The 54613-nt window shown below is 70.9% G+C and carries 54 protein-coding genes, 1 other RNA gene and 1 pseudogene (2 of these 56 running past the window's edge); 24 read left to right on the forward strand and 32 right to left on the reverse strand.

Annotated features, from left to right (window positions below; genetic code table 11):
• The 3 genes in view from BLP95_RS04670 to BLP95_RS04680 are tightly spaced (at most 35 nt apart) and all read right to left on the reverse strand, a layout consistent with a single transcriptional unit that may run on beyond the window.
• Window positions 1-2963, reverse strand: partial view of an efflux RND transporter permease subunit gene (locus tag BLP95_RS04670; RefSeq protein WP_089677252.1) — the 5' portion only. The gene continues 169 nt to the left of window position 1, outside the view; 2963 of the gene's 3132 nt are visible here — the first part of the coding sequence; the start codon lies at window positions 2961-2963; its stop codon lies beyond the left edge, outside the window.
• The gene (locus BLP95_RS04675; protein ID WP_245678679.1) at window positions 2960-4297 is read right to left on the reverse strand and encodes an efflux RND transporter periplasmic adaptor subunit; all 1338 of its coding nucleotides are present in this window, start codon (window positions 4295-4297) and stop codon (window positions 2960-2962) included. Before BLP95_RS04675 ends, BLP95_RS04670 begins: the two co-directional genes overlap by 4 nt.
• 35 nt (window positions 4298-4332) lie before the next feature.
• The gene (locus tag BLP95_RS04680) at window positions 4333-4950 is read right to left on the reverse strand and encodes a TetR/AcrR family transcriptional regulator (protein WP_089677254.1); all 618 of its coding nucleotides are present in this window, start codon (window positions 4948-4950) and stop codon (window positions 4333-4335) included.
• A gap of 219 nt (window positions 4951-5169) precedes the next feature.
• Here BLP95_RS04680 and BLP95_RS04685 point away from each other — a divergent pair, with 219 nt between their 5' ends.
• From BLP95_RS04685 to BLP95_RS04700, 4 genes are all read left to right on the forward strand, one after another.
• On the forward strand, window positions 5170-6387 hold the full coding sequence (locus BLP95_RS04685) for a trans-sulfuration enzyme family protein (protein WP_089677255.1): 1218 nt from the start codon (window positions 5170-5172) through the stop codon (window positions 6385-6387).
• 131 nt (window positions 6388-6518) lie between these two features.
• Entirely contained in the window at window positions 6519-7514 is a 996-nt protein-coding gene (ubiU, locus tag BLP95_RS04690) for a ubiquinone anaerobic biosynthesis protein UbiU (RefSeq protein WP_089677256.1), read from the forward strand.
• A gap of 10 nt (window positions 7515-7524) precedes the next feature.
• Window positions 7525-8445 carry a U32 family peptidase gene (locus tag BLP95_RS04695; RefSeq protein ID WP_089677257.1) on the forward strand — a complete coding sequence of 307 codons (921 nt, stop codon included), beginning with the start codon at window positions 7525-7527 and terminating at the stop codon, window positions 8443-8445.
• Window positions 8446-8450: 5 nt separating this feature from the next.
• Entirely contained in the window at window positions 8451-9188 is a 738-nt protein-coding gene (locus BLP95_RS04700; RefSeq protein ID WP_089677258.1) for an anaerobic ribonucleoside-triphosphate reductase activating protein, read from the forward strand.
• A gap of 81 nt (window positions 9189-9269) precedes the next feature.
• Here BLP95_RS04700 and BLP95_RS04705 read toward each other — a convergent pair whose 3' ends face one another.
• The 4 genes from BLP95_RS04705 to trmB all read right to left on the reverse strand — a co-directional run bounded on the left by BLP95_RS04705 (window position 9270) and on the right by trmB (window position 13696).
• Window positions 9270-10022 carry a ribonucleoside-diphosphate reductase gene (locus tag BLP95_RS04705; protein WP_089677259.1) on the reverse strand — a complete coding sequence of 251 codons (753 nt, stop codon included), beginning with the start codon at window positions 10020-10022 and terminating at the stop codon, window positions 9270-9272.
• Between the two features lie 54 nt (window positions 10023-10076).
• Window positions 10077-12188 (reverse strand): adenosylcobalamin-dependent ribonucleoside-diphosphate reductase, encoded by a 2112-nt coding sequence (locus BLP95_RS04710; protein ID WP_089677260.1) that lies wholly within the window; start codon window positions 12186-12188, stop codon window positions 10077-10079.
• Between the two features lie 37 nt (window positions 12189-12225).
• Window positions 12226-12633: a ubiquinone anaerobic biosynthesis accessory factor UbiT gene (ubiT, locus tag BLP95_RS04715; protein ID WP_245678680.1), complete on the reverse strand. Its 408-nt coding sequence runs from the start codon at window positions 12631-12633 to the stop codon at window positions 12226-12228.
• A gap of 322 nt (window positions 12634-12955) precedes the next feature.
• Window positions 12956-13696: a tRNA (guanosine(46)-N7)-methyltransferase TrmB gene (gene trmB, locus BLP95_RS04720; RefSeq protein WP_089677262.1), complete on the reverse strand. Its 741-nt coding sequence runs from the start codon at window positions 13694-13696 to the stop codon at window positions 12956-12958.
• A 111-nt stretch (window positions 13697-13807) separates the two neighbouring features.
• Between trmB and BLP95_RS04725 the strand changes: the two genes are divergently transcribed.
• A complete protein-coding gene (locus BLP95_RS04725; protein ID WP_089677263.1) occupies window positions 13808-14182 on the forward strand; it encodes a DUF423 domain-containing protein in 375 nt (124 codons plus the stop codon).
• Window positions 14183-14188: 6 nt separating this feature from the next.
• Here the strand turns inward: BLP95_RS04725 and BLP95_RS04730 are convergent, their stop codons facing one another.
• Window positions 14189-14605 (reverse strand): PaaI family thioesterase, encoded by a 417-nt coding sequence (locus BLP95_RS04730; protein WP_089677264.1) that lies wholly within the window; start codon window positions 14603-14605, stop codon window positions 14189-14191.
• A 146-nt stretch (window positions 14606-14751) separates the two neighbouring features.
• The gene (locus BLP95_RS04735) at window positions 14752-16926 is read right to left on the reverse strand and encodes a malate synthase G (protein WP_089677265.1); all 2175 of its coding nucleotides are present in this window, start codon (window positions 16924-16926) and stop codon (window positions 14752-14754) included.
• A 234-nt stretch (window positions 16927-17160) separates the two neighbouring features.
• Here BLP95_RS04735 and BLP95_RS04740 point away from each other — a divergent pair, with 234 nt between their 5' ends.
• Window positions 17161-18144 carry an alpha/beta hydrolase gene (locus tag BLP95_RS04740; RefSeq protein ID WP_089677266.1) on the forward strand — a complete coding sequence of 328 codons (984 nt, stop codon included), beginning with the start codon at window positions 17161-17163 and terminating at the stop codon, window positions 18142-18144.
• Window positions 18141-18638, forward strand: a complete 498-nt coding sequence (locus BLP95_RS04745) for a hypothetical protein (RefSeq protein ID WP_089677267.1) — start codon at window positions 18141-18143, stop codon at window positions 18636-18638. The genes BLP95_RS04740 and BLP95_RS04745 overlap by 4 nt, the downstream gene beginning before the upstream one ends.
• A gap of 26 nt (window positions 18639-18664) precedes the next feature.
• On the opposite strand, the gene BLP95_RS04750 is transcribed toward BLP95_RS04745, so the two are convergent.
• Both BLP95_RS04750 and BLP95_RS04755 read right to left on the reverse strand, forming a co-directional pair.
• Window positions 18665-20167: a YifB family Mg chelatase-like AAA ATPase gene (locus BLP95_RS04750; RefSeq protein ID WP_089677268.1), complete on the reverse strand. Its 1503-nt coding sequence runs from the start codon at window positions 20165-20167 to the stop codon at window positions 18665-18667.
• Between the two features lie 67 nt (window positions 20168-20234).
• Entirely contained in the window at window positions 20235-20582 is a 348-nt protein-coding gene (locus tag BLP95_RS04755; protein WP_089677269.1) for an accessory factor UbiK family protein, read from the reverse strand.
• A gap of 290 nt (window positions 20583-20872) precedes the next feature.
• On the opposite strand from BLP95_RS04755, the gene BLP95_RS04760 reads away from it, so the two are divergent.
• The 3 genes from BLP95_RS04760 to glnK all read left to right on the forward strand — a co-directional run bounded on the left by BLP95_RS04760 (window position 20873) and on the right by glnK (window position 22983).
• A complete protein-coding gene (locus BLP95_RS04760; protein ID WP_023004279.1) occupies window positions 20873-21211 on the forward strand; it encodes a P-II family nitrogen regulator in 339 nt (112 codons plus the stop codon).
• A 40-nt stretch (window positions 21212-21251) separates the two neighbouring features.
• Window positions 21252-22502, forward strand: coding sequence for an ammonium transporter (locus BLP95_RS04765; RefSeq protein WP_089677270.1), 1251 nt, complete (start codon window positions 21252-21254; stop codon window positions 22500-22502).
• 142 nt (window positions 22503-22644) lie between these two features.
• Window positions 22645-22983: a P-II family nitrogen regulator gene (gene glnK, locus BLP95_RS04770; protein ID WP_089677271.1), complete on the forward strand. Its 339-nt coding sequence runs from the start codon at window positions 22645-22647 to the stop codon at window positions 22981-22983.
• 151 nt (window positions 22984-23134) lie between these two features.
• On the opposite strand, the gene BLP95_RS04775 is transcribed toward glnK, so the two are convergent.
• Window positions 23135-23911, reverse strand: coding sequence for a ferredoxin--NADP reductase (locus BLP95_RS04775; RefSeq protein ID WP_089677272.1), 777 nt, complete (start codon window positions 23909-23911; stop codon window positions 23135-23137).
• Between the two features lie 174 nt (window positions 23912-24085).
• Here BLP95_RS04775 and BLP95_RS04780 point away from each other — a divergent pair, with 174 nt between their 5' ends.
• On the forward strand, window positions 24086-25012 hold the full coding sequence (locus tag BLP95_RS04780) for a LysR family transcriptional regulator (protein ID WP_089677273.1): 927 nt from the start codon (window positions 24086-24088) through the stop codon (window positions 25010-25012).
• A 73-nt stretch (window positions 25013-25085) separates the two neighbouring features.
• Here the strand turns inward: BLP95_RS04780 and BLP95_RS04785 are convergent, their stop codons facing one another.
• Complete coding sequence (locus BLP95_RS04785; RefSeq protein ID WP_089677274.1) at window positions 25086-25514, reverse strand: host attachment protein; 429 nt, start codon at window positions 25512-25514, stop codon at window positions 25086-25088.
• 207 nt (window positions 25515-25721) lie between these two features.
• On the opposite strand from BLP95_RS04785, the gene BLP95_RS04790 reads away from it, so the two are divergent.
• Window positions 25722-26204 carry a hypothetical protein gene (locus BLP95_RS04790; RefSeq protein WP_089677275.1) on the forward strand — a complete coding sequence of 161 codons (483 nt, stop codon included), beginning with the start codon at window positions 25722-25724 and terminating at the stop codon, window positions 26202-26204.
• A gap of 25 nt (window positions 26205-26229) precedes the next feature.
• Here BLP95_RS04790 and BLP95_RS04795 read toward each other — a convergent pair whose 3' ends face one another.
• Window positions 26230-26628: a VanZ family protein gene (locus tag BLP95_RS04795; protein WP_089677276.1), complete on the reverse strand. Its 399-nt coding sequence runs from the start codon at window positions 26626-26628 to the stop codon at window positions 26230-26232.
• Window positions 26621-27697 carry a uroporphyrinogen decarboxylase gene (gene hemE / locus BLP95_RS04800; protein WP_089677277.1) on the reverse strand — a complete coding sequence of 359 codons (1077 nt, stop codon included), beginning with the start codon at window positions 27695-27697 and terminating at the stop codon, window positions 26621-26623. The genes BLP95_RS04795 and hemE overlap by 8 nt, the downstream gene beginning before the upstream one ends.
• A 143-nt stretch (window positions 27698-27840) precedes the next feature.
• Between hemE and ribA the strand changes: the two genes are divergently transcribed.
• Window positions 27841-28476 (forward strand): GTP cyclohydrolase II, encoded by a 636-nt coding sequence (gene ribA / locus BLP95_RS04805; RefSeq protein WP_089677278.1) that lies wholly within the window; start codon window positions 27841-27843, stop codon window positions 28474-28476.
• Window position 28477: 1 nt separating this feature from the next.
• Here the strand turns inward: ribA and djlA are convergent, their stop codons facing one another.
• The 4 genes from djlA to xseB are packed head-to-tail and all read right to left on the reverse strand — an operon-like array spanning window position 28478 to window position 32378.
• Window positions 28478-29245, reverse strand: coding sequence for a co-chaperone DjlA (gene djlA / locus BLP95_RS04810; protein WP_023004269.1), 768 nt, complete (start codon window positions 29243-29245; stop codon window positions 28478-28480).
• On the reverse strand, window positions 29245-31197 hold the full coding sequence (gene dxs / locus BLP95_RS04815; RefSeq protein ID WP_089677279.1) for a 1-deoxy-D-xylulose-5-phosphate synthase: 1953 nt from the start codon (window positions 31195-31197) through the stop codon (window positions 29245-29247). Before dxs ends, djlA begins: the two co-directional genes overlap by 1 nt.
• A gap of 16 nt (window positions 31198-31213) precedes the next feature.
• Window positions 31214-32098 (reverse strand): farnesyl diphosphate synthase, encoded by an 885-nt coding sequence (locus BLP95_RS04820; RefSeq protein ID WP_089677280.1) that lies wholly within the window; start codon window positions 32096-32098, stop codon window positions 31214-31216.
• A complete protein-coding gene (gene xseB, locus BLP95_RS04825; protein WP_089677281.1) occupies window positions 32088-32378 on the reverse strand; it encodes an exodeoxyribonuclease VII small subunit in 291 nt (96 codons plus the stop codon). Before xseB ends, BLP95_RS04820 begins: the two co-directional genes overlap by 11 nt.
• A 243-nt stretch (window positions 32379-32621) precedes the next feature.
• Between xseB and serA the strand changes: the two genes are divergently transcribed.
• The 5 genes and pseudogenes from serA to BLP95_RS04850 all read left to right on the forward strand — a co-directional run bounded on the left by serA (window position 32622) and on the right by BLP95_RS04850 (window position 37577).
• Window positions 32622-33872 (forward strand): phosphoglycerate dehydrogenase, encoded by a 1251-nt coding sequence (gene serA, locus BLP95_RS04830; protein WP_089677282.1) that lies wholly within the window; start codon window positions 32622-32624, stop codon window positions 33870-33872.
• A 158-nt stretch (window positions 33873-34030) separates the two neighbouring features.
• Window positions 34031-34819 (forward strand): enoyl-CoA hydratase, encoded by a 789-nt coding sequence (locus BLP95_RS04835; RefSeq protein ID WP_089677283.1) that lies wholly within the window; start codon window positions 34031-34033, stop codon window positions 34817-34819.
• A gap of 117 nt (window positions 34820-34936) precedes the next feature.
• Window positions 34937-35764 carry an IclR family transcriptional regulator domain-containing protein gene (locus BLP95_RS04840; protein WP_089677284.1) on the forward strand — a complete coding sequence of 276 codons (828 nt, stop codon included), beginning with the start codon at window positions 34937-34939 and terminating at the stop codon, window positions 35762-35764.
• A gap of 64 nt (window positions 35765-35828) precedes the next feature.
• Window positions 35829-36869, forward strand: a pseudogene (pyrB, locus tag BLP95_RS04845) (aspartate carbamoyltransferase); the annotation flags it as partial.
• Between the two features lie 75 nt (window positions 36870-36944).
• The gene (locus BLP95_RS04850; RefSeq protein ID WP_023004260.1) at window positions 36945-37577 is read left to right on the forward strand and encodes a hypothetical protein; all 633 of its coding nucleotides are present in this window, start codon (window positions 36945-36947) and stop codon (window positions 37575-37577) included.
• Between the two features lie 3 nt (window positions 37578-37580).
• Here the strand turns inward: BLP95_RS04850 and ruvX are convergent, their stop codons facing one another.
• From ruvX to BLP95_RS04890, 8 genes are read right to left on the reverse strand one after another with little or no spacing between them, the layout of a single operon-like run.
• Window positions 37581-38039, reverse strand: coding sequence for a Holliday junction resolvase RuvX (gene ruvX, locus BLP95_RS04855; protein ID WP_089677286.1), 459 nt, complete (start codon window positions 38037-38039; stop codon window positions 37581-37583).
• A 31-nt stretch (window positions 38040-38070) separates the two neighbouring features.
• Window positions 38071-38643, reverse strand: coding sequence for a YqgE/AlgH family protein (locus BLP95_RS04860; protein ID WP_089677287.1), 573 nt, complete (start codon window positions 38641-38643; stop codon window positions 38071-38073).
• 16 nt (window positions 38644-38659) lie between these two features.
• Window positions 38660-39574 carry an energy transducer TonB gene (locus BLP95_RS04865; RefSeq protein ID WP_089677288.1) on the reverse strand — a complete coding sequence of 305 codons (915 nt, stop codon included), beginning with the start codon at window positions 39572-39574 and terminating at the stop codon, window positions 38660-38662.
• A gap of 12 nt (window positions 39575-39586) precedes the next feature.
• Window positions 39587-40555, reverse strand: a complete 969-nt coding sequence (gshB, locus tag BLP95_RS04870; protein ID WP_089677289.1) for a glutathione synthase — start codon at window positions 40553-40555, stop codon at window positions 39587-39589.
• A 46-nt stretch (window positions 40556-40601) separates the two neighbouring features.
• Complete coding sequence (locus tag BLP95_RS04875; RefSeq protein ID WP_089677290.1) at window positions 40602-41315, reverse strand: CvfB family protein; 714 nt, start codon at window positions 41313-41315, stop codon at window positions 40602-40604.
• A 51-nt stretch (window positions 41316-41366) separates the two neighbouring features.
• Window positions 41367-42107 (reverse strand): 16S rRNA (uracil(1498)-N(3))-methyltransferase, encoded by a 741-nt coding sequence (locus BLP95_RS04880; protein WP_089677291.1) that lies wholly within the window; start codon window positions 42105-42107, stop codon window positions 41367-41369.
• Between the two features lie 10 nt (window positions 42108-42117).
• On the reverse strand, window positions 42118-42630 hold the full coding sequence (gene secB / locus BLP95_RS04885) for a protein-export chaperone SecB (RefSeq protein WP_023004249.1): 513 nt from the start codon (window positions 42628-42630) through the stop codon (window positions 42118-42120).
• A 31-nt stretch (window positions 42631-42661) separates the two neighbouring features.
• Window positions 42662-43084 carry a rhodanese-like domain-containing protein gene (locus BLP95_RS04890; protein WP_089677292.1) on the reverse strand — a complete coding sequence of 141 codons (423 nt, stop codon included), beginning with the start codon at window positions 43082-43084 and terminating at the stop codon, window positions 42662-42664.
• Window positions 43085-43353: 269 nt separating this feature from the next.
• Between BLP95_RS04890 and gpmI the strand changes: the two genes are divergently transcribed.
• The 3 genes from gpmI (at window position 43354) to BLP95_RS04905 (ending at window position 47456) form a co-directional block, all read left to right on the forward strand.
• Entirely contained in the window at window positions 43354-44919 is a 1566-nt protein-coding gene (gene gpmI, locus BLP95_RS04895) for a 2,3-bisphosphoglycerate-independent phosphoglycerate mutase (protein WP_089677293.1), read from the forward strand.
• Window positions 44920-44941: 22 nt separating this feature from the next.
• Window positions 44942-46081: a murein hydrolase activator EnvC family protein gene (locus tag BLP95_RS04900; RefSeq protein ID WP_089677294.1), complete on the forward strand. Its 1140-nt coding sequence runs from the start codon at window positions 44942-44944 to the stop codon at window positions 46079-46081.
• 70 nt (window positions 46082-46151) lie between these two features.
• A complete protein-coding gene (locus BLP95_RS04905) occupies window positions 46152-47456 on the forward strand; it encodes a S41 family peptidase (protein ID WP_089677295.1) in 1305 nt (434 codons plus the stop codon).
• Window positions 47457-47474: 18 nt separating this feature from the next.
• Here BLP95_RS04905 and BLP95_RS04910 read toward each other — a convergent pair whose 3' ends face one another.
• The 4 genes from BLP95_RS04910 to BLP95_RS04925 all read right to left on the reverse strand — a co-directional run bounded on the left by BLP95_RS04910 (window position 47475) and on the right by BLP95_RS04925 (window position 52102).
• Complete coding sequence (locus BLP95_RS04910) at window positions 47475-48737, reverse strand: UbiH/UbiF/VisC/COQ6 family ubiquinone biosynthesis hydroxylase (protein ID WP_089677296.1); 1263 nt, start codon at window positions 48735-48737, stop codon at window positions 47475-47477.
• Between the two features lie 89 nt (window positions 48738-48826).
• Window positions 48827-50074 (reverse strand): 2-octaprenyl-6-methoxyphenyl hydroxylase, encoded by a 1248-nt coding sequence (gene ubiH, locus BLP95_RS04915; RefSeq protein WP_089677297.1) that lies wholly within the window; start codon window positions 50072-50074, stop codon window positions 48827-48829.
• 81 nt (window positions 50075-50155) lie between these two features.
• Window positions 50156-51493 carry a Xaa-Pro aminopeptidase gene (gene pepP, locus BLP95_RS04920; RefSeq protein WP_089677298.1) on the reverse strand — a complete coding sequence of 446 codons (1338 nt, stop codon included), beginning with the start codon at window positions 51491-51493 and terminating at the stop codon, window positions 50156-50158.
• Window positions 51494-51523: 30 nt separating this feature from the next.
• A complete protein-coding gene (locus BLP95_RS04925) occupies window positions 51524-52102 on the reverse strand; it encodes a UPF0149 family protein (protein WP_089677299.1) in 579 nt (192 codons plus the stop codon).
• 164 nt (window positions 52103-52266) lie between these two features.
• Here BLP95_RS04925 and BLP95_RS04930 point away from each other — a divergent pair, with 164 nt between their 5' ends.
• From BLP95_RS04930 to BLP95_RS04940, 3 genes are all read left to right on the forward strand, one after another.
• Window positions 52267-52605 carry a cell division protein ZapA gene (locus tag BLP95_RS04930; RefSeq protein ID WP_089677300.1) on the forward strand — a complete coding sequence of 113 codons (339 nt, stop codon included), beginning with the start codon at window positions 52267-52269 and terminating at the stop codon, window positions 52603-52605.
• A gap of 80 nt (window positions 52606-52685) precedes the next feature.
• A non-coding RNA gene (ssrS, locus tag BLP95_RS04935) (6S RNA) lies at window positions 52686-52870 on the forward strand.
• Between the two features lie 19 nt (window positions 52871-52889).
• The gene (locus BLP95_RS04940) at window positions 52890-53522 is read left to right on the forward strand and encodes a 5-formyltetrahydrofolate cyclo-ligase (protein ID WP_089677301.1); all 633 of its coding nucleotides are present in this window, start codon (window positions 52890-52892) and stop codon (window positions 53520-53522) included.
• Between the two features lie 374 nt (window positions 53523-53896).
• On the opposite strand, the gene ilvA is transcribed toward BLP95_RS04940, so the two are convergent.
• Window positions 53897-54613, reverse strand: partial view of a threonine ammonia-lyase, biosynthetic gene (ilvA, locus tag BLP95_RS04945; protein ID WP_089677302.1) — the 3' portion only. 798 nt of this gene lie beyond the right edge of the window; the window shows 717 of its 1515 coding nt (coding positions 799-1515); the start codon falls outside the window, past its right edge; it ends in the stop codon at window positions 53897-53899.

Genomic DNA, 54613 nt, shown 5'->3' on the forward strand with positions numbered 1-54613 from the left:
GCCTGGCTGCTGGTCTCGGCCAGCAGCGGCGCCAGGCCGGCGATGGTGGTGGTAGAGGAGATCAGGATGGCACGCAGACGGTCGCGGCTGGCCTGCCCCGCGGCCGCTACCGCGTCCAGGCCTCGCTCGCGGTGGGTCTTGATGAAGTGGATCAGCAGGATGGCGTTGTTGACCACGATACCGGCCAGCGAGGCGGCACCGATCAGCGAGGGCATCGAGAGGTAGTAGCCCATGATCACGTGCCCCCACAGCGCGCCGATGAAGGCCAACGGGATGGAGAGCATGACGATCAGCGGCTCCACGTAGCTGCGGAACTGGAAGGAGAGGATCACGAAGATCCCCACCAGGCCGATCAGCAGGCCGCGGGCGATGGAACCCCCGGTCTCGGCGGAGCTGGCCACCTGCCCCTCGAAGCTGACCGCCACCTCGGGATGGCGCGCCTCGAACTCGGCCAGCCAGCCGCTGTCGACCAGGTCGTCGACGATGGCCTGACCGCTGGCCTGGCGGGCGTCCACGTTGGCCTCCACGGTGACGGTGCGCCGCCCGTCGATGCGGGTGATGCGCGCCCACTCGCGGCGCTCGGCCACCTCGGTCACCACCGAGAGCGGCACCCGGCTGCCGTCGGGGCGCATCAGGGTCTGGTCGGCCAGGTCATCGAGGCCATCGCGGTCGCCCTCAGTCTGGCGCACCAGCACCTCGATCTCCTGCTCGCCGATGCGCTGGGTGTCGGCGATCTCGCCGAGCAGGGCGGCACGCAGCTGACTCGCCACCTCCTCGGCGGTGAGCCCCAGGCCGTGAGCCCCCGGAGCCAGCGAGTAGGCGCGCTGGGGCTTGCCCAGGCGCTGATCATCCATGACGTTGTAGACCGCCGCATACCCCTCCAGCCGCGTGGCCAGCTCGAGGGCCGCCGCCTTCATGGCCTCGAGGTCCTCGCCGGCGAGGCGCACCTCCACCGGCACCCCGGCGGGGCCGAAGCCGGGCTCCTGTATGATCAGGCGCTGCACGCCCGGGATCTCGCCGATCGCCTCCCGCCACTCTACGGTCAGGGTGTCCAGCGACACCGTTCGCCGCTCGGCGGTGAGCAGGTCGACGCTGACAGTCGCCACGTGGGGCCCCGCCTCCCGGGCGCTGGCGTTGTGGTTGAAGCGCACCTGGATCGCCTCCACCAGCGCCGCGCCCTCCGGCTGCCCGGGGGAGTGGCGTTCATCGAGCTGGCGCATCGCCGCCTCGATGCGCCCGGCAACCGCTTCGGTGCGCTCAAGCGGCGTCCCCTGGGGCATCAGCAGGCGCGCCTCCAGCATGTCGCCCTCGATGTCGGGCATCGCCTCGCTGCCGAGGTGGCCGCCGGCCAGAAAGCCGAAGGAGGCCAGCATCACGGCCAGCACCGCCCCCAGCACCGCATGGCGGAGACGAATCGCCCTGTCGGCCAGGCGGCCCACCCCCTCGCGGAAGCGCTCGAAGCCACGGTCGAAGGCATCGCGAAAACGCGACTCATGGTCCTGCTGCAGATGCTTCACGCTGCCCTTGAGGTGGTGAGGCAGAATCCAGAACGCCTCGATCAGGCTCGCCGTCAGGGCGGCCACCAGCACCACCGGCAACACCTCCAGCACCGCGCCCAGTTCGCCGGCCAGGAAGGAGAGCGGCACGAACACCGAGGCGGTGGTCAGGAAGGACGACAGCACCCCGGGCAGCACCTGGCGGGTACCGGTCACCACGGCCTCCAGCGGCGTGGTGCCCTCTCCGGCATGGGCGGCGATGTTGTCGGTGATCACGATGGCATCGTCCATGACGATACCGATGGCCATCAGCAGGGCCACCAGCGTGATCATGTTCATCGAAAGCCCGGTCAGGGCCATGACGGCAAAGGCCCCCATGAAGGCCGCGGGCAACCCCAGCACCGCCCACAGCGCCAGGCGCGGGCGGAAGAACAGGCTCATCACCAGTACCACCAGCGCCAGCCCCATGATGCCGTTGGCCACCAGCATCTGCAGGCGATCGCGGACGATGCTGGTCATGTCCTGGGTCACGCTCAGCGAGACCCAGTCGTCGAAGCGGCGCCGCTCCGCCGCGATCAGCCCCTCGAGGCGCTCCTTTACCGTCAGAGCGTCGTCGCGCAGGCTCTTGCTCACTTCCAGTACCAGCGCCGGTTCGCCGTTGAAGCGAATCTTCTCCTCCTCGCGTTCGCCGGCTTCGGTCAGGGTGGCGATGTCGCCCAGAGTCAGCTCGCCGCCGGCCGGGTCGGAGACCACCACCAGCCGCTCAAGCTCGGCCAGCGAGCGGCGCTGGTCGGTGAAGCGCAGCAGGAGTTCGCGCTCGGGGGTCTCCAGGGTGCCCAGCGGCAGGTCCAGGCTCTGGGCCGAGATCCGCCGCGCCAACTCGCGGGCCGAGAGCCCATGCTGGGCGAGCACCTCGCCGGGCACCTCCACCTGCCACTGGCGCTGGGACATGCCCTGGATCGCCACCTCCGCCACGCCGGGCAGCGCCATGATCCGCTCCTCCAGGCGCAGGGCGTACTCTTCGAGCTGGCGCCTCGGCATGTCCGCGGAGACCGCCACCGCCGCCACCGCGTCGCTGCGGTGCAGCTCGCGCACCACCGGCGGATCCGCCCGGGCAGGAAACTCGGTTATGGCAGAGACCTCTGTGTCGAGCTCGCTCATGAAGCGCAGGGGGGCGCCGCCGGCCGCCATGGTAGCGGTGGCGCTGGCCAGGTTGTCCTGGGCCACGCAGGCGAACTCGTCGAGGAACTCCACCCCCTTCACCGCCTCGTGCAGGCGCCGGCACACGGCATCCTCCACGTCGGCGGCACTGGCGCCGCGATAGACCACCTCGATGCTCGCCTCCACCGGACGGTAGTCGGGGAAGGTCTCGCGCTTGAGCGACGGGGCGGAGAAGAACCCGGCGGCCAGCAGCAGGAGAAGCAGCAGGTTGGCGGCGGTGGGGTGAGCGGCGAACCAGCGGATCATGGCTGGGCCTGCTCGGCGATACTCGCCTCCAGGGCCTCGTCACGACGCGGGTCGAGGGCCATGCCGACGATCGCCGCGGGCAGGTCATCCACCACCACCCGCTCACCGGGCTCGAGCCCCGCCTCGATCACCGCCAGGTCCCTCTGGGTGAAGGCCACGCTCACTTCGCGCCGCGCGAGGCGCTGCTCGGCATCCACCCGCCACACCTCGCCCTGATGCACGGCGCTGGCCGGAATCGCCAACCGTGGCTGCGGGCTCGCCGCGGTCAGCCGCGTACGCACGTACATGTCGCGCTGAAGAGGCGGACGATCCGGTGGGCGCGCGTCGCGATAGGGGTGATCGACCCGCACCACCGCACGCACCGTGCGGGTAGTCGGATCCAGCCCGCTGGCCACACGTACCAGCTCTCCGGTCCAGCCCACGCCCTCGGCGCCGACCAGGGAGAGCTCGGCCGTTACCGCGGAGAAGTCCAGCCGCTCCGCCAGGTCCAGCCCCTCGGTCAGGTCCAGTGCCTCGCCGAGGGGCGCCTCCGGCATGACCGCGGCCAGCAGCTGACGCATCATGGCGATGGGGATATGCGCCTCCACCTCCGCGGCGGCCAGGCTCTCCGCCAGGAACAACCGCTGCCCACTGGCCACGAACTGGTGCATTTCCACCGAGACTTCGCCCAGGCGCAGGTCGTAGGGCGCCTCGAAGCGGGTATCGTCGAGGTCCACGTGGGCCTGGGCCAAGCGCACCGCGGCACGCTCGCGCTGCGCCTCGAGCACCTCGCGCCGCGCCGGCAGCAGCGCCAGGCTGTTCTCCAGCGAGGCGACCGCCTGGCGCTGGCCTAGGGTATTGCGGCGCTGCTCGTCGCGCCGCGAGCCGGAGACCGAGCCGCTGGCCGCCAGGCGCTCGATGCGCGACAGCTCCTGCTCGGCCAGGGCGAGCGCCTGCTGTTCCAACCCCAACAGGCGACGGGTGTTCTTCTCCTCCGCCTCGATCTGGGCCAGCTCGCCGGCAAGGCTCGCCAGCTCTGCCTCGGCCTCGGCGATGGCCAGCTCATAACGGCTGGGATCCAGGGCCAGCAGCAGGGTACCTTTGGGCAGCAGGGTGCCGCTCTCCAGATCCGGGTGACGCTCGACCACGCGCCCCGCCACGTTGGCCACCGCCTGCCAGGTCTCGGCGGGGCGAGCCACGCCATGGCCACGCGCCTCCAGGCGGAAGGCGAGCGGTCGCACCTCGATGACCCGCACTGGGGTGGCGGAGGCCCTCGCCTCCTGACGCTCGGGGGCCTGGCGGTTGGCTACGAAGAGCACCAGCAGCGCCGCGCCGACGGCGATGCCAATGAGCACTGCCAGTCCTCGCCCCAATCGCCGAACCCAGGGCTTCATGCCTTCCCCCCCGCATCCGCGCTGATGCCGTACTGATAGAGATCGAAGGCCGCCGGTGCTCGATCAACGATGCCCGCCACGTCATCGGCAATCAGCGCCTGAATCACCAGCCCCTGGACGCAGCCGATGAACTGGGTCGCCGCCGCGTCCAGGTCGAGCCCGGGACGCAGCTGCCCCCGACGCCCGGCCTCCTCGAGCAGGCCAAGCAGGCGACGCCGATAGCGCTCCAGCAGCTCGCGCACCAAGCGGCTGGCGGCGGTGGGCCGCGGGTGCTGCAGCTGGCCCATCAGCAGCCGCGGCACCCCCGGATGCTCGGCGATGAAGGCCACGTGGGCCAGAAACATCGCCTCAAGCGCTTCCAGGGGGGCCTCGCTGCCCTCGGCGGCGGCTCCCACCCGCACCATCACCCGCTCGGCGACCCAGGCCACCGTCGCCTCCCAGATCGCCTCCTTGCTGGCGAAGTGGCGAAACAGCGCTCCCTGGGTGACCCCCATGCGTCGGGCGATACGCCCGGTGGTCAGGGTGGCGGGCTCCTCTCGGCCGCAGAGCTCGATGACGGCCTCCACGGTGCGCTCCCGGCGCTCGTCGGCGGGGAGATGCTGACGCTGGGACATGCTCGAGCCTCTAAAGATAGTAATTGCTCACTATCTTAGGCGTGAACCCGCCTTCCTGCCAGGCGTGATGGCTATACCTCTGACCACGATCAAGTTAGCCGAGAAAGCGACTGAATATACGAACTACAAGCAGCCGGATGAAAAAATAAGCTATTGAAAACAAATGAATAGATTGCAAAAAGAGGCTAGCGTGAAGGAAAGTCCGTTCGGAGGTCCACCATGTCCCAATCGCCACACTTCGGTCCCGCCACTCGTGCCATCCATGGCCAGCGGCAGCGGGACACCTTCGGCAGCCCGCATATGCCGATCTACGACACCACCACCTTCGCCTTCCCGGATACCGCCACCCTGCTGGAGGTGACCGAGGGGCGGCGACAGGCTCCCCTCTACACCCGATACGGCCACAACCCAACGCTCTTCGCCCTGGAGGAGACCCTGGCGGCACTGGAGGAGGCCGAAGCGGCCTGGGCCTTCTCGTCCGGCATGGGCGCCATCAGCACCCTGTTCCTCGCGCACGGTCGCCGGGGTATCGCCTGCCTGGGGGAGGTCTATGGGGGCACCCTGAGCCTGCTCGAACAGCAGCTGCCGGCACTGGGTATCGAGACCCACCTGCTCGAGGGGTATAAGCCCGAGCCACTGGAGCGGCTGCTGGCCTCCGGTGTGGGGCTGGTCTATCTGGAGACGCCGACCAATCCGACGCTGCGCCTGATCGACATCGCGGCGGTGGCCGATCAGGCCCATCGCCACGGTGCTCTGGTGGCGGTGGACGGCACCTTCGCCACGCCGATCAACCAGCGGCCGCTGGCGCTGGGCGCCGACCTGGTGGTCCACAGCGCGACCAAGTATCTGGGCGGGCACAGCGACCTCACCGCCGGCGCCGTGATGGGGAGTGCCGAGATGCTGGCGCCGCTGTGGCACTGGCGCCAGAACCTCGGCACGGCGCTGTCGCCCCAGGCGGCATCGCTGCTGTCGCGCAGCCTGCGCACCCTGCCGCTGCGCATGCAGCGCCATAACGCCTCGGCCCAAGCCATCGCCGAGTCACTGCGGGGACACCCCGCCATCGAGCGGGTTCTTTACCCCGGCCTGGATTCACACCCCGGTCATGCCCTGGCACAGCGCCAGATGAGCGGCTTCGGCGGCATGCTGACCCTCGAACTGGCCGGCGGTCGAGAGGCGGCGGCCAGGGTGGCCGACCGCTTATCCCTCTTCGCCCTGGCACCCAGCCTCGGCGGCGTCGAGAGCCTGGTCTCACAGCCCTGCGCCACATCCCATGCCGACCTGACGCCGGAGGAGCGGGCACGACGCGGCATCGGCGACGGCATGCTGCGGCTGTCGGTAGGCCTGGAGGAGGTCGAGGACCTGCTCGCGGACCTGCATCAGGCGCTGGATGCAAAGGAGGCCGGCCGCCGAGGGGCCTCTGGCACCCCACCGCCATGAACCGGTTGGGCAAGCACTCCCTTGCCAGGAGCCGCCTGCGGCGAGGATTCCGGCCCGCCATGACCCGAGTCAAAAGGCCGCGAAGGGTAGTCGACTAGCATGGTCGGGATTCCCACCACAGGAGGCTCACCATGGAGCTCGTCTGCCCCGCCGGCAACCTGCCCGCCCTGAAGCGTGCCGTGGATGAAGGGGCCGATGCCGTCTACTTCGGCTTCCAGAATACGACCAACGCCCGCCAGTTCGCCGGGCTCAACTTCACCGACAAGCGTGCCCGGGAGGGCATCGACTACGCCCATGCCCGCGGCAAGCGGGTGTTCTGCGCCATCAACACCTACCCGCAGCCGGATGGCTGGGCGATGTGGACCCGCGCCGTGGACCAGGCCGCGGATCTCGGCGTCGATGCCCTGATCATGGCCGACATGGGGCTGCTCGACTACGCCGCCCGCCGCCACCCGGACCTCACCCGCCACCTCTCGGTGCAGGGCTCGGCCACCAGCCATGAGGCGCTGCGCTTCTACCACGACCAGTTCGGCATCAGGCGCGCCGTGCTGCCGCGCGTGCTCTCCATCACCCAGGTGCGTGACCTGGCCAGGCAGAGCCCGGTGGAGCTCGAGGTCTTCGCCTTCGGAAGCCTGTGCATCATGGCCGAGGGGCGCTGCTACCTGTCGTCCTATCTCACCGGCGAGTCGCCCAACACCCGTGGCGTCTGCTCGCCAGCGGCCCATGTGCGCTGGGAGGAGACCCCGAAGGGCCTGGAGTCGCGCCTCAACGGCGTGCTGATCGACCGCTACGGCGAGGGCGAGAACGCCGGCTACCCCACCCTGTGCAAGGGGCGCTTCGAGGTGGGCGGCGAGACCTACCACGCCATCGAGGAGCCCACCAGCCTCAACACCCTGGAGCTCTTGCCGGAGCTCCAGGAGCTCGGCATCGCGGCGGTCAAGATCGAGGGCCGCCAGCGCAGCCCGGCCTATGTGTCGAAGGTCGCCGGCATCTGGCGCCAGGCCCTGGATCGCCTGGCGCGCGCGCCGGGACGCTTCCAACCCGAGCCCGCCTGGATGACCGGCCTCGGCGAGGTCTCCGAAGGCAGCACCACCACCCTGGGCGCCTACGAGCGCCGCTGGAAATAGGAGAGCCCCCATGTCCGCATCCCCCACACTCCAGCTGTCGCTCGGCCCGGTGCTCTTCTACTGGACCCGCGAGCGCTACGCCGACTTCTACCGCGAGGCCGCCGACTGGCCGGTGGAGATCGTCCATCTGGGCGAGTCGGTGTGCTCGCGGCGGCGGGACATGAAGCTCGATGACTGGCTGGGTATCGGCCGCGAGCTGACCCAGAGCGGCAAGCAGGTGGTGCTGTCTAGCCAGACCCTGATCGAGTCCGAGGCCGACCTGCGCGACCTGCGCAAGCTCTGCGACAACGGCGAGTTCCTGGTGGAGGCCAACGACCAGAGCGCCCTGCAGCGCCTGTCGGCGGCGGGCCGCCCCTTCGTGGCCGGTGCCGCGCTCAACCTCTACAACCCGGCCACGCTCTCGGTGCTGACCCGGGCCGGCATGCGGCGCTGGCAGGCGCCGGTGGAGATGTCGAAGGACGACCTGGCCCGGCTGCTTGAGGACTGCCGCGAGCAGGGAATCGAGGCGCCCTGCGAGGTGTTCGCCTACGGCCACCTGCCGCTCGCCTGGTCATCGCGCTGCTTCACCGCACGGCGCTACCAGAAGCCCAAGGATCGCTGCCAGTTCGTCTGCCAGAAGCACCCGGAGGGGCTGGCCCTTCGCTCCCAGGAAGACCAGCAGGTGTTCACCCTGAACGGCATCCAGACCCTCTCCGGCGCCTGCCAGGACCTGCGCCACGAGGTGCGCGACATGGCCGGGATGGGTGTCGGTGTGGCGCGCCTCAGCCCTCGCCACGAGGGCATGGCGGAGGTGGTCGCGGCCTTCGATGCCGCCCGCCGCGGCGAGCTGCCCGCCCCCGACCCGCTCAGCCTGGTCGACGTCGAGATCTGCGACGGCTACTGGCACGGCCGCCCCGGCATGGACCACAGCCGGGCCGCCGGCCTGGGGTGAGCGCCATGGTGATCCCCCTGGTGCCCGAGCCGGCGACGATCCGCCTGCCCATCGCCGGCTTCGACGCCCGGGACGACCACGCCTTCCCGGGGCGCCGGGCGGCGGTGGTCTACCTGCAGGGCTGTCCGCTGGCCTGCGGCTACTGCGAGACGGCGAGCAGCATGGGGCCGGCGCGGCGCGCTGTTCCAGGCGAATGGCAGGCCATCGAGGGACTGCTGGCCACCCGGCTGGATGAGCTCGACGCCGTGGTATTCAGCGGTGGCGAGCCCACCCTGCACCCCGACCTGCCGGCCGCCGCCGACGCCTGCCGCGCCCTGGGCCTGGCGGTGGGGCTGCACACCGCCGGCCCCTATCCGGAGCGCCTGGAACGCCTGCTGCCGCGGCTCGACTGGGTGGCCCTGGACACCAAGGGCCGCGGCGCCGACTTCGACCGCATCGGCGGGCGCCCCGGCATCTGGCGCCAGCACGCCCTGAGCCTCTCGCTGCTGCTGGAGGCCGGGGTGCCCTTCGAGTGCCGCACCACCCTGCACTGGCGCGACCTCACCCTCGAGGACTTGGAGCGGCTGGCCATGACCCTGGCCGACTGCGGGGTGCGCCGCTACGCCATCCAGCTCGCCCGCCTGGAGCGCTGCCTGGATCCAGCCTATCGCGACGCCGTCGAGGACGCCCCGCCCCGGGAGGCGCTGGAGACCCTGATCCGCCGGCTTCGCCCTCACTTCACCGCCGTCGAGCTGCGCGGCTGAGCCCCCGAACGCCATCGCCCCGGGCCACTCACGTGACCCGGGGCGATGCGTTGGCGGCCCTGGCGTGTCAGCGCCTGGTGCTTACCCGCACTTGGACCAGCCGCAGCCGGAGTAGCAGGTGGGGCAGCCATCCATCATGATCAGCTCGCCGTTGCACTCGGGGCAGTGGCCGACCACGGTGGGGCCGTCACCCTTGGCGTGGGCGGCTTCCTCGGCCTTGCGCTCGGCCTGCTCGATCTCCTCGGCGGTGGGCGGCACCCACAGGTGGCCGCTGGCCTGGCGCTGGGCGTAGCGCGCCACCAGCTCCTCCACCGGCACCTGGTTGCCGTCCTGATCCAGGAAGCCGCGGCGGTAGAGGATCTGCTGGATCGACCAGGCGATGGCCGCCACCTCGGAGTCGTGGAACACCGGCTTGCCCCAGCGGTTCATGCCGCAGCGCACCAGGCCCTTGTCCCAGGCCACCTTGCGCAGGTCGGCCACCGCCTGGGTGACGTAGCCGCCGCGGGCGGCCAGCGACAGGCTGCGCATGGTGGCGGTGATCCACTGGTGCTCGCTGGAGAGCTGGCCGGAGGGGAAGAAGAACTCCACCGGGCGCTCGATCACCACCCGCTTGCCGTTGAGCACGCCCTCCACGGGCATGAAGGAGACCAGCAGGTAGACCTTCTTGCGCCCCTCGGCGCCGACGTAGGAGATCTTCTCCGACACGGCCTCCAGGGTGCCCTCGGGGCGCGACGGGATGCGCACCGTGAGCGGGTTCTCCTCGGGCAACGGCGGCTCTTCCACCGCCTTCTTGACGCTGTAGGAAACGATCTTGGAATTGATCTCGACGGCCATCAGGGGCTCCTCCAATAAGTTGTCAGTTGGCGCTCGGCAGCAGACAGGTTCGGCTTACCACTTGCCATAGGTGCCTTCCTTCAGCGCGTCATAGAGGTTCGCCGCGTTGTGCTCTTCGCCGTCGTAGATGACCTTCTCGTCACCCTTGAGCTCCACGCTCTCGCCGTTCTCCAGTTCGAACACGTAGGTGGTGTTCTTGAGGTCGTCCTCGCGCACCAGCACGCCCTGGAAGGCCTCCGGGTTGAAGCGGAAGGTGGTGCAGCCCTTGAGCTTGCTGGCATAGGCGTCCAGGTAGAGGTCCTTGAACTCCTCGAAGGGGAACTCGGTGGGCACGTTCACCGTCTTGGAGATCGCCGAGTCGACCCAGGCCTGGGCGGCGGCCTGCACCGCCACGTGCTGCTTGGGGCTCACCGCATCGGCGGTGATGAAGTAGTCCGGCAGGTCGCTCTCCACGGCATCGGCGGCGATGAAGTGGCGATAGGCCGCCAGCTCGAAGGAGACCACCTCGACCTGCTCCTTGGTCTTCTTGCCCGACTGGATCACGTTACGGAAGTAGCGGTGCGAGAACGACGGCTCGATGCCGTTGGAGGCGTTGTTGCCCAGCGACAGCGAGATGGTGCCGGTGGGCGCGATGGAGCTGTGGTGGGTGAAGCGCGCACCATGCTCGGCGAGCTGTGCGACCAGCTCCGGCTCCACCTCGGCGACCTTCTGCATGTAGCGGCTGTAGCGCGCATGCAGGATGCGGCCCGGCACCTTGTCGCCGATCTCGTAGCCGTCCTTCTTGAGCTCCGGGCGCTCGCGCAGCATCTTCGGGGTGATCTCGTAGTCCTCGGCCAGCGCCGGGGCCATGCCCTTCTCGCGGGAGAGCTCGAGGGCCTGCTTCCAGCCCTCGATGGCCAGGTTGCGGCTCACCTCCTCGGTGAAGGCCAGCGACTCCGGCGAACCGTAGGGGATCTTGAGCATGGTCAGGGTGGAGCCCAGGCCCAGGAAACCCATGCCGTGGCGGCGCTTGGCCTCGATCTCGCGGCGCTGGCCCTCCAGCGGCAGGCCGCTGATCTCCACCACGTTGTCGAGCATGCGGGTGAAGATCGCCACCACCTGGCGGTAGCGCTCCCAGTCGAAGCGCGGCTTCTTGCCGAAGGGGTCGATGACGAAGCGGGTCAGGTTCACCGAGCCCAGCAGGCAGGCGCCCTCGGGGGGCAGCGGCTGCTCGCCGCAGGGGTTGGTGGCGCGGATGTCCTCGCAGAACCAGTTGTTGTTCATCCGGTTGACCTGGTCGATCAGGATGAAGCCCGGCTCGGCGTAGTCGTAGGTGGAGCGCATGATGGTGTCCCACAGCTCGCGGGCCTTGATCACCTCGACGATGCGGCAGGCCACGCGGCCCTCGGCGTCGACGGTGTAGCCCTCCTCCACCACCGGCCAGTCGCGGTAGATCAGCTCGCTCTGCTCGACGTCATCCTTCTCGCCCGGATGCAGCGGGAAGGCCAGCGGCCAGTCGGTGTCGTTCCTGACCGCCTCCATGAACTCGTCGGTGATCAGCAGGCTGAGGTTGAACTGGCGCAGGCGGCCCGCCTCGCGCTTGGCCTCGATGAACTGGCGCACATCGGGGTGGCCGACGTCGAAGGTGCCCATCTGGGCGCCGCGGCGGCCGCCCGCCGAGGCTACCGTGAAGCACATCTTGTCGTAGATATCCATGAACGCCAGCGGGCCGTTGGTGCCGGCACCGGCGCCGAACACGAAGGCGCCCTTGTGGCGCAGGGTGGAGAAGTCGTAGCCGATGCCGCAGCCCGCCTTGAGGGTCATGCCGGCGTCCACCACGGAATCGAGGATATCGTGCATGGAGTCACGGATGGTGCGCGACACCGTGCAGTTGATCAGGCTCACCGCCGGCTTGTAGGCCTCGGCGCCGGCGTTGGACATGATGCGCCCGGCGGGGATGGCACCGTTCTCCAGCGCCCAGCGGAACTTCGGCAGCCATGCGTCGGCCTGCTTGCCTTCCACCGCGGCCAGCGCCCGGGCCACGCGGTCCCAGGTGGCGGCCACGTCCTGGTCCACGGGCTTGCCGTGACGGTCCTTGAGGCGGTACTTGGCGTCCCAGATGTCGCGGGACGGCCCCTGCAGGGGCACCTCGTTGGATGACTTCACTGCCTTGGTGGAAGTGCTCATTCGGATGGCTCCGGAAGAAGTGCGTTAATCGAAAAAGTCAGCTCGTTCGGTTGGCCAGCCGTTCCAGGCGGACCAGCAGTTCGCCGAAGGGGCCCTGGGCCAGCCCCTCCTCGCGACCGTCGAGCAGGTTCTTTACCATCAGCCCCAGTTCGGTGTCGCCCTCGATCAGCAGCCGGCGCTGGAAGAACAGCGCGTCGGGATCCTCGCGGCGGGTGGCCAGGCAGAGGAACTCCCGCCAACCGCCGCGAATGGTGGCCTCGCCGGGCTCGGTGCACACCGCCAGGCGCTCCCCCTCCAGGGTGAGGGTCAGCGCCATGCCGATGTCCTCGATGGCCAGGGTGATGCGGCGCCCCTCCAGGGCGTCGAACTCCCCTTCGGCCAGGGGCTCGGCGAAGGTGCGGTTGAGCAGCGGTTCCACCAGGCGGCGCTTGAGGCCGACCGGCACGCGCGGATCGAGGGCGCGAATCAGGCGGACGGGCGCGGGAGGACGCGGCAGGGACGATAACGGGTCAGGCAACAACGGCAGGGACATGACAGCTCTCCTGAGGGTAACCATGCGGCCAGGGCCGCCGAACCGTTCATCCTAGGGCGGTGCTCCCGGGGCTGCACTGACATGCATCATGCCGGTGCCAGGCCCTGTGTTCACCCGCGGCTCGCCTACCATATATAGTCCATTTCCCGCCGGCAAGCCCCATATCTGGTGCAAGCCGGCGGCGAACATGACCCTTTTTCATTTGACAGCGGAGAGGCCGTGAAGCGGTCGCGATCTAGCCGAGGCGACGGTAGATCAGGTCCCAGACGCCATGGCCGAGCTTCTCGCCGCGGGCCTCGAACTTGGTCAGCGGACGGAACGCCGGGCGCGGCACATAGGGGGTGGTCTCGGGCCCGGCGGTGTTGGCGTAACCGGGGGCGGCATCCATCACCTCGGCCATCCACTCGGCGTAGGCCTCCCAGTCGGTGGCCAGGTGGAAGGTGCCGCCGACCTTGAGCCGCGTGCGCACCAGCTCGACGAAGGCGGGCTGCACGATGCGCCGCTTGTGGTGCTTCTTCTTGGGCCAGGGGTCGGGGAAGAAGAGCTGCACGGTGTCGAGGCTCGCCTCGGGCAGGCACTCCTCGAGCACCCGCAGGGCGTCCTCGCGGTAGACGCGCAGGTTGGTGAGGCCGCGCTTGTCGGCCTCGTCGAGCAGCTTGCCCACGCCGGGGGCATGCACCTCGATGCCGATGAAGTCGGTGTCGGGGTGGGTCTCGGCCTGCTCCACCAGCGAGGCGCCCATGCCGAAGCCGATCTCCACCACCCGCGGGGCCTCGCGGCCGAACAGGGCGGCGAGATCCTGGCGACCGTCGGCCAGGCTCAGCCCCAGGCGCGGCCACACCTCCTCGAGCCCACGGGTCTGGGCCTGGGTCATGCGCCCGGCGCGCAGCACATAGCTCTTGATGCCGCGGCGGTGGAGCGGGGCGTCCGGGCCCTCGGGGCCGGTGGTCTTGTCGTCGTGTCGCGGGTCGGTCATGGCGCGGGGCAACTCTTCTTGGCGTGGATCAACCGGGGGCGCGTATTGTAGCCGCTAAGGCCGGCCCGGGGTACGGTAGCGACCGATTCCCGCCGACATGAGGAGATCGAGATGCAGGACAGGGGATGGTGGCTGGGGGCGGCGCTCTCCGGCGCCGTGGTGGTGATCGCCGGCGCCTTCGGCGCCCACGCCCTGGAGGGGCAACTGGCCCCGAGGCTCGCGGCGGCCTTCGAGACCGGGGTGCGTTACCAGGCGTGGCACACCCTGGCGCTGCTGGCGGTGCTGGCCTGGCGGGCATCGCACCCGCTGGCCGGCCAGCGGCTGGCCATGGCGCTGTGGGCGGCCGGCATGGCGCTCTTCGCAGGCTCGCTCTACGCCATGGCGCTCAGCGGCGCCACGGGGCTGGGGATGGTCACCCCCGTGGGCGGGGTGCTGATGATCGGCGGCTGGCTGGCCCTGGCGGGAGCCATCCTGCGCGCCCGCTGAGACACCTCAGTCGTCGCGGTCGGGCAGGGCGTAGGTGGCGGTGACCAGGGCCACCGGCTCCTCCTGCCCGGCGGAGAACAGCTGCACCTCGCCCACCGCCAGGCGGCGGCCCAGCTTGAGGATGCGGGCGGTGGCGATGATGTCGCGGTCGCCGCGAGGGCGGCGCAGGAAGCGGCAGTGCAGGTCACTGGTGACCGCCATGGGCTCGGGACCGATCTCGCCGAGGATCGCCACGTAGAGGCAGACGTCGGCCAGTCCCATCAGGGTGGGGCCCGAGACGCTGGCGCCGGGGCGCAGGTGCTCGTCGTCGATGGCCAGGCTCATGGTGGCCTTCATATGATCGACGGCCTCGATGGTGCCGAAGCGCTGGGGAAACACCTCGTCGAGGAAGTCCTCGATGGCGGCGGCGGTCATCACGGGCATGGCGGGCCTCCCTGCTGTGGCGTAGGAAAGCCCCACCTTAGCCGACCGGCCCCGACGCCGACAGTGCCCGAAGGTCGAGCCCGCCAACGAAGGCGCCCCCGCGGTATAACCGCGGGGGCGCTCTGCGACGACTTTCGTTGTTTTCCTTACTTCGCCTTGTGCACGGCGCGCCAGTGGTGCAGCAGCGGCTCGGTGTAGCCGGCGGGCTGCACGCGGCCCTTGAAGATCAGGTCGCTGGCGGCCTGGAAGGCGCTGGAGCCCTCGAAGTTCGCACTCATCGGCGTATAAGCGGGGTCATCGGCGTTCTGCTGGTCGACCACCTTGGCCATGCGCTGCAGGGTCTCCTGGACGCGGGCGGCGTCGACCACGCCGTGGTGCAGCCAGTTGGCGATGTGCTGGCTGGAGATCCGCAGTGTGGCACGGTCCTCCATCAGGCCCACGTCATGGATGTCCGGCACCTTGGAGCAGCCCACGCCGTGCTCGACCCAGCGCACCACGTAGCCGAGGATGCCCTGGCAGTTGTTGTCGAGCTCCTGCTGGATCTCTTCATCACTCCAGTCGGCGCTCTCGGCCACCGGCACGGTGAGCAGGTCATCCAGGAGATCCGGCTCGCCCTGCCCTTCCAGCTCGCGCTGGATGGCGGCGACGTCCACCTGGTGGTAGTGCAGGGCGTGCAGGGTGGCGGCGGTGGGCGAGGGCACCCAGGCGGTGTTGGCGCCCGCCTTGGGGTGGCCGATCTTCTGCTCGAGCATGCCGGCCATCAGGTCCGGCATGGCCCACATGCCCTTGCCGATCTGGGCGCGGCCGCGCAGGCCACAGGCCAGGCCGACCTGGACGTTGTTCTTCTCGTAGGCCTGGATCCAGGCGGCGCCCTTCATGTCGCCCTTGCGGATCATCGGGCCCGCCTCCATGGCGGTGTGCATCTCGTCGCCGGTGCGGTCGAGGAAGCCGGTGTTGATGAACACCACCCGCGAGCTCGCCTGGCCGATGCACGCCTTGAGGTTGACCGTGGTGCGCCGCTCCTCGTCCATGATGCCCATCTTGAGGGTATCGCGGTCCATGCCCAGCAGGTCCTCGATGCGGCCGAACAGCTCGTTGGAGAAGGCGACCTCCTTCGGCCCGTGCATCTTGGGCTTGACGATGTAGACCGAGCCCTCGCGGGAGTTGCGCGCCTCGCCCTCGCCCTTCTTCAGGTCATGCAGGGCGATCAGGCTGGTGACGATGCCGTCGAGGATGCCCTCGGGCAGCTCGTTGCCCTCGGCGTCGAGCACCGCCGGGGTGGTCATCAGGTGGCCGACGTTGCGCACGAACATCAGCGAGCGGCCCGGCAGGGTGACGCTGCCGCCGTCGCTGTTCTGCCAGGTGCGGTCGGCGTTGAGGCGACGGGTGAAGGTCTTGCCGCCCTTCTCCACCTCTTCGGTCAGGTCGCCCTTCATCAGGCCCAGCCAGCTGGCGTAGACGCCCACCTTGTCCTCGGCGTCCACCGCGGCCACGGAGTCCTCGCAGTCCATGATGGTGGTCACCGCCGCCTCGACCACCACGTCCTTGACGCCGGCCGGGTCGGTCTTGCCGATCGGGTGGCTCGGGTCGATCTGGATCTCCAGGTGCAGGCCGTGGTTGGCGAGCAGGATCGCCTCGGGGCTCTCGGCGGGGCCGTTGAAGCCCACCAGCTTGCCGGCGTCCTTGAGGCCGGTCTCGCGGCCGCCCTCCAGGGTGACCACCAGGTGGCCGTCACGCAGCGCGTACTTGACGGCGTCGCGGTGGGAGCCGGTGGCCAGCGGCGCGGCGCGGTCCAGCACGCCGCGGGCATAGGCGATGACCTTCTCGCCGCGCTTGGGGTTGAAGCTCTCGCCCTTCTCGGCGCCGTCCTCCTCGGAGATGGCGTCGGTGCCGTAGAGGGCATCGTAGAGGCTGCCCCAACGGGCGTTGGCGGCGTTCAGCGCGTAGCGGGCGTTGTTGACCGGCACCACCAGCTGGGGGCCGGCCTGGACGGCGATCTCGCGATCCACGTTGGCGGTGGTGACCTTCACCGTCTCCGGCGCCTCGGCCAGGTAGCCGATCTCCTCGAGGAAGGCGCGGTAGGCGGGCATGTCGCGCACCGGGCCCGGGTTCTCGCGGTGCCAGGTGTCGAGCTTCTCCTGCAGGCGGTCGCGCTCGGCGAGCAGTTCGCGGTTCCTGGGAGTCAGATCATGGAAGAGGGCATCGACACCGGCCCAGAAGGCCTCGGCCTCGATGCCGGTGCCCGGCAGCGCCTGTTCGGTGATGAAACGGTCCAGCTCGGCGGCCACCTGCAGGCGGTGACGCGTGACACGTTGGGTCATGGTGGATCTCCTCGAACGGGGCAGGCGGCGGGTGCACACCGGACTGCCGACAACAGGGGTTGGGTGACTGCGTGGGGTCAAGTTTGTGGAAAATTGTTCCACATGTAAAGCCGGAACGGACCTGGCGGCACCGGGACTCGACCAAAAGATAAGACGTCCGCCGGGATCCCGCACGCCGAGCATGGTGCCGGGTCGCGCTTGGGGCTAGCATGAGGCAGCAGCACGGAGGATGCGATGAGCGACTTCACCCCCCTACAGGCCCTGGGCCCCTTCAGGCGGATCGACCGCGCCGAGGAGCTGCCCGCCGGCGACCACCTGGAACGCTACCTGGGACACTATGGCCTGGCCCCCCTGCTCGCCGAGCACGTGGGGCTGCACCTGGGCTTCCTGGAGGCCGGTGCCTTCCGCCTGTGGGCCTCGGTGTGGAGCCCCGCCGCGCCCATCGGCACCGCCTTCGTGGTGCATGGCTACTTCGACCACCTGGGCCTCTACCGCCACCTGCTCGAGCACCTGCTGGAGAGAGGCTGGCGGGTGGTGCTCTGGGACCTGCCCGGCCACGGCCTCTCCAGCGGGCCGCGAGCCTCCATCGACGACTTCGACGACTACGCCGGCTGTCTCCACGCCCTGCAGCGCCACCTCGAGGAGGAGGAGCTGGCCCCGCACCCCTGGCTGGGCATCGGCCAGAGCACCGGCGCGGCGATACTCGCCACCGACGCCCTGACCCGCGGCGCGGAGGGCCACTGGGCCGGGCTGGCGCTGCTGGCACCGCTGGTGCGACCCTGGGGCTGGCGCCAGTCGAGCTGGCTGCACCTGCTGGCGGGTCCCTTCCTGCGCTCCATCCCGCGCAAGTTCCGCGACAACTCCACGGATGCCGAATTCGCCGCCTTCCTGCGCGAGCGCGACCCGCTTCAGGCCGACCGCGTGGCGGTGGACTGGGTCAGCGCCATGCGCCGCTGGATGCCCCGGCTGCTGGCGCTGCCCCCCAACCCCGTGCCGACCCTGATCCTGCAGGGCGAACAGGACCTGACCGTGGACTGGGAGTGGAACCTGGAGGTGCTGCGCGAGAAATTCCCTCATGCCGAGGTGCACCTCCACCCCGAGGCGCGCCACCACCTGGTCAACGAGGCGGAGCCCATCCGCCAGGCGCTGTTCGACAGCCTGGACCGCTTCATCGATGCCCTGGCGCCCCGCGCCGCCGTGGAGAAGACCTCACCATGAAGCGCCCACACCCCCGTCTCGCCGGCCTGCTGGCCCTGGCCTCGCTGGTCCTGCTCGCCGGCTGCGCCGGCAGCCCGGAGCGCCCTGATCCCGTGCGCCAGGCGCTCTTCAACCTGGGCGAGCGCGCCGCCGAGCGGGTGATGGCGGCCCCCACCCTGCCACGGCCGGCAGGCGACCAGGTCCTGCTGCTGGCCAACCCCGAGGTCAACGCCGGGCTCGGCATCGGCGAGGCGCGTTTCCGCGAGAGCCTGGTGCGCGCCCTGCTGGCGGTAGGCGACGGCCCCCAGGTGCTCGACTGGGGCGATGGCCTGAGCGCGGGGGGCGACAACCAGTGGCGGCTGGAGAGCCGCCTGGTGGCCGACGGCCCGCGCCTGTCGCTCTCCGACCGCGAGCTATTGCCCTACCGCCTGACGCTGACCCTGCGCCGCCCCGGCGAGGAGCGGGCCCTGTGGGAGGAGAGCCTGCAGGGCGCCCTGGACGCCACGGCACTCTAGTTCCCCTCACGCCTCACTTCTCGGCCTCACCCCTTGAGCAGTCGATCGAGCTGGCGATAGCCCACCGCCTCGATCAACTGCTCGCGCTCGGGGCGCACCGCGCCGGCGAGGTCGGCCAGGGTCAGCGCCACCCGCAGCACCCGATGGTAGGCCCGCGCCGAGAGCTTGAGCCGCTCCAGCACCTGGGCCAGCCAGGCGCGATCCGCCGCCGAGAGGCCGCAGGCCGCCTCCAGCTCGCGCCCGGCCAGGTGGGCGTTGAGGGCGCCTCGCGCCAGCTGGCGCTCGCGGGCGGCCAGCACCCGCTCGCGCACCGCCGCGGAGCTCTCCCCGGGCTGGCTGCCGGTGAGCTGCTCCGGCGGCAGCGCCGGCACCTCCACCTGCAGGTCGATGCGGTCGAGCAGCGGCCCGGAGAGCCTGGCCTGGTAGCGCTGAATCTGCGCCGCGGTGCAGTGGCAGGCCTGGCGCGGATCGCCCAGATGGCCGCAGGGGCAGGGGTTCATGGCGGCGACAAGCATGAAGCGCGCCGGATAACGGCGCTCGTGGCTGGCCCGGGCGATATGGATGCGTCCCGACTCCATGGGCTCGCGCATCACCTCCAGCACATGGCGCGGGAACTCCGGCAGCTCGTCGAGGAACAGCACCCCGTGGTGGGCCAGGGAGATCTCGCCTGGGCGCGGTCGCGCGCCACCGCCCACCAGGGCCACCGCGCTGGCGGTATGGTGCGGGGCGCGGAAGGGACGCCGCCCCCACTCGGCGCGCAGCGGCAGGCCGCTGACCGAGCGTACCGCCGCCACCTCCAGCGCCTCGTCGTCGGTGAGCGGCGGCAGGATGCCGGGCAGGCGACTGGCCAGCATGGTCTTGCCGGTGCCGGGCGGACCGGCGAAGAGCAGGTTGTGGGCGCCGGCGGCGGCCACCTCCAGCGCCCGACGGGCCTGGAACTGGCCGCGCACCTCGGCGAGGTCAGGCAGCGGCTGGGTGGCCTCGGGCGGGCGCGTTAGCCGGTGGGGGGCGATGGGGGTCTGGCCCAGCAGGTGGGCGACCACCTCCAGCAGGTGGTCGGCGGGCAGCACCTCGAGCTCGCCGGCCAGGGCCGCCTCGTCGGCGTTGGCCCGCGGCACGATCAGCCCGCGGCCGGCGCGCCGCGCGGCCAGGGCCAGCGGCAGCACACCCTCCACGGGGCGCAGGGCGCCGTCCAGCGCCAGCTCGCCGACGCTCTCGGTCTGCGCCAGGCAGTCGGGGGGCAGCTGGCCGGAGGCGAGCAGCAGCCCCAGGGCGATGGGCAGGTCGAAGCGTCCGCCCTCCTTGGGCAGGTCGGCGGGCGCCAGGTTGAGGGTGATGCGGCGCAGCGGGTACTCGAAGCCGGCATTGACCAGGGCGCTGCGCACCCGCTCGCGGCTCTCCTTAACCGCCGTCTCGGGCAGCCCGACCAGCGTCATGCTGGGCAGGCCGTTGGAGAGGTGCACCTCCACCTGCACCTCGGGTGCCTCCAGGCCGAGCCCGGCCCGGGTATGCACGATCGCCAGCGTCATGGGCATTCCCTCGCGACAGGACTGCTCTCAGGCTAGTCCAGGGCGCGGCGGGTCGCCCGGCACGGCCTCAGGAGGCGGCGTCGCCATCCTTGCGCGGGGCGCCCTCCTGCTCAGCGTGCTCCTCAGCGCGCGTCGCCGGGGCCTCGGCCGCCGCGGCGCTGCCGCCGGCCTGGGCCTCCACCAGCGCCTCTAGGGCGGCGACCTGCTTCTCCAGCGACTCCACCCGCGAGCGGGTGCGCTGCAGCACGTCCATGAGGATGTCGAAGTCCTCCCGCGAGACCAGCTCCAGGCGGTCGAAGGCGCCCTTCACCACCTGCTGGACGCCCTTCTGGATCTCCTCAGGGGCCTGGGAGGCACCCTGCAGGCGCTCGCCGATCTGCTGGGCCAGGCGGCCGATCCTGTCGTGGGTCACCATGACGCATCTCCTGTTGGTCGATGAATGCCTACAGGATACGCGGGCCGTGGCCACGACGCATGCCCTCCTGCTCACCGCGCCTGCCCCGTCGCGGCGCATCGGCGCCATGGCCGGCGCACCAGGACGGTGCATCGCGCCGCCCTCGCCATGCGGATGCCCTCACGCCCTCCGGAGACAAGTTGCGTAACCCATTGATAAGTAAAAAGGTTATTTCCCGCTGGCACGCCCTGCGCATCGGCCAGTGCAGCCGCCCCATCGGGTTGCCTCCCATCCCCACGAGGAGACAGGACATGAAGCTGATCACCGCCATCATCAAGCCCTTCAAGCTGGACGACGTCCGCGAGGCGCTGGCCGACAACGGCGTGCAGGGCATCACCGTCACCGAGGTCAAGGGCTTCGGCCGCCAGAAGGGCCATACCGAGCTCTACCGCGGCGCCGAGTACGTCGTCGACTTCCTGCCCAAGGTCAAGATCGAGATCGCCGTGGACGACGGCCGCCTTGAGAGCGTGCTCGACGCCATCTGCGAGGCCGCCGGCAGCGGCAAGATCGGCGACGGCAAGGTCTTCGTCACGCCGCTGGAGGACGTGATCCGCATCCGCACCGGCGAGCGCGGCGCCGATGCCGTCTGAGCCATGACCGACTGCCGCTTCCCCGACTGGAGAATCCACCATGAGTGAACTGACCGAACTGAGCTATGCGCTCGATACCTTCTACTTCCTGATCTGCGGCGTGCTGGTGATGTGGATGGCCGCCGGCTTCGCCATGCTCGAGGCGGGCCTGGTGCGCGCCAAGAACACCGCCGAGATCCTCACCAAGAACGTGGCGCTGTTCGCTATCGCCTGCACCATGTACCTGCTGGTGGGCTACTACCTGATGTACTCGAGCCCCGAGGGCGGCATCCTGCCCAACCTCGGCGTGCTGCTGGGCAGCGAGAACGGCATCGACGCCGTGCTGGCCGGCGGCGACGAGGCCCCCTACTACTCCATGCGCGCCGACTACTTCTTCCAGGTGGTGTTCGTGGCGACCGCCATGTCCATCGTCTCCGGGGCGGTGGCCGAGCGCATGAAGCTGTGGGCCTTCCTAGCCTTCGCGGTGGTGATGACCGGCCTGATCTACCCGGTCTCCGGCTACTGGACCTGGGGCGGTGGCTGGCTCTCCGCGGCCGGCTTCTCCGACTACGCCGGCTCCGGCATCGTGCACATGGCCGGTGCGGCCGCTGCCCTCGCCGGCGTGCTGGTCCTCGGCCCGCGCAAGGGCAAGTACGGCAAGGACGGCAGCATCTACGCCATCCCCGGTGCCAACCTGCCGCTGGCCACCCTCGGCACCTTCATCCTGTGGATGGGCTGGTTCGGCTTCAACGGCGGCTCCGAACTGAAGGTCTCCGACGTCGCCTCCGCCAACAACATGGCCCAGGTGCTGGTCAACACCAACGCCGCCGCCGCCGGCGGGGTGATCGCCGCCCTGGTGGTCGCCAAGCTGTGGTTCCGCAAGGCCGACCTGACCATGACCCTCAACGGCGCCCTGGCCGGCCTGGTGGCGATCACCGCCGACCCGCTCTCGCCCTCGGCACTGAGCGCGGCACTGATCGGCGCCGTGGGCGGGGCCATCGTGGTGGCCGCCATCGTCGCCCTGGACAAGCTGAAGATCGACGACCCGGTGGGCGCCATCTCGGTGCACGGCGTGGTCGGCATCTGGGGCCTGCTGGCGGTGCCGCTGAACAACGGCGACGCCACCTTCGGCGCCCAGCTGCTCGGCATCGTCGGCATCTTCGCCTGGGTCTTCCTGGCCAGCCTGGTGGTCTGGGGCATCCTCAAGGCGATCATGGGCATCCGCGTCAGCGAGGAGGAGGAGTACGAGGGCGTCGACCTGGTGGAGTGTGGCCAGGAGGCCTACCCGGAGTTCAGCGGCTCCGGCAAGTAAGCCGCCGCGGCTCCCTACCCCATCGACACCATCCGGCCCCCGCAAGGGGGCCTTTTTTCTTCCCCGCCGGCGAGGTGTATCCTGTAGGACATCCGCCCTATCGGCGGCGGCACGTCCGCCCACGCATCACGAGGAACCGACCATGAAACTGGTGACCGCCATCATCAAGCCCTTCAAGCTCGACGACGTCAGGGAGTCCCTCTCGGAGATCGGCGTCCAGGGCATCACCGTGACCGAGGTCAAGGGCTTCGGCCGCCAGAAGGGCCATACCGAGCTCTATCGCGGCGCCGAGTACGTGGTGGACTTCCTGCCCAAGGTGAAGCTCGAGGTCGCCGTGGACGACGATATGGCGGAGAAGGTGATCGACGCCATCACCAGCGTCGCCAACACCGGCAAGATCGGCGACGGCAAGATCTTCGTGACCCCGCTGGAGCAGGTGATCCGCATCCGCACCGGCGAGACCGGCAAGGACGCGGTCTAAGCGGCCAGGCGGCCTGGCGAAGCTTAAGCCCAAGTGACCAGTCGCAAGAAACCCCACCAGGCGATCGGCCCGGTGGGGTTTCACGTTTCTGCCTCGCTGCCGGCCGCCCATCACCGAACCGCTTGGCGGCTCGGCGCTGGCAACTCGACGCTTACTTCTCGACGAAGGCCCGCTCGATCACGTAGTCACCCGGCTCGCCCATGCGCGGCGAGATCTTGAAGCCCAACTCGTCGAGCAGCTCGCTGGTGCTCTCCAGCATCGCCGGGCTGCCGCAGATCATGGCACGATCCTGCTTGGGGTCCAGCGCCGGCAGGCCGGTGTCCTCGGCCAGCTTGCCGCTGCGGATATGGTCGGTCAGGCGACCCATGGTGTGGAACGCCTCGCGGGTCACCGTGGGGTAGTAGACCAGCTTCTCGCTGATCTCCTCGCCCAGGTACTCGTGGGCCGGCAGCTCCTTCTGGATGAAGTCGGCGTAGGCCAGCTCGCTGACGTTGCGCACGCCGTGTACCAGCACCACCTTCTCGAAGCGCTCGTAGACCTCGGGATCCTGGATCAGGCTCATGAAGGGCGCCAGGCCCGTGCCGGTGGAGAGCAGGTAGAGGTTGCGCCCCGGCAGCAGGTCGTCGGTGACCAGGGTGCCGGTGGGCTTGCGACTGACCATGATCTGGTCACCCACCTGGAGGTGCTGCAGCCGCGAGGTGAGGGGGCCGTCGGGCACCTTGATGCTGAAGAACTCCAGGTGGTCCTCGTAGTTGGGACTGGCGATGGAGTAGGCACGCATCAGCGGCTTGCCCCCCACCTCCAGGCCGATCATCACGAACTGCCCGTTCTTGAAGCGCAGGCTGCGCTCGCGGGTGGTGCGGAAGCTGAACAGGGTGTCGTTCCAGTGGTGGACGCTGAGCACCTCTTCCAGGGCGAACTTGCTCATGCCGGCTCCTCTGAGTGCGAAAGATCTCCTGGCGGAGAGACTTATATGCTTTAAAAGAATAAAACAGGCTTGTAGATTTGCATTGAATTCTAAGCCAGGAGGCGTTATCTGTTAAATGGATTGTATGGATAACCTTTATCCATAACCTTGATATACGTCATCGGAGAGCCACCCATGCGCTTCACCCTGCGCCAGCTGGAAGTCTTCGTGGCGGTGGCCCAGCACGAGAGCGTGTCGCGGGCCGCCCGCGCCCTGGCGCTCTCCCAGTCCGCAGCCAGCAGTGCCCTGGCCGAGCTGGAGCGCCAGTTCGACTGCCAGCTGCTCGATCGCCACGGCAAGCGCCTGCGCCTCAACGCCCTGGGCTTCCAGCTGCTGCCCAAGGCGGTGGCGCTGCTCGACCGCGCCGAGGAGGTGGAGGAGCTGCTCCACGGCCAGCAGGGCATCGGCGTGCTGGACGTCGGCGCCACCCTGACCATCGGCAACTACCTGGCCACCCTGCTGATCAGCGACTTCATGCAGCGCTATCCGGGCAGCCGGGTGCGCCTGGCGGTGCGCAATACCCGCGCGATCGTCGAGAGCGTGCGCCACCACCGCCTCGACCTGGGGCTGATCGAGGGGCAGTGCGAGGAGGAGGACGTGGTCACCCAGCCCTGGGTGGAGGATGAACTGGTGGTGTTCTGCTCGCCGCGCCACCCCCTGGCCGGCGCCGGCGCGGTGGAGCTAGGCCGCCTGCTGCGCGAGGCGTGGATCATGCGCGAGGAGGGCTCCGGCACGCGCCTGACCCTGGAGCAGGCGGCACGCCACCGGCGCGGGCGCTTCAACGTGCTGCTGGAGCTGGAGCACACCGAGGGCATTAAGCGGGCGGTGGAGTCGGGGCTGGGAATCGGTTGCGTCTCGAAGCTTGCCCTGCGCGACGCCTTCCGCCGCGGCAGCCTGGTGCCCATCTCCACCCCGGAGCTGGACCTGAGTCGCCAGTTCACCTTTATCTGGCACCGCCACAAGTACCTCGCCACCGGCATGCGCGAGTTCCTCAAGCTGTGCCGGCAGATGACCGAGGGGGTCACCCGCAGCGACCAGATCGACCTGCCGCCGGTGCCCTGAGGCGAAGCCGCTCCTCACAACGGCATCGGGCCCGGCGGTACCGGGCCCGATGGGTGCCAGGCAGGCCTGGCGGTCAGCGCATATCGCTGACCGCCTCCTGGATCTCCTCGAGGCTCGCCTTGGTGAGGTCCTTGGTCAGGGAGTGGATCACCAGCTTCGCGGTGGGGCCGTCGAGCTTGTCGCGCAGCTGGCCGAGGAAGCGTGCCGGCGCCACCAGGATCAGCTTCTCCATGCTGTTGTCGGTGCGCGCCCGGTAGAGGCGCTCGGCCACCTCCTTGGCGAACACCTGCTCCTCGTGGGCCCGCGCCGTGCTCTCGCCGCCGGCCGAGCGCGCCGAGGTCGCGGTCGACTCGTGCACGTCGGCCCCGCGATCCGTCACCAGGTCGCCCTCGTGCAGCCGGCTCGCCGCGTGCACCAGGCTGTCCTGCTCGACCAGCTTGAGCGCGTCGCGGGTGAAGATCCTCGCCCGCGCCGCATCCGCCACCACGATATAGGTTGTCATAGCCACTCCTCGATACCGGTGGGTCGACGGCCGACGCCGCGCCGGCCGCCTCTGGATCAACCATGGCAAGCACCATGACGGCGGTCAACCACCCGATGCGGGCACACGGCAGGAACTGCAGCCTGGGCGCAACTGGGGTAGCATTCGGGTAAGCCGGCAGGGAGGTCGGCCGTCTCATCACCACGATGTGCCTCCGGGAGGACCCCGATGCGTCAGTTCCTGTTTCCCCGCCGCCCCCTCGCCCGCGGCACCCTGCTCACCTGCCACCTGCTGCTGCAGCTCGGCCTCGCCGCCGGCGCGGCGCTGTGGCTCGCCCCGCGCACCCCCTGGCTCTCCGCCACGACCTGGCAGGCGGCCTGGCCCGACGTGGCGCTGGGGGTGGGCCTCTGGTTGCTGGCGGCGGTGGTGCTGCGGCTGGTCGCCGAGCTGTGGCTGCTGCCCCACCACCTTGCCGGCCAGCTCGGCGCCGGGCCGGTGATCACCCGCTCCTGGGAGCGACGCCCCGCCGTGCACGACCGCGAGGCCGCCTGGACCAGCGAGGCACGCCCGCTGGACGGCGAGGACGAGGTGGTCGGCCGCGCCCGGGTGACCCGCCCCGCCGAGCCGCTGCGTCAGCGTGGCCGGGAGCCCTCGCTGGACCTGGCAGCTCACGCTGGCGAGGCAGCGGCACCCCGCGACCCACGCCTCTAGCGTCGAGCCGCCGGTTCCGAAGCCGCTAGCTCCGAAGGACCTGGGCGCCGAAGAGGAGACGACGCAGGCCGGCCAGCAGCAGCACGGCGGCCCCGGCGCCGAGGGCGTTGGCCAGGATATCGGCCCAGTCGCCGCCGCTGCGTCCCGGCACCGGCAGCTGGGCGAACTCGATGACGCCGCCGTAACCGGCGGCGAGCAGCAGGGCCAGCGGCGGGCGCACGCCGGCCAGGCCGATCAGGCCGGCGAGGCCGGCATAGCCCACGAAGTGGCTGAGCTTGTCCCAGGGCAGGCGGCTGGGCATCTCCTCCCCCGGGGTCAGGCTGCCCAGGGCGATGACCAGCGCCGCCACGACGGCCAGCGCCGCCCACAGGCGGCGCCGGTCGTGCAGGCGGCGAAGGCCCCCTCGCCAGCCCCCTTCAGCCATGGGGGATGCTGCGGTGGTAGGCGGGGCTCAGGTCGTGCAGCGCCTCCATGAAGGCGGTGACCCGGTCGGGGTCGGTGAACTGGCTGATGCCGTGGCCCAGGTTGAAGACGTGGCCCGGCCCCTCGCCGTAGCTCTCCAGGATGCGTGCCACCTCTGCGCGGATCGCCTCGGGGCGGGCGAACAGCACGTTGGGGTCGAGGTTGCCCTGCAGCGCCACCTTGTGGCCCACCCGGGCACGCGCGTAGGCGAGCTCGGTGGTCCAGTCCAGGCCCACGGCGTCGGACCCGGCCAGGGCGATGTCCTCGAGCCACTGGCCACCGTTCTTGGTGAACAGGATCACCGGCACGCGGCGCCCCTCGTGCTCGCGGATCAGGCCGGCGACGATCTGCTCCATGTAGCGCAGCGAGAACTCCAGGTAGGCCGGCGTGGAGAGCGCCCCGCCCCAGGTGTCGAAGATCTGCACCGCCTGGGCGCCGGCGCGGATCTGGGCATTGAGGTAGTCGGTCACCGCCGTGGCCAGGGTGTCGAGCAGGTCATGCATCACGCTGGGCGTGTCGTAGAGCATGGTCTTGACGTGGCGGAAGTCCTTGCTGGAGCTGCCCTCCACCATGTAGGTGGCGAGCGTCCAGGGGCTGCCGGAGAAGCCGATCAGCGGCACCCGGCCGTTGAGCTCACGGCGGATGGTGGAGACCGCGCGCATCACGTAGTCGAGGTCGCGCTCGGCGTCGGGGGCAGTCAGCGCCGCCACCTCCTCGGCGGTGCGCACCGGCTTGCGGAACTTGGGCCCCTCGCCGGTCTCGAAGTAGAGCCCCAGCCCCATGGCGTCGGGGATGGTGAGGATATCCGAGAACAGGATCGCGGCGTCCAGCGGATAGCGCTCCAGCGGCTGCAGCGTCACCTCGCAGGCCAGGTCATGGTTGCGACACAGGTCCATGAAGTTGCCGGCCTCGGCGCGGGTGGCGCGGTACTCCGGCAGGTAGCGTCCGGCCTGGCGCATCATCCACACCGGGGTGCGGTCCACCGGCTGGCGCGCCAGGGCGCGCAGAAAACGATCGTTCTTGAGTTCCATGCGGCGGTCATCCACGGGAAATGTGCCCGGCATTGTACCCGATCAGGACGGCCGGCGGCTGCGCCCGTGAGCCGCCGGCGGCTTCCTGCTAGAATGGCGGCCCACCCTGCGGCACCGCCCGCGGCCTGCTACCGAGGTACCCCGTGACGATTCGCTTCATCGCCGCCTCCCGACTGCCCACTCCCTGGGCCACCTTCACCATGCACGGCTTCGAGGACGAGGCCACCGGCAAGGACCATATCGCCCTGACCCTGGGCGACGTGGCCGACGGCGAGCCGGTGCTGGGGCGGGTGCATTCGGAGTGTCTGACCGGCGACGCCCTCTTCTCGATGCGCTGCGACTGCGGCTACCAGCTGCAGGAGGCGCTCAAGCGCATCGCCGAGGAGGGGCGCGGGGTGCTGCTCTACCTGCGCCAGGAGGGGCGCGGCATCGGCCTGCTCAACAAGATCCGCGCCTATCACCTGCAGGACCAGGGCGCCGACACCGTGGAGGCCAACGAACGGCTGGGCTTCGCCGCCGACCTGCGCCGCTACGACCTCTGCGTGCCGATGCTCGAGCACCTGGGCATCGCCGCACTGCGCCTGATGACCAACAACCCGCGCAAGGTCGACGCCCTGACCCAGGCCGGCGTCACGGTCGTGGAACGGGTGCCGCTGACCACCGGCCTCAACCCCCACAACGAGCAGTATCTCTCCACCAAGGCGGGCAAGCTCGGCCACATGATGGCGCTGGGCGACTTCACCCAGGCCAGCGACGTGGACATCGAGCGCAAGGAGTGACTCAGGCCGCCCGTGCCTTGCGGATGCGCTCGTAGGCGTTGCCGATCTCGCTGGTACGCTCCCGGGCGACCTCGCGCATGCTCTCGGGCAGCCCCTTGGCGGCCAGCTTGTCGGGGTGGTTCTGGCTCATCAGCCGTCGGTAGGCGCGCTTGACCTCGGCATCGCTGGCGTCCTGCTCGACCCCCAGCACCCGATAGGCATCGGCCAGGGAGAGCCCCCCGGAGGCACCCCCCGCAGCCTGCCCGGCGCCGCCGTGCAGCATCGCCTCGACCTGGGCGATCTCCGCCTCGGAGCAGCCCAGGCCGCGTACCACCCGCATCAGCATCTCGCGCTCGGCGGGATGCAGCTGGCCGTCGGCGGCGATCGCCGCCAGCTGCACCTGCAGGAAGACCTGGCGCAGGGCGGGCTGGGGCCCCAGCAGCGGGCGCAGCCTGGCCAGCTCCGCGTCCAGGTCGAAGTCCGGCGCCTTGCCCCGGTTGAAGTCGGCGCGGGCCTGGGCGCGCTGGGCCTCGTTGAGGCGCAGGCGGTCCCACAGCACGCGCGAGGCGGCAAGCTCGTCCTCGCTGACCCGGCCATCCGCCTTGCACAGGCAGCCCATCACCGCGAAGGTCGATTCAAGGAACTGCGCCTGGGAGGCGGCCAGCTTGCCCACCAGGCTGCGACGCAGGCGGGTGACCAGCCAGTAGCCGAGCCCGCCGCCGACGAGCCCGCCCAGGGGCCCGCCGATCAGCCAGCCGAGTCCCGCCCCGATCAGCACCACGATCCACATCAGCGCGTCTCCTCCGCCGCGGCGTCGCCGACCAGGCGCCAACGGATGGCGGCCTCGATGCCGTCGGCGTCCAGGCCGCACTCCGCCAGCAGCTCGGCGGGCTTGCCGTGCTCGACGAAGGCGTCGGGCAGGCCCAGGTGGAGCAGCGGCGCGGTCACGCCCTCGGCGGCCAGCAGCTCACCCACCGCGCCGCCGGCACCGCCGGCCACCACGTTCTCCTCCAGGGTCACCAGCAGATCGTGGTCGGCGGCGGCGGCCAGCACGGCGTCGCGATCCAGGGGCTTTACAGAGCGCATGTTGAGGTGACTGGCGTCGAGCCGCTCCGCCACCTCGGCCGCCGGCGTGTTGAGGCTGCCGAAGGCGAGCAGGGCGATGCGCCGTCCGGCCCGGGCGCCGCTTTCGCGGCGCGGCTCGGCCTTGCCGATGGGCAGCGGCTCGAGGTGGGCGGGGATCTCGGCCCCGGGGCCGGTGCCGCGCGGGTAGCGCACCGCGGCGGGACCGGGGTGGTGGTAGGCGGCGCTGAGCATGGCGCGACACTCCGCCTCGTCGGCGGGCGCCAGCACCACCAGGCCGGGCACGCAGCGCAGGTAGCTGAGGTCCAGGGCGCCGTGGTGGGTGGGGCCATCCTCGCCCACCAGGCCGGCACGGTCGATGGCGAAGGTGACGTCGAGCTCCTGCACCGCCACGTCGTGGATCAGCTGGTCGTAGCCGCGCTGCAGGAAGGTGGAGTAGATCGCCACCACAGGCTTCATGGCCTCGCAGGCCATGCCCGCGGCCAGGGTCACCGCGTGCTGCTCGGCGATCGCCACGTCGAAGTAGCGCTCCGGGTACTGCTGCGAGAAGCGCACCAGGTCGGAGCCCTCGCGCATCGCCGGGGTGATGCCGATCAGGCGCGCGTCGGCGGCGGCCATGTCGCACAGCCAGTCGCCGAAGACGTTGCAGTACTTCTTCTTCGGCGCGGCGGGCGGCTTCTCCGGCGGGGGAGCAGGCCTGAGCGGCGGCGGAGTCTCGCCGTTCTTCTCCAGCTTGGTGATGGCGTGGTAGCCGATGGGGTCCGCCTCGGCGGGCAGGAAGCCCTTGCCCTTGCAGGTCTTGACGTGGAGGAACTGCGGCCCCTCCAGGTCACGCATGTTGCGCAGGGTCTGCAGCAGCAGCGGCAGGTCATGGCCATCGATGGGGCCGATGTAGTTGAAGCCCATCTCCTCGAAGAGGGTGGCCGGGCTGACCATGCCCTTCATGTGCTCCTCGGTGCGCCGCGCCAGTTCCAGCGCCCCCGGCAGGTGCGAGAGCACCTTCTTGCCGCCCTCGCGCATGGTGGTATAGGGCTTGCTGGTCAGGATCCGCGCCAGGTAGCTGGCGATGCCGCCGACGTTCTCGGAGATCGACATCTCGTTGTCGTTGAGCACCACCAGCAGATTAGCGTCGACGTGGCCGGCGTGGGCCAGGGCCTCGAAGGCCATGCCCGCGGTCAGGGCGCCATCGCCGATCACCGCGCAGACGCGGCGCCGCTCGCCGCGGCTGCGGGCGGCCAGCGCCATGCCCAACGCCGCCGAGATGGAGGTGCTGGAGTGGCCGACTCCGAAGGTGTCGTACGCCGACTCGGCGCGCCGCGGGAAGGCGGCCAGGCCGCCGTAGTGGCGGATGTTGGGCATCGCCTCGCGGCGCCCGGTGAGGATCTTGTGGGGATAGGCCTGGTGGCCCACGTCCCATACCAGGCGATCGTGGGGCGTCTCCAACGCCTGGTGCAGGGCCACGGTGAGCTCGACGACGCCGAGGCCGGCCCCGAAGTGCCCCCCGGAGACGCCCACGCTGTAGAGCAGGTAGGCGCGCAGCTCGTCGGCCACCTGCGCCAGCTGCGTGGTGGACATGGCGCGCAGCGCGGCCGGGGTGTCCAGAGTGTCGAGCAGCGGCGTGGCCGGACGCTCGACGGGAATGTCATCGAACAGCTTCATGAGGGCATCTGTCGTGTCAGTGGTCACGCTCGATCATGTATCGGGCCAGCGCCGCCAGCGGCTGCCCGGCTTCACCCAGCGGCGCCAGGGCGGCGACGGCCTCCTCCACCAGTCCGGCGGCCCGCTGCCTGGCGCCCGCCAGCCCCAGCAGGGATGGGTAGGTGGGCTTGTCGCGGGCGGCGTCGGCCCCCGAGGCCTTGCCCAGGGTGGCGGTATCCCCGATCACGTCGAGCACGTCGTCATGGATCTGGAAGGCCAGGCCGATGGCCCGGGCATAGGCCTCCAGGGCCGCCAGCCGCGGGTCCTCCTCGGCCACCGCGGCCAGCCCGCCGAGGCGCACCGCGGCACGGATCAGCGCCCCGGTCTTGTGGGCATGCATGGTGGCCAGCGCCTCGACGTCGGGATGGCCACCCACGGCGGCGAGGTCCAGCGCCTGGCCGGCCACCATGCCGTCGCGCCCCGCCGCCTCGGCCAGGGTGACGATCATCGCCGCCAGGCGCGGATGGGCGCTGGCGGCGATCACCTCGAAGGCCAGCGACTGCAGGGCGTCGCCGGCCAGTATCGCGGTGGCCTCGTCATAGGCGCGGTGCACGGTAGGCTGGCCGCGGCGCAGGTCGTCGTCGTCCATGGCCGGCAGGTCATCGTGGACCAGCGAGTAGGCGTGGATCAGCTCGATGGCCACGGCCGGCGCGTCGAGGTGGGCATCGTCGGCCCCCAGGGCGCGACCGGCGGCATACACCAGCAGCGGGCGCAGGCGCTTGCCGCCCACCAGCACGCCGTGGCGCATGGCGGCCTCGAGGCGCGGCGCGGGGGCCTCGCGCGCGCCGAACAGTGCCTCCAGGCGGGCATCGGCGCGGGCGCGATCCGCGGCCAGGGCGGCCGCCAGGGCGTCAGCGTTCACCGTCACCCTCCCTCGGCGGCGCGAAGGGCTCGAGCTCGATGCCGCCCTCGGCGCCCCCGGTCAGGGTACGCACCTTGAGTTCCGCCTCGTCGAGGCGCCGCTGGGCATCGCGGGTCAGCCTGACCCCCTCCTCGAAGGCGGCCAGCGACGCCTCCAGCGACAGCTCGCCGGACTCCAGCCGCGCCACCAGGCCCTCGAGCCGCTCGACGGTGGCGGCGAAGTCCCGCGGCGCGGCCTCGTCGGCCGAGGCCGACCGGGACCGCTCGTTGCGCTCTGCCATGCTGCGTCTCACCGCCCCCTGATCGTCATGGAAAGGTCATGCAAAGGGCGACAGTATACACGCTCCCCCCCGGGGGTCGTCTGCCCCGTCGGTCAGGCCCTGTGGCGGCATCAACTTGCACCCGGCTCATGGGAGCAGCGCAGCATTTTCATCCTTATTCATCCGGCCCCTGTGCTAAGATAGCGCCCTCTCACCTGTTCATGACACTGCATGCGGCACGCGCCGGAAGGGGTTGATTCGACCATGGCCAAGACGTCCCTGGACAAGAGCAAGATCAAGATCCTGCTGCTCGAGGGCATCCACCAGACCGCGGTGGACAATCTGCGCAACGCCGGGTACTCGAACATCGAGCACCTGCCCACCTCGCTGGATGAAGCCGCGCTGATCGAGAAGATCCGCGACGTCCACTTCATCGGCATCCGCTCGCGCACCCAGCTCACCGAGCGCGTCTTCGCCGCCGCCGAGAAACTGGTGGCCGTGGGCTGCTTCTGCATCGGCACCAACCAGGTCGACCTCGACGCCGCCCTCGCCCGCGGCATCCCGGTGTTCAACGCCCCCTACTCCAACACCCGCTCGGTGGCCGAGCTGGTGCTGGCCGAGGCGATCATGCTGCTGCGCGGCATCCCCGAGAAGAACGCCCGCGCCCACCAGGGCGGCTGGCTGAAGAGCGCCAAGAACTCCCACGAGGCGCGCGGCAAGACCCTGGGGATCGTCGGCTACGGCAGCATCGGCTCGCAGCTCTCGGTACTGGCCGAGTCACTGGGCTTCGACGTCATCTACTACGACGTGATTGCCAAGCTGGGCATGGGCAACGCCCGCCAGGTGGGCAGCCTCGACGAGCTGCTGGGCAAGGCGGACGTGGTCAGCCTGCATGTGCCGGAGCTCCCCTCCACCCGCTGGATGATCGGCGCCGAACAGATCGCGCGCATGAAGCCGGGCGCCATCCTGATCAATGCCTCCCGTGGCAGCGTGGTGGTGATCGAACCCCTGGCCGAGGCGATCCGCGAGGGGCGCCTCAACGGTGCCGCGGTGGACGTCTTCCCGGTGGAGCCCAAAGGCAACGACGAGGAGTTCGAGAGCCCGCTGCGCGGCCTGGAGAACGTCATCCTCACCCCGCACATCGGCGGCTCGACCCTGGAGGCCCAGGAGAACATCGGCATCGAGGTCTCCGAGAAGCTCGCCACCTACTCCGACAACGGCACCACCGTCACCTCGGTCAACTTCCCCGAGGTGGCGCTGCCTTCCCACCCGGGCAAGCACCGCCTGCTGCACATCCACGAGAACGTGCCGGGGGTGATGTCCGAGATCAACCGGGTACTCTCCGAGAACGGCATCAACATCGCCGGCCAGTACCTGCAGACCAACGAGAAGGTCGGCTACGTGGTGATCGACGTCGACAAGGCCTATGGCCCCCAGGCGCTGGACGCCCTGCGCCATGTCGCCCACACCCTCAAGGTGCGGGTGCTCTACTCCGAGGGCAGCCAGGCAAACTGATCGCCGCCGCTGCGGCTTCAGCCACTCCCGACCGCCGCGTCCCCGACGCGGCGGTCGTCGTTTCGGGGCCACGACAGGCGAGCTCTTCCATGGTCGCAGTGCGCCCAGGGGCCCGGCCGCGCTAGGCTGTGACATCGGCACAACAGCGAGGAGCCCCCATGAGCGAGACGACCCCGGCGGTGCGCCGCCATGACGCCGACGGCGTCACCACTCTGACCCTCAACCGCCCGGCGAGCTTCAATGCGCTCTCCGAGGAGATGCTCGAGGCGCTGGGCGCCGAGCTCGCGAGCCTGGCCGACGACGGCGGGGTGCGCTGCGTGGTGCTCGCCGCCGAGGGACGCGCCTTCTGCGCCGGCCATGACCTCAAGCAGATGCGCGCCCACGACGATGACCGCGACTACTTCCAGACGCTCTTCGCCCGCTGTGCCGGCGTGATGCAGCGCATCGTCGAGCTGCCAGTGCCGGTGATCGCCCGGGTCCAGGGCATCGCCACCGCCGCCGGCTGCCAGCTGGTGGCCAGCTGCGACCTGGCGGTGGCCGCCCGCTCGGCGCGCTTCGCCGTCTCCGGCATCAACGCCGGGCTCTTCTGCTCCACCCCGGCGGTGGCGCTGTCGCGCAACGTGGCCCGCAAGCGCGCCATGGAGATGCTGCTCACCGGGGAGTTCATCGACGCCGAGACCGCCCGCGACTGGGCGCTGGTCAACCGGGTCGCCGACGACGAGGCCCTCGACGAGGCGGTGGCCGAGCTCGCCGCCAGCCTCTGCGCCAAGAGCGCGGTGGCGGTGCGCACCGGCAAGGCGATGTTCCAGCGCCAGCTGCGCATGCCGCTGGACGAGGCCTACGCCTTCGCCGGCGAGGTGATGGCCGGCAACATGCTGGCCGAGGACGTCGCCGAGGGCATCGACGCCTTTATCGAGAAGCGCCGCCCCGTATGGAAGGACCGCTGAGGAGGAAGGACCGCCGAGCCCCGCGAGGGTCGTAATGGAAGCCATTTCCGCAGACGCGACAGGCGCGCCGCGACAGGGTATCCTGTGGCGTCGAACCAAGGCAGAAGGAGTCACAGGGTGAGCGAAGTCAAGCGCAGGACGGCAGGACGCCCCGCCGGGTCCGGCAAGGCCACCGGCGGCCACAGCCAGTCGCTGGTGCGCGGCCTCAACCTGCTGGAGCGCCTGGCCGGCCACTCCGGCGGCCTGGCCCTCTCCGAGCTCGCCGAACAGGCCGACCTGGCCCCCTCGACCACCCACCGCCTGCTGCAGGCGCTGCAGAGCCAGGGCTTCGTCACCCAGGACGGCGAGCTCGGCGTCTGGAAGATCGACGTCAAGACCTTCCGCATCGGCAACAGCTTCCTGGAGGCCCGCGACTTCGTGGGCACCAGCCGCCCCTTCCTGCGCCGCCTCACCGCCGAGACCGGCGAGACCGCCAACCTCGGCATCCGCGACGGCGGCACCGCGGTGTTCCTGGCCCAGAGCGAGTCGCCGCAGATGATGCGCATGATCACTCGCCTCGGCTCCCGGGCGCCGCTGCACGCCTCGGGCGTGGGCAAGGCACTGATGGCCTGGCTGCCCGAGGACGAGCTCGAGCGCATCCTCGCCGAGCGGGGCCTGGCGCGGGTCACCGAGAACACACTGCATACCCCAGAGTCGCTGCGCGAGGGGCTCGCCGAGATCCGCCGCCAGGGCTTCGCCTGCGACCGCGAGGAGCACGCCATCGGCCTGCACTGCGTGGCCGCCTGCATCCACGACGAGCACGGCATCCCGCTCGCCGCCATCTCGGTCTCCGGCCCGGTGGCACGCATCCCCGAGGCGCGCCTGCTGGAGCTGGGCGCGCTGGTGCGCGACACCGCCGCCGAGATCACCGCCCGGCTGGGGGGGCGCATCCCGGAGGCGTGGTAACGCCGGCGGGTCGTGAAGCCACCGCCACGGCGGAGTACACTAGCGGCCGTCCCTTCGCTCCCACGAGGCCGCGCCGATGCATCACCACCTGCTCTCCGTCGATTCCCTCTCCCGCGACGCTATCGATCACCTGATGCGGGTGGCCGCCCGCATGGAGCCCATCGCCCAGCGGCGCCAGGTCACCCGGGTGCTGGAGGGTGCGGTGCTCGGCAACCTCTTCTTCGAGGCCAGCACCCGCACCCGGGTCAGCTTCAACGCGGCCTTCTGCCGGCTGGGCGGCAGCGTCTGCGACACCACCGGCTTCACCTTCTCCTCCATGGCCAAGGGCGAGTCGCTCTACGACACCAGCCGGGTGATGAGCGGCTACTGCGACGCCATCGTGATGCGCCATCCGGAGCTTGGCTCGGTGGCGGAGTTCGCCGCCGCCACCCACGTGCCGGTGATCAACGGCGGCGACGGCCCCGGCGAGCACCCCAGCCAGGCGCTTCTCGACTTCTACACCATCGACAAGGAGTTCACCCGGCTGGGCAAGGGGCTGGCCGGCGCCCATGTGCTGATGACCGGCGACCTCAAGTACGGGCGCACGGTGCACTCGCTGATCAAGCTGCTATCGCTCTACGATCCCATGCGCATCACCCTGGTGGCGCCGCCGGGGCTGGAGATGCCCGGCCACCTGATCGACCTGGTCGCCTCCCGCGGGCATCGCATCGAACAGCATGACAGCCTGGCCCGGGACTACGCCGACGTCGACGTGGTCTACACCACCCGCATCCAGAAGGAGCGCTTCACCGCCGAGATGAGCGAGGGCTTCAGCCTCTCCCGGGACTTCACCGTGGACCGCGCCTTCCTGGATCGGCGCTGCGGCCGCGACACCATCGTCATGCACCCGCTGCCCCGCGACAGCCGCCCCGAGGCCAACGACCTCGACGTCGACCTCAACGGCGACCCGCGCCTGGCGATCTTCCGCCAGACCGACAACGGCATCCCGGTGCGCATGGCGATCTTCGCCACCCTGCTGGAGGTCGACGGCCTGATCGAGCAGGACCTGCGTCCGGTGCGCTGGTTCGTGCCGCCGCGCCTGGGCGTTGACGACCCGGCGCTCTAGGCAACGCGCACTTTGGCCGCCCTTGCCTATGCTGGTGGAGTGATCCCTTCCCCTGGCGGCATGAGGCACCACGACATGACCCTGCAACGCGCCTATCGGCTCCTGGCCCTGTTCTACACCGCGCTGCTGCTGATCGGGGCGATCGCCCTGCTGGCCGGCGGCGGCACCCTCCTCTCGCTGGCCCAGCTGGGCCTCGGCGTCCTGGCGGTGATGGGGCTGTGGGGCTACATCCTGCAGCGCGGCGTGATGAGCCCGCGCCTGTGGCAGCCGCTGGCGGGGGCGCTGGCCGGCGCCGCCGTGGTGCAGCTGTGGGCGGTGCTCAGCATGTCGCTGTCCGGCGAGGCGCTGACCTGGATGCTGGCCAGCGCCATCTTCTCGGCACTGCTGGTGGTGATCCTCTACCGCTACGGCGATCGCGACCAGGCGCTGTGGGCCACCCCCGAGGAGCTGGAGGCCGCCCACCGCCTGGAGGCGCTGCTGGAGAAGGGGGAGGGCACGCTGACCGCCGAGGCGCGTGACGGCGAGCGCGAATCGCGGGTGACGGTGACCCGCAGCGGCGACGAGTACCGCGCCAGCGTGACGCGGCGCCGCGCCGCCGAGCGCGAGTCCTTCGAGGAGCGCTTCCGCCACCCCGCCACCCTGGTGTTCTTCCTGGAGAAGTTCGCCGGCGTCTCGGTGGCCGACTTCCGTCCGCCGGACGCCGCCTGAGGCTCAGGAGCCCGGTGTTCCTGCGCGTGGCAGCCCCTCCCGGGCGGCGAACCAGCGCTCGACGATCAGCACCGCGCTGATGCCGTCGACCCCCTCGTCGCGCCAGCTGCGGTGCTGGCCGCGCGCCCGGGCGATCGCCTTGGCCTCGCCGGTGGAGCCACGCTCGTCGACCATCTCGCAGGGCACCCCGTAGCGGCCGAACAGGCGCTTGCCGAACTTGCGGGCGCGGGTGCTCATCTCCTGCTCCTCGCCGTCGGCGGTCAGCGGCAGCCCCACCACGAAGAGGTCGGGGCGCCACTCCTCCACCAGCCGCGCCACCCGCGCCCAGTCGGGGATCCCCTCGCGGGCCGGCAGCGGCTCGAGCTCCCGGGCGCTGCCCAGCAGCTCGTTGCCCACCGCCACGCCGATACGCCGGGTACCGAAGTCGAAGCCCAGGATCAGTCGCTCGCCTGGCCGGGCCATCAGCGGCCTCCGCTCGAGCGGCGCGCCCGGCTCAAGAGTGCCCCGCCTCGCGGGTCATCAGGTTGAGGTCGACGCCGAGCAGGCCGGCGGCGGCGCCCAGGCGCTGCTCCGGCGGCACCTCGAAGAGGATGTCGCCGCGCCCCTCCACGGTGAGCCAGGCGTTGTCGAGCAGCTCGGCCTCGAGCTGGCCCGACTCCCAGCCGGCACAGCCCAGGCACACCAGGAAGTGCTCGGGGCCGCGCCCCGCAGCCAGCGCCTGGAGCATGTCCATGGAGGTGGTCAGGGCGATATCGTCGGTGACCTGGATGCTGGAGTCCCACTCGTCGCTGGCGCCGCGGTGCAGGATGAAGCCGCGATCCTTGTGCACCGGGCCGCCGAAGTAGACCGGGGCGTTGCGGTGCGGGCTCTCCTCGCCGCCCAGCTCCAGCTGCTCGAAGAGCGCCTCCAGGGTCAGCTCCAGGGGACGGTTGACGATCACCCCCATGGTGCCCTTCTCGTCATGGTCGCACAGGTAGGCGAGGCTGCCGGCGAAGTTGGGGTCTTCCAGGTGCGGCATCGCCAGCAGGAAGTGGTCTTTCAGGCCGAAGTTTTCCACGGATTGCATGAGACTCCCCGGCGTTCTAGCGCACGCCGTAATGATTGCCTTCGCCGAACCGCCAGACCCGGGTGATGGAGAGCGAGTCCAGGTTGCCCATGCCCGCATCGAAGGGACGATAGGGGGCGGCACCGTGGACGGTGTCCAGCGCGGCCTGGTCGAGTTCGGGATGTCCCGAGGATTGTATCACCTCCGCCTGGCGCAGCTCGCCCTCGCGGCCGATCACCACGCGGATGCGCAGCTGGCCGTGAAGATGACGCGGCGCGGGGTGGACGCGGTTGCCGTAGGCCTCGACGCGGCGGGTCCAGTCGTCGATGTAGCGCGCCTCGGCGGCACGCTCGGCGGCCTGGCGGGGGGCGCCGGTCTCGCCGGGCGACTCGGGGGCGAGGCCCTGCTCGCGGATGCTGCGGGTGGCGTCGGCGAGCAGGTCACGCCCCGAGGCGGAGGGTGCCGCCACGCTGGGGTCGCCGCTGGCGTCCGCCGCCTGGGGGGCCTCCCGCGGCGTGGACGGCGCCTCGTCGGCGACCTGGTTCGCCGCCGGCGGGGCGCGCTCGTCGGGACGCGCCTCGGGCGCGACCCGCTCGGCCGCCTCAGGCTCGGCAGGAGTGGCGGGGTCGACGTCCGTCGCCCCCTGCTGCGAGGCGGCAGGGGCCTCCACCGGGGCGGAGCGCGACTCCGCCGGGGCCTCCTCCTGCTGGCTGCCGGCGGCCTGCTGGGCCGCCTCGGCGATGGCGTCGGCGTCCACCGGCGCCTGGCTCTCGCGGGTCACCAGCACCACGTCGAGGCTCGAGCGCTCCGGCGGCGGGGCGGCGAACTGCCAGCTCGCCACGCTGCCGATCACCGCCAGGTGCAGCAGCAACGCCAGCGAGGCGGCCAGCCAGCGCCGGTAGGGCCGGGTGACCGGGGCGTACTGGACCGGATCGCTGACCTGCGGGGTCATGGTGAGCGCGCCTCAGCCTCGCCGCGTCGCGAGCCGGCGCTGGATGGCATCCATCAGGTCGCCGGCGATGTCGGTACCGCGCTGGTCATCGATCTCGCGCACGCAGGTGGGGCTGGTCACGTTGATCTCGGTGATGTAGTCACCGATCACGTCGAGGCCGACGAACATCAGCCCCTTCTCGCGGATCACCGGCTGCACCTGGCGGATCAGCCAGTGGTCGCGCTCGGTGAGCTCACGGCTGACCCCGGTGCCGCCGGCGGCCAGGTTGCCGCGGGTCTCGCCCGCCAGGGGCACCCGGGCGAGGCCGTAGGGCACCGGCTCGCCCTCCACCAGCAGGATGCGGGTGTCGCCGTCGCGGATCTCGGGCAGGTAGCGCTGGGCCATGATCTGGCGCCGACCGCGCTCGGTGAGGGTCTCGATGATGGCGCCCAGGTTGCGCCCCTCGGGCTGCACGTGGAAGATCCCGCTGCCGCCCATGCCGTCCAGCGGCTTGAGGATGACGTCGCCCTGCTCGGCGTGGAAGGCGCGCAGCTCGGCCTCGCTGCAGGAGACCAGGGTCGGCGCGCAGCACTGGGGAAACTGCTGGGCGAAGAGCTTCTCGTTGCACTCCAGCAGCGCCCGGGTGGGATTGACCACCAGCACGCCCTCGCGCTCGGCGAAGCCCAGCAGGTGCACGGCGTTGAGGAAGTGGGTATCCACCGGCGGGTCCTGGCGCATCAGGATCACGTCGAGCTCGGCCAGGGGGCGCGGCTCGGGGTCGCCCAGGTCGAACCAGTGCGCGGGGTCGCGGTGCACCGTCAGCGCGCGCAGGCGGCCGAAGGCCCGGCCGTCGCGCAGGAAGAGGTCGCCGGGCTCCAGGTAGTGGAGCGAGGCGCCGCGGTCCTGGGCGGCCCACAGCATGGCCAGGGAGGTGTCCTTCTTGTAGGCGATGTCCGCGATGGGGTCCATCACCACGCCGATCTTCAGGGCGCGTTCGCTCATGGGCTCGGGGTTCCGGTCGAGAGTGTGAGTGGAGCCAGTATGCCGGCTAGTCGCCGCTAGGCGCCAGCCGGATGCCGGTAGGTTCCAGGGTGATCAGCCGCCGCTTGTAGAGCCGGCCGATGGCCTGCTTGAAGGCATTCTTGCTCACCCCCAGGCGCGCCTTGATCTCGGCGGCATCGCTCTTGTCCCCCAGCGGCAGGTAGCCGCCGCTCTCGCGCAGCGCCTTGAGCACCGCCTCGCCCACCACGTCCAGGCGCGCCTCGCCCGGGGGCAGCAGCGAGAGGTCCAGGCGGCCATCCTCGCGCACGCGCTTGACGTAGCCGGTGACGCGCTGGCCGCGGCGCAGCGGGCGAGTCAGGTCATCGCGGTAGAGCACGCCCCAGAAGCGGTGGTTGACCACCGTCTTGAGGCCGAGGTCGGTCGGGTCGGCGATCACCAGGGTCACCTCGTCGCCGGCGGCGAGCCCCTCGGCCGCGTCGGCGACGAAGCGCTCGAGCTTCTGGCTGGCCACCGGGCGCCCCTGCTGGTCCTGGTAGATCCTCACCAGCACCCGCTTGCCGACGCTGGGCCGGAAGCGCTGTTCGCCGAAGGGCAGCAGCAGGTCGCGGGGCTGCCCCCAGTCGAGGAAGGCACCGATCTCGGTGACGCTGACCACCTCCAGGTAGGCGACCTCGCCCACCTCGCAGCGCGGCGCACGGTAGCGACGCGCGGAGGAACGGGTGGCGGGGGTGGAAGGGCGGGGAGCACGGCGATCGGTCATGGCGGAGTTCCGTATGGAGAAAAGAAGGCGACGCCCGCGGGCGACGAGGCGTCAGGCGCCGCCCAGGTCACCGAAACGGTACTGCAGCAGGCTGAGCGCCACCACCGGGGCGGTCTCGGTGCGCAGGATGCGCGGCCCCAGGGAGAGCGGCGCGAAGCCGGCCTCGCGGGCCGCGGCGACCTCGCCCTCGGCCAGGCCACCCTCGGGGCCGATCAGCAGGGCGACGTCGGCCGGCGTCGCTCGCCCCTCGAGGGCGCCGTCGGTGGCGGGATGCAGCACCAGGCGCAGCGCCTCGTCGCGGACGGCCAGCCATTCGGCCAGGGCCCGGGGCGGATGCACCGGCGGCACCACGGCGCGGCCGCACTGCTCACAGGCGCTGGCCGCCACCGCCTGCCAGTGGGCGAGCTTCTTCGCCTCCCGATCGCCCTTGAGGCGCACGTCGCCATGCTCGGTGTAGAGCGGCGTGATGGCGGCCACACCGAGCTCCACCGTCTTCTGGATGGCGTAGTCCATGCGATCCCCCTTGGAGATCGCCTGGCCCAGGTGCACCGCCAGGGGGGATTCGGCGGCGCCGGGCGCCACGGCCTCGATGCGCGCCACCACCCGCTTGCGCGAGGCCTCCACCAGCACCGCCTCGGCCTCGTGGCCGGCACCGTCGAAGAGCCTGAGCGCGGCGCCCTCGGCCAGGCGCAGCACCCGCGCCACGTGGCGGGCCGGCCCCTCGGGCAGAACGACGTCGCCGCCGACACGAAGGTCGGCGGCGACGTGGATACGCGGCGACTTGATAGCCACGGCGGCGACCTTACTGGGTCGTCTCGGCGCCCTGGGCCTGCTCGGCCTCGCGCTTCTTCTTGCGCGCGTAGATCGCCTCGAAGTTCACCGGAGCCAGCATCAGCGGCGGGAAGCCACCACGGTTGACCAGGCTATCGATGCACTCCCGCGCATAGGGGAAGAGCACGTTGGGGCAGAAGGCGCCCAGGGTGTGGTCGAGCTGGTCACCCTCGATGCCGGCGATGCGGAACAGGCCGGCCTGCTCGAGCTCGGCCAGGAAGGAGGTGGTGCCCTCCTCGCTGTGGGTCACCTGGGCGGTGACCTTGATCACCACCTCGTAGAGGTCATCACCCACCTTCTCGCTGGCGGTATCCAGGTTGAGCCCCACCTTGGGCTTGAACGGCTGCTGGAACACCGAAGGCGAGTTGGGCGCCTCGAAGGAGATGTCCTTGACGTAGATCCGCTGCAGGGCGAACTGCAGCTGCGGCTTGTCCTGCTGGCCGCCGGCCTGGGCACCGGCGCTCTGGTTGTTCTCTTCCGCCATGGGAAAGGTCCTTTGATTCGGGAAACGAAGACTACTTCTTGACCACGGGCAGGCCGTCGGCCTGCCACTGCATCATGCCGCCCTTGAGCTTGAGGACCCGAGGGTAGCCCGCCTTGGTCAGCTTGGCCACGGCGGCGCCGGCGGCCTGGCCGTGCTTGCAGGCCACGATGATCGGCTTGTCCTTGACCTTCTCTAGCTCGCTCATGCGCTCGTCGAGGCGGCTCTGGGGGATGTTGCGCGCACCGGCGATATGGCCGGCCTTGAAGTCACCCGCCTCGCGGGTATCCACCACCACCGCGTCCTCGCGGTTGATCAGCTGGGTCGCCTCGCCGGCCGTCACCCCGCCGGCGGCACTGTTGCGCACCTCGTAGAGGACCCAGGCGGTCAACACCAGGAGGAAGGCGCCCACCAGCAGCGGGTGGTTCTGCACGAAGTCAAACAGCTGATCGATCATGGGAGCGAAAACTCTCGTCTCGGGCACGAAATATGGGGCACGCGGCGACGCGCGACGGCCGCCCAGTATACACGAGCCGGGCGCCGACGAATCGGGCTCGGCGTGGCGAGCCCCCGGGGCGCGCCATGACGCACGCGGCCGCCTGCGATATGATGCCGCAAGACGTCTCCTGCCGCGACCCCGAACGCCCCGCGTCGAGATCCTCCCGGAGGTGGCCGGCCCGCCGCCCGGGCTCGGGTCGCGCCCCACACGCTTCGAGGACCCTCGCCATGACCGCCAAGACCCCGCGCCCCGTCGCCCTGATCATCCTCGATGGCTACGGCCACAACCCCGACCCGGCCCATAACGCCGTGGAGGCCGCCGCCACCCCGGTGATGGACCGCCTGTGGGCCGAGCGTCCCCACACCCTGATCCACACCGACGGCCGCCACGTCGGCCTGCCCGACGGCCAGATGGGCAACTCCGAGGTGGGCCACATGAACCTCGGCGCCGGGCGGGTCGTCTACCAGGACTTCACCCGCATCACCAAGGCGATCGAGGAGGGCGAGCTGGACACCATCGAGGCGCTCACCGCGCCCATCGATGCCGCGGTGGCCGCGGGCCGCGCGGTGCACCTGCTCGGCCTGCTCTCCCCGGGCGGCGTGCACAGCCACGAGGATCATGTCCTGGCCATGGCCGAACTGGCGGCGCGGCGCGGCGCCACCCGGATCTTCGTCCACGCCTTCCTCGATGGCCGCGACATGCCGCCCCAGAGCGCCCTGGCCTCCCTCGAGCGCACCAATGCCCGCCTCGCCGAGCTGGTGGGCGCCGACCACGGCTTCGTCGCCTCGCTCATCGGCCGCTACTTCGCCATGGACCGCGACAACCGCTGGGACCGCGTCGAGAAGGCCTACCGGCTGCTCACCGAGGGCGAGGGCGAGCATGTCGTCGCCGACGCCGAGGCGGGCCTGCGTGCCGCCTACGAGCGCGGCGAGACCGACGAGTTCGTGGCCGCCACCAGCGTGCGCCCGGCAGGCCGGCCGATCGCCCTGGAGGAGGGTGACGCCGCCCTGTTCATGAACTTCCGTGCCGACCGCGCCCGGGAGCTGACCCGCGCCTTCGTCGACGACGCCTTCGACGGCTTCGCGCGCCGCGAACGTCCGCGCCTGGCCGCCGAGGGGCTGGTCACCCTGACCCGCTACGCCGCCGACATCCCGGCCCCCGTCGCCTTCCCCCCGACAGAGCTCCACAACACCCTGGGCGAGGTGGTGGCGAACCGCGGCCTCACCCAGCTGCGCATCGCCGAGACCGAGAAGTACCCCCACGTCACCTTCTTCTTCTCCGGCGGCCAGGAGGCGGAGTACGCGGGCGAGGAGCGCATCCTGGTGCCCTCGCCGCGGGACGTGAAGACCTACGACGAGAAACCCGAGATGAGCGCCCACGAGGTGACCGACCGCCTGGTGGCGGCCATCGACGCCGGCCGCTTCGACCTGATCGTGTGCAACTACGCCAACGGCGACATGGTCGGCCACACCGGCGACTTCGCCGCCGCCGTCAAGGCGATCGAGACCGTCGACGGCTGCGTGGGCCGGGTGGTGCAGGCGATCGAGCGCGCCGGCGGCGCCTGCCTGGTCACCGCCGACCACGGCAATGCCGAGCAGATGGTCAACCCCGAGACCGGCGCTCCCCAGACCGCCCACACCACCTTCGAGGTGCCGCTGATCTACGTCGGCGAGCGCCCCGCCCGCCTGGTGGATGACGGCAGCCTGTGCGACATCGCCCCGACCCTGCTTTCGATGATGGACCAGCGGATCCCCGAGGAGATGAGTGGCCGCGCCCTGATCGAGTTTGCGTGACGACGCGCCCGAGGGGCCACGGATGACCCCGCTCGCCCCCCTGCTCGCGCTGCTGCTGGCGCTGGGCATGGCCGGGCCGCTGGCGGCCCAGCCCAGCGAGGAGGCGGTCAAGGAGCACCTCGATGCCATCGGCGAGGCGATCGACGAGGCCGCGGGCAGCCTGGCCGCGACCCGCGAGGCCCGCGACGAGGCGGCGCGCCGGCTCGAGGCGATCGAGACTTCGCTCGCCGAGACCCACCGCCGCCTAGACGACCTGCAGGCCGAACGCCAGGCGCTGGGCGAGAAGGTGGCGGCCCTGCAGGCGCAGCGCGATGCCCTGGAGGCGGAGCGCGCCGGGCAGCTCGAGGCGATCCACCGCCAGCTCGACGCCCTCTATCGTCTGGGGCGCTCGCCCCAGCTCAAGCTGCTGCTCAACCAGGACGACCCGGCCCGCCTCGACCGCCTGCAACACTACCTCAACCACCTGGCCCGCGCCCGCCGCGCGCGGCTCGACGAGCTGGCGCGCCTGGATGCCGCCCTCGCCGAGACCCGCGAGGCGCTGGAGCGCCGCGGCACGCGCCTGGATGCCCTGGCCGGCGAGCTGGCCGAACGCAGCGCGGTGCTGGCCGAGCAGATGGAGGAGCGGGCGGCGCTGCTGGCGAGGCTGGACAGCCGTCAGCGCGGCGAGGCGGCGCGCCTCGCCTCCCTGGAGCAGGATCGCGAACGCGCCGAACAGGTGCTGCGCCAGGTGCAGGAGCAGCTCGCCCGCCTGGAGCGCCCGCCTCCCTCCACCGCCATCGAGCGTACCCGCGGCGAGCTGCCCTGGCCCGTGCAGGGCCGGATCGCCTCGCGCTTCCACTCGGGCGATGCGGTGCACCGCAACGGCATCGTGATCCGCGCCGGGGAGGGAGAGCCGGTGCGCGCGGTGCACGCCGGCCGGGTGGTGTTCGCCGACTGGCTGCGCGGCTTCGGCAACCTGCTGATCATCGACCACGGCGACGGCGTGATGACCCTGCACGCCCACCTGCAGCACTTCGCGGTGGCGGTCGGCCGCCCGGTCTCCCGGGGCGAGGTGATCGGCGCCGTGGGCATGAGCGGCGGCCAGCCACGCCCCGCGCTCTACTTCGAGGTGCGCCGCGGCGGCGAGCCCATCGACCCCCAGGGCTGGATCGCACGACGCTGAGCGGCGCTTTCCATGGCCGCCGGCGCCGGGCTATGCTGACCGCTCACCGTTCTGGAACCGCGGAGTTCGCATGCACCCAGCGCTTCCCCTCGCCGGCGGGTCTTCCCGCTCACCGCTCTCCCGGCGTCTGCTGGCCGGCCTGCTGCCCCTGGCGCTGCTGGCGCTGCCGCTCTCGGCTCCCGCTCAGCAGACCGATGACGACCTGCCGGTGGCGGAGATCCAGACCTTCGCCGAGGTGTTCGAGCGCATCAAGCGAGCCTATGTGGAGGAGATCGATGACGGCGAGCTGCTGCGCAACGCCATGCGCGGCATGCTCAGCGAGCTCGACCCCCACTCCGCCTACCTCGACGCCGACGAGTTCGAGAGCCTGCGCGAGTCGACCCAGGGCGAGTTCGGCGGCATCGGCATCGAGGTGGGCATGGAGAACGGCCAGCTGACGGTGATCACCCCCATCGACGACACCCCCGCCTCCCGGGCCGGGCTTGAGGCCCGCGATCAGATCCTGCGCATCGACGAGACCCCCACCGAGGGGCTCTCGCTGCAGGAGGCGGTGGACCTGATGCGTGGCGACCCGGGCAGCGAGATCACCCTGACCATCCTGCGCCAGGGCGAGAGCTCGCCCCGCGAGGTGAGCCTGACCCGCGAGAACATCCGCACCGAGAGCGTCAAGAGCGAGCTGCTCGCCCCCGGCTACGGCTACCTGCGCATCAGCCAGTTCCAGACCCGCACCGGTGATCAGGTGGCCGAGCATCTGCGCCGGCTCGAGCGCGACGGCGCCCTGGATGGCCTGGTGCTGGACCTGCGCAACAATCCCGGCGGCGTGCTGCAGGCGGCGGTGGCGGTGGCCGACGCCTTCCTCGACGAAGGGCTGATCGTCTACACCGAGGGACGCCTGGCGGACACCGCGATGCGCTTCTCCGCCACCCCCGACACCCCGGCCCCCGAGGTGCCGCTGGTGGTGCTGATCAACGGCGGCAGCGCCTCGGCGGCGGAGATCGTCGCCGGCGCCTTGCAGGACCAGCGCCGCGGCGTGGTGATGGGCACCGAGAGCTTCGGCAAGGGCTCGGTCCAGCAGATCATGCCGCTGGGCAACGGCGAGGGGCTCAAGCTCACCACGGCGCTCTACTTCACTCCGGGCGGCCGTTCCATCCAGGCCCAGGGCATCGCCCCGGACGTGCAGGTGGTGCGCGGCCGCGTGGAGGTGACCGAGAACGGCCGCGGCGTGCGCGAGGCCGACCTGGAGGGCCACCTCGGCGCCCGCGGCGCCCCACGGGAGAGCGCCGAGCAGAGCGAACGGCTGCGCGAGGACTACCAGCTCGGCGAGGCCCTCAACCTGCTCAAGGCACTCAACGTGGTGCGCCAGCGCGACCGATGAGCCGCGCTTGCCGGGGCCTCATCGGCAGCTGGCCGGCAGCCGCCCCCGCTCGCCGATGGCCTGGCGCATCAGCAACCGCTTGAGCGGCACCAGCCGGTCCACGCCGCCGAGCCCCAGGTTGCGGGCCAGCGCCAGCGCCGGGTGGCGCGCCCCGAACAGCAGCCGGAAGCCATCCATCAGCGCCAGCATGGCGGCGTTGTCGCCGCGACGGCGGCGGGCGTAGCGCGCCAGCACCCGCGCCTCCCCCGGGGAGACGCCCCGCCGCCGCGCCGCCAACAGCTCCTCGGCCAGCACCGCGGCGTCCATCAGCCCCAGGTTGACCCCCTGGCCGGCCAGGGGATGGATACCGTGGGCCGCGTCGCCCACCAGGGCGAAGCCGGGCAGGGTGTAGCGCTCGGCATGGCGCTGGAAAAGCGGGAAGCCTACCGCCGTGTCCAGCACCGTCACCGCTCCCAGCCGATGGTCGATGGCAGCGGCGAGCGCCTGTCCCAGCGCCTCGCGGGAGAGGCCGGCCAGCCGCTCGGCCTCGGCGGGCGAGGTGGACCAGACGATGGAGCAGTGGTGCTGGTCACCCTCCACCGCCAGGGGCAGGAAGGCCAACGGGCCGGTGGCCAGGAAGGCCTGGCGAGCCATCCCGCCATGGGGACGTGCGACCCGCACGGTGGTCACCACCCCCACATGGCCGGTGTCGTGCTCGTCGACGGCGATGCCCGCCAGCTCGCGCAGCGGCGAGCGGGCGCCATCCGCGGCCACCACCAGGGGTGCGGCGAGCCGGCGACCGTCGTCGAGCACCACCTCGCGTTCCGTACCCAGCGAGGCGAGTCCCTCCACGCACGCCCCCAGGCAGAGGCGCACCGCGGGCAGCGCCGCCAGGCGCCGCTCCAGGGCCGCCAGGGTGACGTCGTTCTCGACGATATGGCCCAGCGCCTCCACCCCGGCCTGGTCGGCGGTGAAGCCGACCTCGCCGCTGCCTTCGGCGTCCCACACCCGCATGCCGCGATAGGGGCTGACCCGCCGCGCGGCCATCCACTCCCAGGCGCCCAGCCGGGTCAGCAGGCGCCGGGAGACCGGCGTCAGGGCGCTGACCCGCCGCGCGGGCAGGCCACGCCCCACCGCCTCGGCGTCGAGCAGGGTCGGCCGGGCATCCACCAGGGCCACCTCGACCCCGGCCTGGCCCAGCAGGGTTGCCAGCGCCGCCCCGACCATGCCGCCGCCGACGATGATCACCTCATGGTGCTCCGCCTCCGCATGCACGGCCTGCGGCTCGCCTGCCTCCCTCATGATCTCGCTCCTCCTGGCATCCTGATCCATCACCGGGGCGGCGCTCCTCTCTCCAGCCCCCGTCTCTGCAACCTTCATCTCTGCAAGCCTCACCTCTCGAGCCCCATGGCGCGCCGTGCCAGGCCACGGCGCAATGGGCCCGCCAGGTTGAGCCCCACCAGCCCCGCGGCCCGGGCATGGCCGAGCAGCTCGCTGTCGATGCCGAACAGTCGCACCAGGCCATCGCTGAAGTGGACCACCTGGCGGCGGTCGCCCTCGCGGCGCGCCTCGAAATCCTCGAGCTGGGCCGAGTCGCCGGCGGGGCGCCCCTCGGCGAGCCCCGCCTCCAGCGCGGCGACCAGGTCCATCACCCCGCGCAGGGCCAGGTTGAAGCCCTGGCCCGCCACCGGGTGCAGGGCATGGGCAGCGTTGCCCAGCACCGCCAGCCCCGGCCGGGTGGTCTCGCGCGCGGTGACCAGGCTCAGCGGGTAGGCGTGGCGACGCCCCACCCGGCGGAAACGCCCGGCGCGATCGCCGAAGGCGTCCTGCAGTTCGGCCAGGAAGTCGCCGTCGGCCAGCGCCAGCCGCCGCCGCTCGTCGCCGGCGGCATGGGTCCACACCAGCTCCATGGCCTGGCCCTTGAGGGGCAGCAGGGCGATCGGCCCCTGGGCGGTGAAGCGCTCCCAGGCCACCCCCTGGTGCGGCCGGCTCGTCTCCACGCTGGCGATCAGCGCCACCTGTTCGTAGGGCCGGCTGTCGCTGGCGATGCCCAGGCGCTCCTTGAGCCCCGAGCGACCGCCATCGGCCAGCACCGTCAGCCCCGCCTGCAGGCGGGCCCCGTCGGAGAGCGTCAGGCGATGGCCCCCCGCGGCCGGGGCGATCGCCTCGACGCTGGCGGGGCAGTGCCAGGCCAGCGACAGCTCGGCGAGGCGTCGATGCAGCACGCGGCCCATCCAGGCGTTGGGTACCACATGGCCCAGCGCCTCGACCCCGAGCTCGGCGCTCTCCAGGCGGGTGGCGCCGAAGCGGCCGCGCTCGCTGACATGGATGCGGCGGATGGCGGCGGCCTGCTCGGCCATCGCCGCCCACAGCCCCAGGTCGGTGAAGTGGCGCGAGGTGCCCAGGGAGATGGCGCTGGCACGGGCGTCGAAGCTGGGCTGCCAGGGCGCGGCGGCCAGGTCGAGAAGGGGGGCCGCCTCGATCACCGCCACCGTCAGGCCGTGGCGCTCGATCAGCGGCGCCAGGGCGCAGGCCAGGCTGGCGCCCACCAGCCCCCCGCCGACGATGGCGATATCCACCGGCGTGGGTCCATCCTGTGGCGGACGGTGCTGCGAAGGGGTTCCCGGATCCGGGTGCATGGCACTACCTCGGCGAGTTATCTCGTCACTGGTTTCATAACGTAAATTACATAACGTTTATTAATGCGCAGGATTGGGCGGTCACTCCCCGGCCATTAGCGCCTCGATGGCAGCCACCGACTTGGGCACGCCGGCGGTCAGCACCTCGTGGCCCTCGGCGGTGACCGCCACGTCGTCCTCGATGCGGATGCCGATGCCGCGAAAGGCCGCGGGGATATCGTCGGCGTCGGGGACGTAGAGCCCCGGCTCCACGGTCAGCACCATGCCCGGCACCAGCGGCCGGGACTCGCCCTCGCGGCGATAGCGGCCCACGTCGTGGACGTCCAGGCCCAGCCAGTGGGAGGTGGAGTGCAGATAGAAGCGCCGGTAGCTCTCGTCGTCGATGCGCGCCTGCACCTCGCCTTCGAGAAGGCCCAGCCGGATCAGCCCCGCGGTGAGGCCGCGCACCACCTCGGCATGGATCGCCGCCAGGGTGGTGCCGGGGCGCACCGCTTCCACGGCTCGCTCCTGGACACCCAGCACCACCTCGTAGAGGGCGCGCTGGGCATCACTGAAGCGGCCGTTGACCGGGAAGGTGCGGGTGATGTCACCGGCGTAGAGATCGAACTCGGCGCCGGCGTCGATCAGCACCAGGTCGCCGTCCTCGAGGGGGGCGCGGTTCTCGATGTAGTGCAGCACACCGGCATTGGCGCCGCCACCGACGATGCTGGCGTAGGCCGGGCCGCTGCCACCGTGCCAGCGGAACTCGTGCTCCAGCTCCGCCTGGAGTTGCCACTCGGCGAGCCCCGGGCGAGCCGCGCGCATGGCGCGGCGGTGGGCGCGGGCCGAGATCTCGGCGGCATGGCGCAGCAGCGCCAGCTCCGCCTCGCTCTTGATCAGCCGCGCCTCGTGGAGCAGCGGCGCGACATCGGCCAGCGCCTCGGGCGGCCGCGCCCCGTGACGTACCCGGGCGGCGAGCTCGCCGCGCACCTCCTCGGCCAGCGCCATGGCCTCGACGCCGTCAAGCGGCAGGTAGAGGGTGCGCCGGCCATCGAGCAGGGCCGCGACCCGCTCGTCGCGCTCGGCGTTCTCGAAGGCCTGGTCGACGTCGTGCTCGCGAACCGCGCCATCGGCGCCGAGGCGGATGCCGGTCCAGGCCTCCAGGGTCGGGTCGCGGTCCTGGCAGAACAGCACGCTCTCGCCCTCCGCGCGCCCCGGCAGCAGCAGCAGCAGGGCGTCGGGCTCGGGGAAGCCGGTGAGGTAGTGGAAGTCGCTGTCCTGACGGAAGGGGAACTCGCTGTCGCGGGAGCGGGTGACCAGGCCGGCGCCGGGCAGCAGCACGGCGGCATCCTCGGGCAGGGCGGCCATCAGCGCCTCGCGGCGGCGACGGTACTCGGCGTTGGCGATCGGGGCAGGGCGGGGCAGGGCCTCGGGCAGCATGGGGACTCCTTGTCGGGGAAGAAGGGGGACTCAGTGACGGGTCGGGGCCTCGGCATCCTCGACCTGGGGCTGGCCGGGGTGCTGCTCGGTATAGAGCAGCATGGCGGCCATGCGGGCATGCTCGGCCAGGGCGAAGAGGTCGTTCTCGTTGTCGGCGCTCTCCTCGAGGTCGGCGGGCATGGCGGCGATCCCCTCGAGATCCTCCAGCGCCTCGCGCAGCGCGGAGGACCAGCGCTCCCGGGGCGCCTCGCCGGCATCGTGGAGCACCTCCAGGAAGCCCTGGGTCCACTCGGCGAGGCCCCGGGCACGTTCGGCCAGGGAGAAGAGCTCGTCGGGAAGCAGCGGCTCGTAACCCAGCTCGCTGCCGGAGAGCGCCTCGAGGGTCTGGCGGCGCCAGGCCAGCAGGCGCTCCGCGGCGGCCTCGTCGCGGGGTTGCTCGACGCCCAGCGCCAGGCACACCTCCTCCAGCCAGGCGGCGGGGTCGATGTCGTGCAGGGCGAGCCGGGCGCAGAGTCGCCCGTCCAGGAAGGCCGGCGACTGCATGCTGCCGTGGAGCAGGAAGAGGTCGGCGATGGCGGAGAAGTCCTGGCGTTCGTCGATCAGGGACATGGGGGCTCCGTGATGGGACGGTGGGTGGGGAGGGCACGGCGCGTTGACCGCCGAAGAAGGCCTCTCTTATAGTGGCGAGTCATGCGGTATTGACTGGATGTTAACGCATCGGCCCCCAGGGACGCGCGGCCCGCGTGACCCGGCGGGTCGAGCCGGAGCCCCCCATGAGCGACGCCACACGGCCGACCGCCGAGATCACCCTGCTGGGACGCAGCTACGTCATCGCCTGCGCGCCCGGGGAAGAACCCAAGTTGGAGCGCGCGGCGCGCTACCTGGACCGCGCCATGACCGGCATCCACGCCCAGAACAACCTGCTGGGCAGCGAGCGCATCGCCATCATGGCGGCCCTCAACATCACCCATGAGCTCTTGGAGACGCTGGAGCAGCAGCGCGACGGCGAGCGCAGCCTTGACGCCCTGAGCGAGCGCCTGGAGCGCGCCCTGGCCGACGCCCCCAGCGCTGAGCCAGCCGGCGGACCAGGCCTATCGCCGGGAAAGCCTTGAGCGGTGCTTCCATGTGAGATAGACCAGGCTCCCCACGGGAATCCATTGGCCGCCCTCGGCGGGCTCTGGTACGATGAAAGCGTTCCCTGGGGTGTTTGCCAGTCGTTATCGTCCCTCGAGCCTATGCGCAGTACCCAGGGGGCCATATGCTAGCCGGACCCGTGTGCATGTCCGTGCGTCGGAAAGCCTGACGGTTCGGCTGCGGCCACCCACCTTGAACCACTGGGTTCAAGGGCCAGAACGACAGCGGCACTCTGGGGAACCCCGTCCACATGAGCCACCTCATGACGACACCTGCCGCCCCCCTCGACCTCGATACCTTCGACGGTTCGCGTCGCGATCTACGCCGTGAACTGCGCCGTCGACGCCGTGCCCTGACGCCAGGACAGCGCCGTCTGGCCAGCCAACGCCTGTGCCGCCGCCTACGCCACCTGCCCGAGGTGCAGCGGGCCCGCCGCGTCGCCCTCTACCTGCCCAATGACGGCGAGATCGACCCCACGCCGCTGATCGGCTGGCTGCACCGCCGCGGCGCGCGCGTCCACCTGCCGGTGCTCAAGCCGCTCTCCCGCAACCGGCTATGGTTCGTCCATTACCATGCCGGGACCCCCATGGTGCGCAACCGCTTCGGCATCCCCGAACCCGAGACCCGTCATGGCGCCCATCGCGCCAGGCGCCTGCCGGCCTGGGCGCTGGACCTGATCCTGTTGCCGCTGGTGGGCTTCGACGGCCGGGGCCAGCGCATGGGCATGGGCGGCGGCTTCTACGACCGCACCCTAGCCTTCACCCGCCGCCCGGGGCCGCGCCCGCGGCTGATCGGCCTGGCCCACGACTGCCAGCAGGTGAGCGAGCTGCCGGTGGAACCCTGGGACGTCTCCCTGGACGCCATCGCCAGCGATGCCCGGGTGATACGCCCCTGAGGCGGGGTACCCCTGAACGAAGCGGGCCGATGCCTCTCGGCATCGGCCCGCTCGTGCTGGGGAATCGCAGGGGAAATGCCCCCTTGCCCGCCTCGTTCGGCGGTGCGGAAGGGCCTTGCCGGGCTCAGTTGCCGACGAGGGCCTGGGCGTAGCCGGTCGCCACGACGCCAACACCGAACAGCAGCACCAGGGCCATGACCACATCGGGCTTGCGCTTCATCTTCGACTCCACAGGAATTCAACGACGGCGCGACTATAGAGCCAATGCCGGCCGCCTGGCAACCGCTCCCCCTCAACGCTTACCTTCCGTTACAGGCGGCTGGCGCGGCGTGCGACGCGAGTCAGCGCTTACCCGCGCTTGGGGCGGGGAGCGCTCAGGCCATGAACAGCCGATAGGCGGCGTTGTCACTCTCCTTCCAGTAGCGATAGCCGATGGCATCGAAATGCTCCTCGACATGGGAGCGGTCGCCATTGGGGATCTGCATGCCCACCAGCACGCGGCCGTAGGCGGCGCCGTGGTTGCGGTAGTGGAACAGCGAGATGTTCCAGTCTTGGGGCAGGTGGGTCAGGAAGTTCATCAATGCGCCGGGGCGCTCCGGGAACTCGAAGCGGTAGACCTCTTCGTCGAAGTGCTGCCGGGGGCGGCCGCCGCCCAGATGGCGGATATGCAGCTTGGCCAGCTCGTTGTCGGTGAGGTCCTCCACCGGATAGCCCGCCTCGCGCAGCCTGTCGATCACCGCCTGGCGATCCTCGCCGCCGGGCTTGACCTGCACCCCGACGAAGATATGGGCGTTGTCGGGATCGGCGTAGCGGTAGTTGAACTCGGTAACCATGCGCTTGCCGATGGTGCGGCAGAACTTCTTGAAGCTGCCGGGCCGCTCGGGGATGGTCACCGCGAGGATCGCCTCGCGCTGCTCACCGAGCTCGGTACGCTCGGCGATATGCTGCAGGCGGTCGAAGTTGGTGTTGGCCCCGGAGTTGATGCACAGCAGGGTTTGCCCCTGGGCGCCGGTCTGCTGGATGTACTTCTTGAGCCCGGCCAGGGAGAGCGCCCCGGAGGTCTCGGAGACCGCCCGGGTATCCTCGAAGAT

The organism is Halomonas shengliensis (assembly GCF_900104135.1).
Taxonomy (GTDB): Bacteria; Pseudomonadota; Gammaproteobacteria; order Pseudomonadales; family Halomonadaceae; genus Halomonas; species Halomonas shengliensis.

Coding starts and splice junctions, on each gene's coding strand:
- BLP95_RS04785 (WP_089677274.1), bottom strand. CDS start 25,514: ATGACAACCTATATCGTGGTGGCGGATGCGGCGCGGGCGAGGATCTTC.
- BLP95_RS04685 (WP_089677255.1), top strand. CDS start 5,170: ATGTCCCAATCGCCACACTTCGGTCCCGCCACTCGTGCCATCCATGGC.
- BLP95_RS04925 (WP_089677299.1), bottom strand. CDS start 52,102: ATGTCCCTGATCGACGAACGCCAGGACTTCTCCGCCATCGCCGACCTC.
- gshB (WP_089677289.1), bottom strand. CDS start 40,555: ATGAGCGAACGCGCCCTGAAGATCGGCGTGGTGATGGACCCCATCGCG.
- BLP95_RS04710 (WP_089677260.1), bottom strand. CDS start 12,188: ATGAGCACTTCCACCAAGGCAGTGAAGTCATCCAACGAGGTGCCCCTG.
- BLP95_RS04730 (WP_089677264.1), bottom strand. CDS start 14,605: ATGCCCGTGATGACCGCCGCCGCCATCGAGGACTTCCTCGACGAGGTG.
- BLP95_RS04740 (WP_089677266.1), top strand. CDS start 17,161: ATGAGCGACTTCACCCCCCTACAGGCCCTGGGCCCCTTCAGGCGGATC.
- BLP95_RS04875 (WP_089677290.1), bottom strand. CDS start 41,315: ATGACCGATCGCCGTGCTCCCCGCCCTTCCACCCCCGCCACCCGTTCC.
- BLP95_RS04795 (WP_089677276.1), bottom strand. CDS start 26,628: ATGGCTGAAGGGGGCTGGCGAGGGGGCCTTCGCCGCCTGCACGACCGG.
- BLP95_RS04940 (WP_089677301.1), top strand. CDS start 52,890: ATGACGACACCTGCCGCCCCCCTCGACCTCGATACCTTCGACGGTTCG.
- secB (WP_023004249.1), bottom strand. CDS start 42,630: ATGGCGGAAGAGAACAACCAGAGCGCCGGTGCCCAGGCCGGCGGCCAG.
- BLP95_RS04865 (WP_089677288.1), bottom strand. CDS start 39,574: ATGACCCCGCAGGTCAGCGATCCGGTCCAGTACGCCCCGGTCACCCGG.
- dxs (WP_089677279.1), bottom strand. CDS start 31,197: ATGAAGCTGTTCGATGACATTCCCGTCGAGCGTCCGGCCACGCCGCTG.
- BLP95_RS04930 (WP_089677300.1), top strand. CDS start 52,267: ATGAGCGACGCCACACGGCCGACCGCCGAGATCACCCTGCTGGGACGC.
- BLP95_RS04905 (WP_089677295.1), top strand. CDS start 46,152: ATGCACCCAGCGCTTCCCCTCGCCGGCGGGTCTTCCCGCTCACCGCTC.
- BLP95_RS04775 (WP_089677272.1), bottom strand. CDS start 23,911: ATGAGCAAGTTCGCCCTGGAAGAGGTGCTCAGCGTCCACCACTGGAAC.
- pepP (WP_089677298.1), bottom strand. CDS start 51,493: ATGCTGCCCGAGGCCCTGCCCCGCCCTGCCCCGATCGCCAACGCCGAG.
- BLP95_RS04755 (WP_089677269.1), bottom strand. CDS start 20,582: ATGGTGACCCACGACAGGATCGGCCGCCTGGCCCAGCAGATCGGCGAG.
- BLP95_RS04890 (WP_089677292.1), bottom strand. CDS start 43,084: ATGATCGATCAGCTGTTTGACTTCGTGCAGAACCACCCGCTGCTGGTG.
- ubiH (WP_089677297.1), bottom strand. CDS start 50,074: ATGCACCCGGATCCGGGAACCCCTTCGCAGCACCGTCCGCCACAGGAT.
- BLP95_RS04910 (WP_089677296.1), bottom strand. CDS start 48,737: ATGAGGGAGGCAGGCGAGCCGCAGGCCGTGCATGCGGAGGCGGAGCAC.
- BLP95_RS04765 (WP_089677270.1), top strand. CDS start 21,252: ATGAGTGAACTGACCGAACTGAGCTATGCGCTCGATACCTTCTACTTC.
- BLP95_RS04860 (WP_089677287.1), bottom strand. CDS start 38,643: ATGCAATCCGTGGAAAACTTCGGCCTGAAAGACCACTTCCTGCTGGCG.
- BLP95_RS04850 (WP_023004260.1), top strand. CDS start 36,945: ATGACCCTGCAACGCGCCTATCGGCTCCTGGCCCTGTTCTACACCGCG.
- BLP95_RS04750 (WP_089677268.1), bottom strand. CDS start 20,167: ATGACGCTGGCGATCGTGCATACCCGGGCCGGGCTCGGCCTGGAGGCA.
- BLP95_RS04835 (WP_089677283.1), top strand. CDS start 34,031: ATGAGCGAGACGACCCCGGCGGTGCGCCGCCATGACGCCGACGGCGTC.
- BLP95_RS04760 (WP_023004279.1), top strand. CDS start 20,873: ATGAAGCTGATCACCGCCATCATCAAGCCCTTCAAGCTGGACGACGTC.
- ruvX (WP_089677286.1), bottom strand. CDS start 38,039: ATGGCCCGGCCAGGCGAGCGACTGATCCTGGGCTTCGACTTCGGTACC.
- BLP95_RS04900 (WP_089677294.1), top strand. CDS start 44,942: ATGACCCCGCTCGCCCCCCTGCTCGCGCTGCTGCTGGCGCTGGGCATG.
- BLP95_RS04680 (WP_089677254.1), bottom strand. CDS start 4,950: ATGTCCCAGCGTCAGCATCTCCCCGCCGACGAGCGCCGGGAGCGCACC.
- glnK (WP_089677271.1), top strand. CDS start 22,645: ATGAAACTGGTGACCGCCATCATCAAGCCCTTCAAGCTCGACGACGTC.
- BLP95_RS04700 (WP_089677258.1), top strand. CDS start 8,451: ATGGTGATCCCCCTGGTGCCCGAGCCGGCGACGATCCGCCTGCCCATC.
- BLP95_RS04705 (WP_089677259.1), bottom strand. CDS start 10,022: ATGGCCGTCGAGATCAATTCCAAGATCGTTTCCTACAGCGTCAAGAAG.
- xseB (WP_089677281.1), bottom strand. CDS start 32,378: ATGGCAGAGCGCAACGAGCGGTCCCGGTCGGCCTCGGCCGACGAGGCC.
- djlA (WP_023004269.1), bottom strand. CDS start 29,245: ATGTGGATCGTGGTGCTGATCGGGGCGGGACTCGGCTGGCTGATCGGC.
- BLP95_RS04790 (WP_089677275.1), top strand. CDS start 25,722: ATGCGTCAGTTCCTGTTTCCCCGCCGCCCCCTCGCCCGCGGCACCCTG.
- serA (WP_089677282.1), top strand. CDS start 32,622: ATGGCCAAGACGTCCCTGGACAAGAGCAAGATCAAGATCCTGCTGCTC.
- hemE (WP_089677277.1), bottom strand. CDS start 27,697: ATGGAACTCAAGAACGATCGTTTTCTGCGCGCCCTGGCGCGCCAGCCG.
- gpmI (WP_089677293.1), top strand. CDS start 43,354: ATGACCGCCAAGACCCCGCGCCCCGTCGCCCTGATCATCCTCGATGGC.
- BLP95_RS04780 (WP_089677273.1), top strand. CDS start 24,086: ATGCGCTTCACCCTGCGCCAGCTGGAAGTCTTCGTGGCGGTGGCCCAG.
- BLP95_RS04725 (WP_089677263.1), top strand. CDS start 13,808: ATGCAGGACAGGGGATGGTGGCTGGGGGCGGCGCTCTCCGGCGCCGTG.
- BLP95_RS04745 (WP_089677267.1), top strand. CDS start 18,141: ATGAAGCGCCCACACCCCCGTCTCGCCGGCCTGCTGGCCCTGGCCTCG.
- BLP95_RS04735 (WP_089677265.1), bottom strand. CDS start 16,926: ATGACCCAACGTGTCACGCGTCACCGCCTGCAGGTGGCCGCCGAGCTG.
- trmB (WP_089677262.1), bottom strand. CDS start 13,696: ATGACCGACCCGCGACACGACGACAAGACCACCGGCCCCGAGGGCCCG.
- ubiU (WP_089677256.1), top strand. CDS start 6,519: ATGGAGCTCGTCTGCCCCGCCGGCAACCTGCCCGCCCTGAAGCGTGCC.
- BLP95_RS04695 (WP_089677257.1), top strand. CDS start 7,525: ATGTCCGCATCCCCCACACTCCAGCTGTCGCTCGGCCCGGTGCTCTTC.